Origin of the sequence: Bifidobacterium apis (assembly GCF_036986835.1) — a bacterium.
In the GTDB taxonomy this organism is placed as follows: domain Bacteria; phylum Actinomycetota; class Actinomycetes; order Actinomycetales; family Bifidobacteriaceae; genus Bombiscardovia; species Bombiscardovia apis_A.
Genome location: NZ_BTXD01000001.1, coordinates 865,073 through 922,024 on the forward strand (window position 1 = coordinate 865,073; position 56,952 = coordinate 922,024).

The following is a 56,952-nucleotide window of genomic DNA, read 5'->3' on the forward strand; positions in this document are numbered from 1 at the left end:
GGTTGAGCCTGGCATTGATCCAGAACCACCCGCCGCCTGCCAGTACGACCAGAGCCAAGAGGATGATCAGCAGCAGTATGCCTATGAACCTGCGCACTGGATGCTTATGGGCCAGGGCGGTACCGGAACGCAAGCCCCGATTGCCTCGACCACCGCCGTTACCCCAGCCGTTCCCACTGGGAACAGGCTGGGCCGCTGGTCTGGGCGTGGTCCGCGAGGAGCCGCTGGTGCGTCTGGCTGTCCGGGTCCTGCCGACTTGCGTCGGCTGAGTCGCGCCGCCTGAGGAGGGTGTAAAGCTTGGAAGCTCCTGCTGTCTGCGGCTGTGCCTGGCAGAGGCGGCGGGGGCGCCGGAAGTGGTTTCGGGACGACGATGCCTGGAGGGCATGAAGCTGGGTGGCTCCTGCTCTTGTCCGCCTTGGTCTGAACCAGTCCGCATGCCTTCAACCTCCATAGCTTTGACTGACTAGGCAAGCAATAGCATGCCTGAACGACCCGAGGAAGTAAATCGGCTATCTCTGTGCCGGAACCGCACAGACCGTGGCGAACAGGTAGCGGTCGGCCATGCCGATGTATTGGCCGGTGTTCGCATCCTTGATGGTCCCGTCATTCGGGTCGACGATCCCCCCTGTGCTCGGATCAATCAGGGTCTTATTGGGCATGGTAATCAGTCCCGTGCGCGGGTCCGGATCGGGCAGAGCGGTGGCGGAGGCGGAGGGAGACTGGGTGGAGGAGGACTGTGTCTCAGAGCTCCTGCTCCGTGTTTGAGCCTTGCCTTGCGCCCTTTGGGTGCCTCGGGTCTGATTATCTGACGAGGAGGTGCTTGACAAGGAGGCTTCTTCAGCTTCCTCATTGGCCTGTGTCAAGGGCTTGCCCTGGCGCAGCAGGCGCCAGATGGTTTCGGCCTGCTCGGTCCAGACCACCCGGTAGCGGTCCTGGGACCATTCCTTGACTGGTATGGTCCGCGCGTAGATGTGCGCGGTGTCTATGTGTTTGAGCGAGTTGCCCAGCCCCAGCAGGGTCTGGAAGCTGCCCAGACCCTCGCTCAGCTGCAGGGTTGACATGGAGGTTGTGGCCAGACGGTAGGCCTTGGGCAGGTCTGAATAGATATCGACGTTCCTGGCCTCGTTGACCAGGCTCTTGATTAGGTACTGCTGGCGGGTGGTGCGCATGATGTCCGATCCGTCGGCGCCGGTGCCATGACGCATGCGGGCGTATTCGGTGGCCTGGGTCCCGTCCAGATGGTGCAGACCGCGCTTCAGGTCAATGCCGGTGTAGCTGTCCTTGGTGTCCTTGGGGATGCATACGTCGACCCCGCCAAGGGCGTCGATGATGGATTTGAATCCGTTGAAGTCGGCCACCACGAACTGCTGGATGTCCAGGCCGGTCAGGGAGCGGACCGCAGCCAGGGAGCAGCTGGCGGCCGAATTCGCATCGCCGCCTTGGTTGTAGCCCTCAGCGAAGATGGAGTTGAACATGACCTGACGGCGGGCCGGGATGGTCTCACCCTTGCTGGTGACGCAGGCTGGGGCGTTCACGATGGAATCCCTGGGGATGGAGACGACGTTCACATAGGAGCGGTCGGCCGCGATCTGGACCACCATGGCCGTGTCGGACTGGTGGTTCTCCTCCAGGCCGTCTCCGCTGCCGCCGACCTCCGAGTTACCCTTGCCGTCGCGGGTGTCCTGGCCAAGCACCAGGACGTTCAGGGTCTTGCCCTTGTAGATGTCTTCCGGGGCCTTGTAGGCCTGGGTCAGGTTGATGGGCTCGAGCACGTGCATGTGCCCGTTGATGTCTGTCCAGAAGGCTGCCACAGTCGAGGCCAGGAAGCAAAGAACGAAGGTGAGGGCCAGACAGATGCCCGTGCGCAGGGAGTGGCTGCTGCGGAACCCGTCGCTGTGCTGGGGTTTGCCGTTCCTGCCCGCCTTGATGTTGGGCAGTCCCATCTTTCTGGTTGGGGACGTCAATGGTATGCCTTCCTCATCGGCTGTCGCTGTAGGGGCCATTCCGGCAGGAAGAACCGGGATGGCGCTGGCGCGTGCTTGAACCAGTCACAGTATAGTCTGACCCCCCATCCGCAGCTCCTCTTCGGGCGATACGGTCTCCTCCACGTGTTGTTAAGTTGCGCTTGCAGTCATTTGGGGGTTGACAGAAGACCCCCGCAGCGGCTGTAATAAAAGTGTGTAAAACACACTAGGGACTGGGGGGTCGCTATGAGTGGTTTTGTAGACACTCGATACAGCAATACAACTAAAAACAGGCTGACGCCGCTGATGCAATGGTTCGAAGTCAACATCGGGCCATCCTGGCGAAGCGAGGCGCTCTGTGCACAGACCGACCCGGAGGCATTCTTCCCGGGCAAGGGAGGCTCCACCCAGGAGGCCAAACGGGTCTGTGCCGACTGCACCGTCCGAAAGCAGTGCCTGGACTGGGCGGTCGAACACGACGAGCGCTTTGGCATCTGGGGCGGCATGAGTGAACGGGAGCGCCGCCGTTACAAGAAGAGGATGCGCGCGCAGCGTCAGGTCTGAATCGCCGCAGGTGCCCGAGCGAGGCATCCGGTGACCTGGATTGCGTAGACTGGAACGCATGAGTTTCGTCGCACCTCAAGCCCAGGATGTTCGGCAGGTCCTCTCTGCAGTCATGAACGAATGTTCGCCTGCCGCCAGCCCTCATGTTGAGGATGCCGTGGCGGCGGTGATCACTGTCGAGCATGACCTGACCTACCTGCCCGAAACCCTGCGTGCCCTCTTGCGACAGAGCCTCTTGCCCAGGGTCTTGGTAATCGCCGACTGCTCGGGGGCCACCGTGGAGCCTCTCTATGCGCAGTTCCCGGTGGACGGACCCGCGCGGGTGGAGGTGCAGGTGGTTCGCGCCCGAGGCGCCTCCTCTTTTGGCGATGCCGTGGACAAGGCGCTTGGCTATGCCCGTCTGCCTGGTCGGATCCGCGCTCTTTGGCTTCTGCACGACGACTGCCGTCCATTGGATAATCATTGTCTGGACAAGCTTGTGGACACCTGGCACAGCAATCCCACGGCCTCTCTGCTGGGTGCCAAGCAGTATGACTGGCAGGGCGAGGGTCTGCGGGACGTGGGTCGGTATGCCTACCATCACCGGACGGTGAGCCTGGTAGTGGATAGCGAGCCCGATCAGGAGCAGTATGACGCGCGTCAGGATGTCTTTGCGGTGAGCCTGGCCGGCGCCCTGGTGCCCATGCAGACCATGAAGGACCTGGGTGGACCAGGCGTCTGGGCCGGCACTTTCGGTCAGGCCGACGACCTCTGCCGTCGCATCTGCCTGTCGGGGGGACGGGTGGTGGTGGTGCCCAGCGTTCGCATGGCCCATGCCAGCGCCCGGATGAGCGGATTGCGTGACCGGAATGGACGGCCGGTGCCGTCTGACCACTGCTTGGATGCCTCCATGGGTCCCATACTGGCTCGGGAACGCTACCTGTTGACCGACTTTGCCCTGCCTTGGTGGCCGTTGGTCTGGCTCTGGCGGGTTCTGGCGGCATTGTGGTTCATGGCGGTTGATCTTATCGGCAAGCGACCCTACCGGGCCCTCTGCCGCCTGTGCGCGCCCTGGCGGATCCTGGCCCGTCCTGCAGCCTTGCTGACCATGCGTCGTCGTCTGACTTCCGCCTGCCATGGCGGTCCCCGCCGATTGGACATTCTGCAGGCCAACAGTCAGCAGATCCGGCAGTGGCGGCAGCGCAGGCAGGCCTTCCACGACCAGCAGGAACATCCCATGCTCAGCCACCTGGCTCTGGCTCATCTGCGACAGCAGTTTTTGCGTCGCCTGGCCTGGGCTTCAGGGATGACCATAGCGGTCTTGGTGGCCCTGGTGGCCACCCACTGGCCACTCTGTCGTGCCATCTTCTCGGGAGGTGCCATTCATGCTCCCTCCCTGCCCTCGTCAGGATCTGACTGGTCCCGTCTCTTGGCGGCGGCCACGACCTCCTGGTCCTGGGCCGGAGGCGTGGGACAGCCCGTGGTTCCTGCTCCCTTCCTCCTGGTGCTTCTGCCCTTTGCCCTGCTGACCGGCGGTCATGTGGCCCAGGCCATGGCCCTGATGCTCCTGGCGGAGACGGGACTGGCCGCCCTGTCTTTCTGGGCCCTGGCCGGCGTGGTCACCAGGTCCAACCCCATCCGCGCCCTGCTGGGACTGCTCTGGGCCTGTCTGGCATTCGCCCTGGGCATTGTGGACAGCATGCAGCTGCCCATGCTGACGGTCATGGCCTTCATGCCTGTCGCCTTTGCCTTCGTTTTCAAGGCCGTGGGGCTGTACCAGACCGAGGCTCCCGTACACCCCAAGGCTTCGGTGCAGCAGGCGGCTCTGGCCTCCATCTGCTTCCTGCCGGTCCTGGCAGCCGAGCCTCAGCTCATAATGGCCATGATTCCTCTCTTCATCATGGCGATCTGCCTGGTGCCCTCCCATAGGATCATGCTGCTGCTGATGCCTCTGCCTTCGGTGCTGGCCCTGGCGCCCACCCTGGTCAATTCCCTGCATCATGCCAAGGATGGGCTTTGGAGGCAGCTTTTCGCAGACCTGATGGTTCCTTCGGCAGACCTGACTGGCCGGCCCAGGACCGGGAGTCTGGGGGAACTGCTGTCCAGTCTGCTGGGCCTGGATGTTTCGGCCCTCTGGCCTATCAGGTGGCGGCCTGAACTCTGGCGTCCGGCCACGCTGGTCTGCTGCCTGCTGACGGTGGCCCTGCTGGCATTTGTTGCCCTGGTTGTGCCTCGGGCGCTCAAGGCGGCCAGGATTCTCTGGATCGACGTCCTGCTGGGCCTGGTTCTGGCGATGGTCTCGCAGGCGGTCTGCACCGGTCTGGACGAAACCGGTCCAGTGGCTGGTTCGGTCCTGCCCGGCATGATGATGGCCTTCATGGGGCTGCTGACCTGTCTGGGCCTCTTGGCTGGCAGGGCCGTCCGTCCCTTCTCGCCCCTGGCTCCTGGCCATGATCAGGTCCCTGATGGCGATGCTGATCGTCCGCCCCTGCCCCCTGCGCAGTCCTCTCCAACGTCAGCAGTTGCAGTCGATGGTGGCGGAAGGGTTTTGAGACTCCTGTTGGGCCTGCTCCTGGCCCTGGTCACTGCAGGCGTGGCAGCGGCCGGTCTGGCTGCGCCTGTCGGCGGCCCTCTGTCCGCCGACGGCCGGCAGCTTCCTGCAGTGGCGGTGGATTACCTGGAGAAGGACCCATCCCATCGGGTGCTGGTGCTGACCTCGCCCTCCCATGGCCGCGTGGCCTATACCGGTCTGCACACCTCACGAGGGGATCTGATTGATGCCTCGCCTGCCTTGCAAGTACAGAGGGTGAACGGCGGGCGGATGACCGGTGAGGATGTCCTCTCGCATTCGGCGGCGTCTCTGATGGCCAATGCCGACTCCAATGCCATAGCCGCGGTGACCGACCTGGGCTTTGGCGGAATCTATGTGCCCGTCGACCGTTCCGGAGCCGTCGGCTTGGGGTCCACGCCCAACGATGACCTGATGTCCAACATCACCGCCAGCGATGGCGCCCAGCAGGTGGTGGCCAACGCCCAGGGAACCTATTTCCGTTTGAGCTCGCAGTCAGGCAAGGATGTGGGCGTTGACATGACTGGGGTCACCCAAGCAGAAACCAGCACCTGGAGGAGGGCCTGGCTGTGGACCCTGGGCCTGATCCTGCTGGGATACTGCCTGGTGGCTCTGCCGCGTCCGAGCTACTTCGGAGGGGAGCAACTATGAGTGCACGAAGCAAGGGATCCCTGGTGGCCGCTCTGGTCACGGTGCCCCTGGTGGCGGTTTTGATCGCCGCTCTGCTGATCTGGACGCCCCCTGCCTCCTTGGCTGATGGTGCCAAGGGCTCGACTGTTGTGGCCAGCCGCGTCAGCCAGCGGGAGGTGGCGGCCTACTGCCCGGCTCGCATGGCGGTAGCGGACGAGGACAAGGTCGGCGATGACCAGTTCAAGGCATCGGAGGGCGATCTGAGCTCCCGTGTCACCGCCGCCGCCTTTGGAGCCATCGGCAGTTCCAGCCTGACCCCAATGGGGGGAGGGCAACGCACCACGGTGACTGATCCTGATCTCCTGGACGGGCAGAAGGCCATGGCCGCCTCGCTCGATCCTGGGGCCTCGGCCACTGCCTTCGATTCCAGGATGCTCAAGTCCCAGCCGGGCACGGGGGCTGCCGTCGGCATGGTCTCATGGGCCACCAAGGGCGATCTTAGGGGGATTCAGGCGTTGGCCTGCCCCCGGGCCGTCATGAATGCGGACTTCCTGCTGCCCGCCACCAGCAGAGGGACCACCCAACGGCTGGTGGCCTACAATCCGTCATCCAAGGCCACGGTGATCAGTATCGAGGTCCAGGGTTCGCACTCCTCGGGCCACCTGTCTTTGGAGACCGGCAAGACAATGACAGTGGCGCCTGGCGGCCATGCTTCATATGACCTGTCTGCGGCGGCTCCTGGCCAGCAGGCCATCTACGTCCGGGCTCGCAGTTCCCAGGCCCCGGTGGCCATGTCGGTCTCCGTCAATGTCATGTCTGGGTTTGATCCACGCGGGTCGGATCAGGTGACCGCCTTGCCGGCTCCCGGTCGTGATCTGGTCATTCCCGGCCTGCGAGGTGCAGACCAGGCAACTCTGCTTCTGCAGGGCTCCCATGCCACGGCGGTGGACCTGTCCTGGGTGGATGAAGGCGGTCAACAATCCTTGCGGCGCGTGGATCTGCAGGGCTCTCAGGCCACGGCGGTGGACCTGGGTGGCGTGCCTGACGGCAAGCTGGCCCTGCAGGTACATGCCGATCGGCCTGTCCGTGCAGTCCTGCAGGTGACCACCCAGGGCAGTCAGGATCAGTCGCAGTCCGACCTGGCTCTGATTCCTGCGGGAACTGCTGCCGCCTCTTCGGCCCTGACCATATCCCAGCCTGCCCAGGCTGCGCTGACCCTGGTCAACCCGTCGGCTGATCCGGTCAAGGCCGAACTGGTTGGTTTCGACGAGAAGGGCAACAAATTGGAAGAGCGCTCGCTGACTGTTGAGGCAGGTCGAGCCAGCGAGCTTTCGACTCACGATTTGGGCGACCAAGTAGCCGCCGTGCGACTGAATGAGGACTCTGGGCATGCCTCTTCCCGGCTGATCTGGAATGCACGCCTGAATGTGGACGCAGTCAACCAGGCTGGCCTGGCCGGTCTGGCGGTCATGGCCCCTGACGGGCTCATGCCTACCACCACCGTGATTCGCTCCGGCCCCGACTCCACCGTCCTGCCCTGAGATTCGGCCTTCAGCGTCCCCACATGGGGTCGATCTCCTCGGGGTCGCGTCCGTAAAGGTCGGCCAGCTGCAGGACCAGCTCGTCGCGGATGATCAGTTCCAGCTCCGTGCGGTCCCTGGTCTTGCTCTGGATGGGCATCCGGTACAGGACGATTCTGGCGGGGATGCCGCGACCTGCCGGGAAACTGCGTGAGAAGAGGTCCGACCGGTCCTCCCAGGGGGTGGGGTCGGAGGGCGGCACATCCTCGACCGCGAATTGGACGGGCTTGACCAGTTGAGGCCAGCCGGCGCCCAGCCGCCGGATCTGGGCTGCGGTCAGATCGTCGAAGATTCCACACCTGGTGCGATAGCGGGGCAGGCGGGTGCCGAAGGTGGGCCGACGGATTCCCCGGCCATGACTGTCCCGGTAAACGGTGCGTGCCCAAGGCGGCTGATCGTTGATCATGACACTCACCATAGCCCCTCAACTCAGTGGCAGTTTCGATTCAGGGTGTCTTGTAGCATGGAGCGATGATCGACAAGCGGATGGGAGCAATCATGGCGAAGGACGGTGCGATGAACGTGGCCTGGTGGGGCGACCAAGACATAAGGTCCATCTGCGCACGGGCCCGGGTGCTGGCCTTCGATCTGGACAATACCCTGGCGCTGTCCAAGACCCGCATGGATCAGACCATGGCTGTTCATTTCGCCGCCCTTACCCAGCTCCGGCCTGTGGCCATCGTCTCGGGCGGACGGTTCAGTCAGTTTCGCGACCAAGTGCTTGACGCCCTGCCCGACGATACCCGTTTCGACCAGCTGCATCTGATGCCCACCAGCGGCACCCGCTACTACCGCTGGCAGGAAGGAAGCTGGAATTGCGTCTACGCCCACGACCTGAGCGCCCAGGACCGTCAGGCTGCCGAGGCCAGTCTGGAGCGCAGGGCCAAGCAGCTGGGCGACTGGGAGGAACAGGTCTGGGGTCCTCGCATCGAGGATCGCGGCAGCCAGATAACCTTTTCAGCACTGGGCCAGCAGGCACCCGTGGAAGCCAAGGAAGCCTGGGATCCCGACAACAGCCGCAAGGATGCCCTGGCCCGGGCTGTGGCTGCTGACCTGCCTCACCTGCAGGTGCGCTCCGGCGGCTCCACCAGCGTGGACATCTCCGCCAAGGGCATCGACAAGGCCTACGCCATGACCTCCCTGGCCAAGATACTGGGCGTGGATGTCGACCAGATCGCCTTCGTGGGCGACCGGATGGATCCGGACGGCAACGATTATCCGGCAGCTGAGGCCGGGGCCATGGCTCTGCGTGTGCACAATCCTGCCGATGCCCTGGACCTGATCCGGGCCCTGGAAGCTGACCTGGCCTGAACCTACTGAACCTGTCCGCAGACCAGTCTGTGAACGGCGAGCCTGTGAACAGATGCCTGTTCATGCACATGGCTTTCTTCTGCTTGCCTATTCTCGCTGTTCCAGGGTTGGCTGGACGATATGCGCAACCATTCATTGCCATCCGGCCGACTCCGCCAGGCCATTTGTGCTGTGACTACGGCCTTGGCGGGCTCGGCCCTGGATCTGCTGGCTCCTCGAGCCTGCGCCGGCTGTGATCGCCCCGATCTTCTGCTATGCCCCACTTGCAGATCCCTGCTCCTCCGGCCCCTGTCGTTGCCTGCGCCTGCCTATGCCGCTGGTCTGGCCCTGGCCTGCGCTCCATATCGGGGACCCGTCCGGCGGATCATTCTGGCCTGGAAGGACCACGACAACCGGCCCTTGGATGAACCCTTGGGCCAGGCCGTGGCCGGCCTGTCTCCGGCCCTGTCCAGGTTGATCGACCCTCTGCTCCGGTCCAAGCCAGCGAAGGCGATTCTGGTGGTTCCCGCCCCCTCCTCGGCCGCCTCCCTGCGAAGGAGGGGGCGGGTTCATCTGAAGCCGATCCTCTTGTCTTTGGTCCAGGCCCTGCAGCGGCAGGGTCTGACTGCCCGGGTGGAACCGGCGCTGGTCATGAACTCCGTGAGAACCAAGTCTGTCCAGGCGGGCGGCCGTCGAAACCGTTCGCGTCGGTTGGCGGGCCGGATTGCGGTTTCGGATCCCTCACAGCTGGCCGGTCATCCCGTCCTGGTGGTGGACGACATCATCACCACGGGATCCACCATCCGCCAGTGCGCTTGTGCCTTGGAGGCCGCAGGCGCCCTGCCGCTGGCCGCCTTGGCTCTGGCGGCTGTTCCTCCAGGCCATGAGGATCTCTAGCGGGCCCGGGCCACGGCCATCTCATCCCAACGGGTGGTGGACCGGGGGGAGAGCATGCCCCGGTTCATGGCCCAATCGGCCCCCGTGTCCTCGTCGCCCCGGCCCTGGCCACGGATGCCTCCGTAGCCTACGCCCACACGGAAGGGACCAAAACGACGGGTGGCATCCTCCAGGACATCTCCCAGACCATGGGTGTCCCGGGCTGCATCCAGGCCTTCCAGGGTGTGGAAGTGGTCGGCATCGGTCAGATCCAGCAGAACCACTCCGGCCCGGATCCAGCGGGCGTGCGGATCCACCCGGCCCTTGAGCGCCCGGCTGGCTGCACCTGCAATGACCAGCGGGTCGTCGCTGGGATCCTCCAGGACGACGGTCCTGCCGGCTGCGCAGAACTGCTGGGGTGCATAGGGGCTGGTGGAGCAGAAGACCTGTACTTTTCCGCACAGACCGTGCTGTCGACGCAGACGGCGGCAGGCCTTCTGGGCGTATATGCTCAACGCCTGGGCCAGGGTGGCGTAGCCCTCTATAGGGTGGGAGAACATGCGCGAGCACAAAATCTGATTGGTGCGTACGCCCCTGGCGGCATCTCCTTCGGGCTCGATGCAGGGCCGTCCTCTCAATTCCAGCACGGTGCGCTGCAGCATGACGGAGAACCGGTGCCGGATCAGAGAGGGATCGGCCTCGCGCAGATCCAGAGCGGTAGTGATGCCCATGCCCATGAGCCTGCCGGTCAGCCGTCGACCCACCCCCCAGACCTGGTCGACGGGCACTGATGCCAGAGCCTGGTCGCCATACTGGGCCTCCACCTGGCTCCAGAGGGTGATCCCCTCGGTCGAGGGGTGATCCTTGGCCCAGTGGTTGGCCACCTTGGCCAGGGTTTTGGTAGGCGCCACCCCCACGCTGACGGGAATGCCGGTGGACCGCAGGACCGCGGCACGCAGCTCCCGGCAGATTTCGACAGTGCGCTTGTCGTTCCAGATGCTGTCCATGAAGCACTCGTCGATGGAGTAGACCTCCTGGTTGGGCAGGAAATGGGCCATGATGGCCATCATGCGCCGGGAGAGGCTGGCGTAGAGCTCATAGTTGGAGCTGCGGGCCACCACTCCGTCCTGCAGGGCCCGTTCACGAATGGTGAACCAGGGTGTGCCGTTGGTGATGCCCAGGGCCTTGGCCGGGCGGTTGCGGGCCACCACGCAGCCATCGTTGTTGGACAGCACGACCACAGGGCGGTCGGCCAGGGAGGGGTCAAAGACGGCCTCGCAGGAGGCAAAGAAAGAGTTGGCGTCGGCCAGGACCACCTGACTGGTCAGAGCGGTCCCGGATGCAGGGTCGCCCGGCCTCTGCGCGCTCATGCCGACCCCCAGCCCGTGGAAGGATAGACGGGCCTCCGGCCTTGACCTCCCGTGCGCCCGCGTACGTGCGGGGTGTGTCCGGGATAGGTGACCTGCGGCAGGGGAGAGTCACTCCGGGATCCACCCCTGGCGTCCACCCGCTGCCAGTGGTAGTTGCCGATGACCACCCCCCAGATGACCAATTCCTCGCCCTCCTGAGGCATGAAGTCGGGGTAGGCGGGATTCTCGGCCCGCAGCATGGTCCGTCCCTTGCATCTGGCCAGCCGCTTGACCAGCAGCTCGTCGTCCAGGATGGCGATGACGATGTCCCCCTCGCGCGGCTCCAGGGACCGGTCGACCACCAGCAGGTCCCCATCGAAGATGCCGGCGCCGGTCATGGAATCGCCGGCCACGTGGATGATGAAGGTGGAGTCGGGATGGACGATGACGTTCTGGTCGAAGCTGAAGTCGCCGCTGAAGTAGTCCTGGGCAACTGAGGGGAAGCCGGCGTGAACGGCCTCCAGTGCCTGTGGGACAGGGCTGGGGTGTCCTCGGAAGAGGCTCAGGGCATCGACCCGGCACTCCGGCAGGGAAGCAGGGGCCGCATCCGGCGACCCATGAATGGTAGCGACCATGGCACACCTCGAACTCGATGACATTCGAACAAATGTTCGATTTCATTATGAGCCGAAGTGCGCCTCCCAGTCAATGCGGCGCGTCGGGCCCGCCGGAGCGGTTCCCGTCCCCCTCGTCTTCGTCGGGGTCGCGGTGATATCTGGGCAGGGTGATCTCGAAGTCCGCTCCGCGCGGATCGTCCACCACCTGCACCTGGCCTCCATGCAGCTGGGCCGCCCAGCGGGCGATGGACAGCCCCAGCCCGGTTCCGCCAGACTCCGTGCCAGGCCCGGCCTTGCCCTTGACAAAGCGCCTGAAGATGTCGGTGCGGGCCTCGGGGGGTATCTGCGAGCCGAAGTTGACCACGTTGGTGACTATGGTCTCCTGCTGCCGATCCTCGTGGGCCTGGATCAGCACCGTGGTGCCGTCGGCCGAGTGCTTCAGGGCGTTGCTGATGACGTTGGTGAAGAGCTGACGCAGCCGGTCCTGGTCGCCCTCCATTCTCAGCCCCTTCTCCAGGTCCACCTGGATGTCGTGGGCGTGCCCGGCGTCGGCTATGGCCAGGGGCTGGAGGGTCTCGTCGATGAAGTCCCCGAAGTCGAAGTCCTCGATCTGCAGGCTGGCGGCCCCGGCCTCCATCCTCGACAGGTCCAGCAGGAAGGCGATCAGGTCGGACAGGCGGTGGGTCTGCTCCAGGATCCCCTCCAGGTTGGCTGGCGTGGGCTCGGTCACCCCGTCCGCCATGTTCTCCACCATGGCCTGCAGGGCCGAGACGGGGGTGCGCAGCTCGTGGCTGACATTGGCCACCATGTCCCGGCGCATCTGGTCGGCGTGCTGGAGCTCCTCGGCCATCTCGTTGAAGGACTGGGCCAGGAGTCCGACCTCGTCATGGCTGGTCGTGGTGGCGTGGACCCGGACCGTGTAGTCCCCGTCGGCCATGGCCTCGGCCGCGTCCCGCATCTGCCGCAGGGGAGCGGTGAGCCCCCGGGAGAAGAAGTAGGTAATCCCCAGGGCCACCACCAGGGTCAGCGGCATGGCAATCCAGCCGCTCCAGCCCATCTTCAGCAGGAACCAGGCCATGACGAAGGCGATGGCTGTGGAGATGATGATCAGGACGCTCAGCTCCACCTTCAATGAGGCGAAGGATCCGATGGGTCGTTCGCGGTCCACCCGCACACTCAGACCTGGTCCCTTACGCCGGCTTTTGCCGTCCTTGCTCATGGTGTGCATCCGCGGCCGTTACCGCTGGTCCTGGTCCTGTTCCTGGTCCTCGGGCGGTTCGAAGGCGTAGCCCACACCATGCACGGTGCGAATCATCTGTGAACCCAGCTTATGGCGCAGAGCCTTGACGTGGGAGTCCACCGTCCTGGTGCCCGAGGCATCCACCCAGTCCCAGACCTCCTCCAGCAGCTTCTCGCGGGTGAGCACGGACTTGGGCCGACGGGCCAGCGTGGCCAGCAGGTCGAATTCGGTGGGGGTCAGGTGAATCTGCTCCCCGCGCAGGGTCACGATGCGCTGGGCCGGGTCGATGACCAGGGAGCCGAAGTCCAGCACCTTCTCGTTCTCGGAGTTCTTGGCGATGACCTTGGCTCGCTCCACCCGACGCAGAAGGGCCTTGCAGCGGGCGATCAGCTCGCGCATGGAGAAGGGCTTGGTCATGTAGTCGTCGGCCCCGGCACCCAGGCCGGTCACCTTGTCGGCCTCGTCGTCCCGGGCAGTCAGAATCAGCACCGGCACCGGTCGCTCGGCCACAATCCGCTTGGTGGCCTCCAGTCCGTCCATGATGGGCAGCATGATGTCCATGATGACCAGGTCGGGTTTGATCTGGGATGCGGCCTGCACGGCGCTGGCACCGTCCGAGGCCACCCGTGCCGTCCACCCTTCGGCGGTGATGCGCTGGGCGATGGCGGTGGCCAGGGTGGGTTCGTCCTCAACCACCAGGATGGTGCTGGGTGTAGTGTAGCGGCTTGTGTTTTTGATCATGCCTACCTCTGTTTTCGATCACTGATCCGCAAAACGATGCTCGTCATGCGGGGTGGAGCCTTGTCGGCATTCGTTCCACCACCGTCGTTTCTTCCAGAATAGTCTTCAGAGCTTCCAGGGGAAGTGTGCTCGCAGAGAATCGCGTCGCCTCCGGGCCCCGTCGGCAAGTCCATGCGCAATGACATTATTATATGGTATTTTATCGACTCGTTCTGGAGGACATATGGGTTACAAGGTCGGTGACATGGTCGTCTATCCGCGTCATGGGGCCGCCAGGGTGGATGCCATCACCGAACGGACCGTCAAGGGCGTCACCCGCAAGTACCTGCAGCTGTCCGTACTTTCCTCTGATGGGCTGGTCATCAACGTCCCCGTCGAGAACGCGGCCAAGGTGGGCGTCAGGGACATCGTCGACGCCAAGGCGGTGGCCAAGGTCTTCGAAATCCTGCGCACTCCGGTGGTCGAGGAGAAGGAGATGAACTGGTCCCGCCGCTACAAGCTGAACGTGGAGAAGATCGCCACCGGCGAGGTCAACAAGATCGCCGAGGTGGTGCGAGACCTCTCCCAGCGCGACGTGGACGAGCACGGGCTGTCGGCGGGCGAGAAGCGGATGCTGATCAAGGCCCGCAAGATTCTGACTTCCGAGATCGCCCTGTCCGAGAAGCTGGACGAGGACGAGGCCCAACGCTTGTTGGACGTCAACCTGGGCTATGCGGAGCCCATGCCCGGTGACGACAAGCACCATACCAAGTCCCCCAAGGAGCCGGCTTCCAAGACCCTGGCACGGGTGGCCCAGGAGGCCGCCAAGAACAAGGGCAAGGGTAAGACCAAGGGCAAGCGCTGAGGCCGGATCCGGTCATGGGCCATCCAAGCGTCGGACTGGGCTTTGACGCCCATCGCTTCGACCCGACTGGCGGGCGTCCCCTCTGGTTGGCCTGTCTGTCCTGGAATGACGGAACTCCCGGCCTGCTGGGTGATTCTGACGGCGATGCGGCCGCCCATGCCCTGATTGATGCCATCCTGTCAGCCGCCGACCTGGGTGACATCGGCACCCTGTTTGGCCTGGGAGCGCAGGCACCCGGAGCGGGCATGCATGGGGCGGCCATGCTGGAGAAGACCGTGGCCTGCCTGCACGAGCATGGTCGCAGGCTGCTCAACGCCTCCCTGGTCATCGTCGGTCAGCGTCCCAGAATCGCCTCCCGCCGTCACCTGGCCCAGCAGGCCATGAGCCAGGCCGTCGGGGCCCCGGTTCGGTTGACCGCCACCACCACTGATGGTATGGGCTTTACCGGCCACAACGAAGGCATCGCCGTCATGGCCACCGCCCTTGTCGGCTGACCGGCATCAGGCGCGCAAGGCCGCCCATCCCTTGGCCAGAGCCCAGAAGAGGGTGGACAGGGTCACGATGATGAAGCTGGGAGGGGCCGGCACCATGGCTGAAATGACCAGGCCTCCCCAGATGGAAACCAGACAGATCAATCCCGACAGAAGCATGGCCCGCAGGGGAGAGGCCACCAGGATGTTGGCCGTGGCCGCCGGGGTGACGACCAGGGCGAAGATGAGCAGGGTCCCCACTGCCGGCACGGCGATGGTGATGACCCCGGCCATGATGGCCATAAAGGTCAGGTTCATCAGCCCGATGGGCACGCCGCGGGCCTGGGCCACCTGCTCGTCCAGGGAGCTGAAGAGCAGGGGCCGGTAGATCAGGGCCAGCAGGATCAGCAGGATTGCATCGAAGATTATGAAGCCGACGACCTGGCCCCGGGTGACGGTCAGGATGGATCCGAAGAGGATGGCCTGCATCTGCTGGGAGGCCGAACTGGACATCCTGGCGAAGAAGAGCCCCAGGCCGGTGGCGAAGGCCAGGACCGTGCCCGTGGCGATCTCCCGCTGGGAGGCCCGCTTTCCCAGGGCTCCGATGACCAGCGCCCCGCCCAGGGCGAACAGGCCCATGCCGGCAGAGACCGGCAGTCCCAGCAGGACGGCACCCGTGGCGCCGGGCAGGCCGATGTGGGCCAGGGCGTGGGCGGCGAAGGTGGAGTGCCTGGCAATGGTGAAGTAGCCCATGGCACCGGCGGCCACGGCGATGCACAATCCAGCCACCATGGCGTTGCGCATGAAGGGGGCGGCGAGGATCTCCGTCCAATGAGGGTCGAAGACTGGTGTAGTCATGAGGTCCTTTCCCGGTCCGTCCCGTGCAGGCGGGCCACCTGGCTGGGTTGATAGCGATTGTGGACGGGGCCAATCGGCTCGTCCATGTCGGGGGCCACGAACATGTCCCCCTGGGGAGTGGTGACCACCTCCACCTTGGTGCCGTAGAGGTGGGTGAGCAGGTCCGAGTCCAGCACGTCGTCCATACGGGCGTAGTGGGGATGTCCGTCCAGCAGGTAGACCGCCCCCGTCAGCACAGGCAGCAGCATGTTCAGGTCATGGGCCACCACCTGGATGGTCATGCCCAGACGGCTGTTGAGCTGTGCCAGCAGGTGGACGGTGGCCCGCTGCCCGGCCAGGTCCAGATTGGCCAGGGGTTCGTCCAGCATGAGCAGATCAGGATCGCAGACCAGGGCCTGGGCGATGGCCACCCGCTGGCGCAGGCCTCCGGAGAGCTGGGACAGACGCAGGTGGGCCCTGTCCTCCACGCCGACGAAGCGCATGGCCTTTCTGGCGCGCTCGCGGTCCTGCCGGGTGACGGGGTGGATGCCGAAGCGGGTGCCGGTCAGCCCCAGCAGGACGGACTGTTCGGCCGTCAGATTGGAGTCGATGTCCGAGGTGTAACTCTGTGGCACGTAGCCGATACGGTCGTTGGCCTGGCCGGCCGGCTGCCCCAGGACCTGCAGACTGCCGGCATCCAGGGGGAGCAGACCCAGCTCGGCCTGCATCATGCTGGTCTTGCCGGTGCCGTTGGTTCCCACGATGGCGGTCACGGTCCCCGAGGGAATGGTGAAGGTCCCCTCCGACCAGATCAGTCGACCGGATCGGCGGATGGCGGCATGGTCGAAGACGATGCAGGCCTGCGTGGATGTTTTATCCGTGTCCTTATCCATGGCGTCCTTCTTGGCAGGAGTTCCATTTGACGGTTCTGCTCTTATTGAGCATGATTCTCATTATCGCTGGGGAGGGGACAGCTTGCAACCTGATCAGCCGAGTCTTGCAGACCGGCTCTTGGACGGCGGTTCCTGTCGGGGAGGAATCTGCGCTAGTCTGGCCCAGACGACTTCGGCAAGGGTTTGCGCCCGCTTGGATGATGGAGATGTATTGACTGCAGTGAAACTGGACGGCAAGGCGGCGGCCGCGGAACTCAAGGAGGACCTGCGCGCTCGCGTGGCGAGGCTGACGGCCATGGGACGTACTCCTGGTTTGGGGACCATTCTGGTGGGGGAGGACCCCGGCTCGCTCAAATATGTAGAGGGCAAGCATCGGGACTGCAGCCAGGTGGGTATCCGGTCGATTAGGATCGATTTGCCCGCCGATGCCGGCAAGGAGCGGATTCTTGCTGCGGTGGATCAGCTCAACCATGATCCCGACTGCACTGGTTACATCGTCCAGCTGCCCCTGCCCGAGGGCGTGGATCCCACGGAGATCATCGATCGTATCGATCCGGCCAAGGACGCCGACGGCATGCATCCATACAACCTGGGCCAGCTGGTCCTGCATACCGACGGCCGGATGCGGACCCCCCTGCCCTGCACCCCGCGGGGGATCCTGCACCTGCTGGACCATTACGGGATTGACCTGACCGGCAAGGAGGTCTGCGTGTTGGGCCGCGGATTGACCGTGGGCCGCACCATCGGACTGCTCCTGACCAACCGCGGGGTGGATGCCACCGTGACCCTCTGCCATACCCGCACCAGGAATGTTGACGCCCATCTGCGCAGGGCTGACGTGATCATCGCAGCCGTGGGACAAGCCGGGCTGGTTGGCCCGGACCAGGTTCGCCAGGGTGCCGTCCTGGTGGATGTAGGTGTCTCCCGGATTTGGGATCAGCAGGAGGGGCGCTGGCGAATCAAGGGCGACATCGATCCGGCCGCCAGGCTGTCTGCATCCGCCTATACGCCCAATCCCGGCGGGGTGGGGCCCATGACCCGGGCCATGCTCCTGGTCAATGTGGTCGAATCCGCTGAGCGGGCCGCCGGAATCCCTGCCTGCGACACGCCCGAGGTCTCCCGGCGACAATGACCGTGGTGTCTCCTATCATGGAGAATGTTCGCGCCTGTCGGCGGGAACGCATAACTCAATACGGAAAAAATATCCACCAACTATACAAGAAACAATTTAATTAATGGCAGAGAACAAGAAGGAAGTCCCCCAGGTCGCGGTCAATGACATCGGGTCCGAGGAAGACTTCATCAAGGCAGTCGATTCCACCATCAAGAACTTCGACGATGGGGATCTGGTCGAGGGGACGGTCGTTAAGATCGACCATGACGAGGTTCTGCTGGACATCGGCTACAAGACCGAGGGCGTGATTCCCTCCCGCGAGCTTTCCATCAAGAAGGATGTCGATCCCGACGATGTGGTCCAGGTCGGTGACACCATCGAGGCTCTGGTCGTCACCAAGGAGGACAAGGAAGGTCGTCTGATCCTGTCCAAGAAGCGTGCCCAGTACGAGCGCGCCTGGGGCGACATCGAGAAGATCAAGGATGCTGACGGCGTCGTTGAGGGCACCGTTATCGAGGCCGTCAAGGGCGGACTCATCGTCGACATCGGCCTGCGTGGCTTCCTGCCCGCATCCCTGGTCGAGATGCGCCGCGTGCGCGACCTGTCTCCCTACATCGGGCAGAAGATCAAGGCCAAGATTCTGGAGCTGGACAAGAACCGCAACAACGTGGTCCTCTCCCGCCGCCAGTACCTGGAGGAGACCCAGTCCGAGGTGCGCGAGACCTTCATGGCCCAGCTCAAGAAGGGCCAGATCCGCGAGGGTACGGTCAGCTCCATCGTCAACTTCGGCGCCTTCGTCGACCTGGGCGGTGTGGACGGCCTGATCCACGTCTCCGAGCTCTCATGGAAGCACATCGATCACCCCAGCGAGGTCGTCAAGGTGGGCGACAAGGTCACCGTCGAGGTGCTGGATGTCGATATGGACCGCGAGCGCATCTCGCTGTCCCTCAAGGCCACCCAGGAAGATCCCTGGCAGCGTTTCGCCCGGACCCACGTGCCCGGACAGATCGTCAAGGGCAAGGTCACCAAGATCGTGCAGTTCGGCGTCTTCGTCTCCGTCGAGGACGGTATCGAGGGCCTGGTCCACATCTCCGAGCTGGCCAACCGCCATGTGGAGAACCCCGAGACCGTGGTCAAGCAGGGCGAGGAGATCTTCGTCAAGGTCATCGACGTCGATCTGGATCGCCGCCGCATCTCCCTGTCCCTCAAGCAGGCCGACGACTCCGTCGACCCGACCTCCGAGGACTTCGATCCGGCCATCTACGGCATGCCTGCCGAATACGACGAGGAAGGCAACTACAAGTACCCCGAGGGCTTCGACCCCGAGAGCAACGAGTGGATTGCCGGCTACGAGAAGCAGCGGGAGGAGTGGGAGTCCCAGTATGCGGCCGCCCACGACCTCTGGGAGCAGCACAAGGCCTTCGTGGCCAAGGAGCTGGAGAACGCCGAGGCTTCGGCCGCCGAGGACAGCCGGTCCTCCCAGGCGCCTGCCTCCGGTTCGCGCTCTCGCCGTCAGAACTCCGAGGAGACCACCAACTACAGCTCGGAGTCCAGCTCCGAGGGCACCTTGGCCTCCGACGACCAGCTGGCCGCCCTGCGCGAGCAGCTGCTCAAGGAAAAGAAGTGAGCATTAAGCGGTGAATGGAGGGGTCCGGCCTCGGTCGGGCCCCTCCATTTGTATCTGCTGCCATAAGGTATACGTGGGAGGTTGGGATGATACGTGTGGGATTGACCGGCGGGATTGCGGCCGGCAAGAGCACAGTGGCGGCTCGGCTTGCTCAGGACGGGGCCAGGGTCATCGATTATGACCAGCTCTCTCACGAGGTCATCGCTCCGGGCGGACCCGGCGTGGGGCCGGTTTTGGAGCGTTTCGGCTCAGACTGCGGGGACGGCCGGGGAGGAGTGGACAGGTCAGCCTTGGCGGCACGGGTCTTCGGCGGGCCGACGGCCGACAGGGACCGCAGGGACCTGGACGAGATCATCCATCCGCTGGTCTATGACTTGGCTGCCAAGGCCGAGCAGCCCTGGCTGGAGGGTTCCGAGGTGGTGGTCCATGAGGTGCCCCTGCTGACCGAGGTAGGCTCAGCCATTCCTTTTCATTTCGACAGGGTCCTGTTGGTGGAGACCCCAAGCCAGGTGAGGATTGCGCGTATGGTGAATCAGCGGCATATGACCAAAAGCCAGGCTGTTGAACGCATAGGTTCCCAGACCAGCAGCAGTTTGCGACGTGCTCAGGCCGATCTGCTGGTGGACGGATCCCAGCCTATCGAACAAATGTTCGAGTCTGTTGATAGAATATACGAAGAGCTAAAGACCTTGGCCTAGGGGTCCTCGCACAGCGACTGAGGAGCCTTGGGCGAATGACGCATCCTGGAAGGGAGTTTCATGGGGTTCAACATTGAGCGGACCGACAAGCCCTTCGTGGTCAAGTCTCCCTATAAGCCCTCCGGCGACCAGCCAGAGGCCATCGAGGAACTGGCCACCCGGATCGAGAATGGCGAGAACGATGTGGTGCTCATGGGCGCCACCGGCACCGGCAAGACCGCGACCACGGCCTGGCTGATCGAGCGCCTGCAGCGGCCCACCCTGATTCTGGAACCCAACAAGACCCTGGCCGCCCAGCTCTGCGCCGAGTTCCGCGAGCTCATGCCCGACAATGCGGTCTCCTACTTCGTCTCCTACTACGACTACTACCAGCCTGAGGCCTACATTCCTCAAACAGATACCTACATTGAGAAGGACTCCAACATCAACGACGACGTGGAGCGGCTCCGGCACGCTGCCACAGCCAATCTGCTGACCAGACGGGACTGTGTGGTGGTGGCCACCGTCTCCTGCATCTACGGCTTGGGCACGCCCGAGGAGTACGCCGGTCGCATGCTCTTCCTGCACGAGGGGGACCGGATCAACCGGGACGACCTGCTGCGCAAATTCGTGGACATGCAGTACAAGCGTAACGACATCGCCTTCACGCGAGGCACCTTCCGCGTGCGCGGCGACACGGTCGAGATCATCCCCGTCTATGAGGAGCTGGCCGTCCGCATCGAGTTTTTCGGCGACGAGATCGACCGCATCTCCACCCTGCACCCGCTGACCGGGGACGAGATAGCCCATGAGACCTCCGTGCACATCTTCCCTGCCTCCCACTATGTGGCCGGTCCCGAGCGGATGGAGCGCGCCCTGAAGACCATCAAGGAGGAGCTGGACTGGCGTGTGGGCCAGCTGCGCAAGCAGGGCAAGGAGCTGGAGGCCCAGAGGCTGACCATGCGCACCACCTACGATCTGGAGATGCTCACCCAGATCGGCACCTGCTCCGGAGTGGAGAACTACTCCCGCCACTTCGACGGGCGCGAACCCGGGACGCCGCCCCACACCCTGTTGGACTTTTTCCCTGACGACTTCCTGCTGGTCATCGACGAGTCCCACGTGACCGTTCCCCAGATCGGAGCCATGTACGAGGGGGATGCCAGCCGCAAACGGACCCTGGTTGAGCACGGTTTCCGTCTGCCCTCGGCCATGGACAACCGTCCGCTGAAGTGGCCCGAGTTTCTGGACAAGGTTGGCCAGACGGTCTATCTGTCGGCAACGCCGGGCGACTATGAGATGGGCCTGTCCGACGGGGTGGTGGAGCAGGTCATCCGGCCCACTGGCCTGTTGGATCCTGAGGTGGAGGTAAGGCCTGTCAAGGGCCAGGTGGACGACCTCCTGGACGAGATCAAGACCCGAGTGGCCCGTCACGAGCGGGTCCTGGTGACCACGCTGACCAAGAAGATGGCCGAGGACCTGACCGACTATCTGCTTGAGCGTGACATCAAGGTGGAGTACCTGCACTCTGACGTGGACACCCTGAGGAGGGTGGAACTCCTACGCGAGCTGCGCGAGGGCAAGATCGACGTCATCGTGGGCATCAACCTCCTGCGTGAGGGGCTGGACCTTCCCGAGGTCTCCCTGGTGGCCATTCTGGATGCGGACAAGGAGGGCTTCCTGCGCTCCTACCGCTCACTGATCCAGACCATCGGCCGTGCGGCCCGAAACGTGTCCGGCAAGGTCATCATGTACGCCGACGAGGTCACCGACTCCATGGACAAGGCCATCAGCGAGACCAACCGTCGCCGGGCCAAGCAGATCGCCTACAACAAGGAGCACGGCGTGGATCCCAAGCCGTTGATCAAGAAGATCAGCGACGTCAACGACATGCTGGCCAAGGAGGATGTGGACACCCAGACACTGCTTGCGGGCGGCTACCGCAATGCCAACAAGGCCGGCAACTCCCACCTGGGTGTGCCCCTCTACGACAAGGAGGAGGCCGACAAACGGCATCAGGAGATCCTCCAGGCCGGTCTGCCGGCACAGGACCTTGCCGATCTGATCCGTCAGCTGAGCGACCAGATGCACACGGCTGCGCAACAGCTGCAGTTCGAGCTCGCAGCCCGTCTGCGCGATGAAATCAAGGATCTGAAGAAGGAGCTGCGGCAGATGACCGAGGCCAAAAAGTAAGTCCGGCCCTTGGCTTGGAGCCCTTGGCCAGTAGACCATACCGGCCATGCTTCGGGTCTGTGATGTCAGGCAAGAGCATCACAGACCCGTCCTGTAAACCCCGCTCTGTGCGGTTGCTCAGACACGCGGACCAGGGAGATGGCACGTCATATCTTGCAGCTAAAGTCAGGTGATATGTCCGAGACACCTCTGCCGTTCATGGTTGTGAGCCTGGTTGTGCTGGCCGTCTTCTTCGTAGTCGATCTTCTGGTGATCGGACGTCGGCCACATGTGCCCTCGACCGGTGAATGCGTGCGGCACATCGGCTTCTTCGTGGTCATGGCCCTGATTTTCGGTGCACTGATCTGGAAGGTTGCCGGATCCAAGCCGGCCATCGAGTTCTACTCGGGTTGGCTGACTGAGTATTCGCTCAGCATCGACAACCTCTTTGTTTTCGTGATCATTATGGGCAATTTCGCCGTGCCCCTGCGTCTTCAGCGCTATGTGCTCAGCGTCGGCATCACCATCGCCCTGCTGCTACGCGGTGTCTTCATCCTGGCCGGGACAGCGCTGATCACCCGTTTCACCTGGGTCTTCTTCATCTTCGGCTTCTTTCTGCTCTATACCGCTTGGAATATGGTCTCCAGCCGGGGCGAGAAGGAGGAGTACCACGAGAACGGGCTGATCAGGGTCCTGCGCCGGGTGATCCCCATCACCAGCCATTACGACGGTGAGCGTCTGCGGACCACCTTTGAGGGCAAACGCTACTTCACACCCATGCTGGTGGTTTTCCTGGCCATCGGCACCACTGATGTCATGTTCGCCTTCGACTCCATTCCGGCCATCTTCGGACTTACCAAGGATCCCTTCATCGTCTTCACCTCCAATGTCTTCGCCCTGCTGGGCCTTCAGCAGCTCTACTTCCTGTTGGGATCCCTGCTGGACAAGCTGGAGTATCTGCCCCTGGGGCTGTCTGTGGTCCTGGCCTTCATCGGGGTCAAGCTGATCATGGAGGCTCTGCACGGCAACACTTTGCCCTTTATCAATGGAGGACGGCCCCTGGAAGCCGTGCCGGAGATACCGACCTGGGCATCCCTGCTGGTCATCGTCCTGGCCATCGGCATAGCCGCCCTGGCCTCATTGCTCAAGAGCCGCCATCAGTCCCTTGAATCAGCTTCACAGGGAGAAAAGTGATTGACAATCCCTTGAGCCACAAGGATTGTTAGCGCTAACGGGAAATACTGGTTCACATCGGCTTGAGTCTGTACAATAGAACGGTAAGTAAGAAAAAAGAACAGGCAGGTAGCATATGCGCAAAGCCAAGATCGTCGATACCATCGGGCCGGCTTCGGAGTCGCTGGAAAACATCACCAAGCTGGTCAAGGCCGGCATGGATGTAGCCAGGCTCAACCGGTCCCATGGCACCCCCGAGGATCACCTCAAGGTTTACAACAACGTGCGTCAGGCCAGCAAGGAGACTGGACGCAACGTGGCGGCCCTGGTCGATCTGCAGGGTCCCAAGATTCGTTGCGGTTGGTTCAAGAAGAACGAGCAGGGCGAAGACAAGGTCATCCTCAAGGAGGGCCAGGAGTTCACCATCACCACCGACGATGTCGAGGGTGACGAGCACATCACCTCCACCACCTTCAAGGGTCTGCCCGGTGACTGCCATCCCGGCGATCCCATCCTGATCGACGACGGCAAGGTCCGTCTGGAGGTCACCAAGGTCGAGGGCAACCAGGTCCACACCAAGGTGGTCGTGGCTGGTCCGGTCTCCTCCCACAAGGGCATCAACCTGCCCGGCGTGGCCGTGAGCCTGCCGGCACTGACCCCCAAGGACGAGGAGGACCTACGCTGGGGCATCCGCACCGGCGCCGACATCATCGCCATGTCCTTCGTCCGCTTCGCCACCGACATCGACCGCGCCCACGAGATCATGGACGAGGAGGGTCGCCGCATCCCAATCGTGGCCAAGATCGAGAAGCCCCAGGCCGTTGAGAACCTGGAGGAGATCGTCAAGGCCTTCGACGGCATCATGGTGGCCCGCGGTGACATGGCCGTGGAGATGCCCTTCGAGCAGGTTCCCCTGGTGACCAAGCGCTGCATCGAGCTGGCCCGTCAGTACGCCAAGCCGGTCATTGTCGCCACTGAGGTCTTGGGCTCCATGGTTCATTCGCCCATTCCCAGCCGCGCCGAGGCCTCCGACTGCGCCAACGCCGTCCTGGACGGCGCCGACGCCACCATGACCTCCAACGAGACCGCCGTGGGTGATTATCCCGACACCACGGTTTCAACCATGGCCCGAATTTCCGAGTACGCCACCACCCACGGGTTCGACCGCATCCCGGATATGCACAACCTGGACATGTCCAACTCCGGTGCCGTCTCCTCCGCCGCTGTGGACCTGGCCGACAAGATCAATGCCAAGGCCATCGTGGCCTTCACTCAGACCGGCAACACCGTGCACCGCGTCTCCCGCGAACGCCCGGCTGCCCCCATCTATGCGCTGACCACCGATGAGCATACCTATCATTGGCTGGCCCTGAGCTGGGGCACCGAGGCCTTCATGTGCGAGCAGGACTACCACGACTTCAACCGTGCAGGCCTCATGTCCTTCGTGGACTCCACCCTGAAGAAGCAGGGCAAGGTCTCCGACGGCGATTGCCTGGTGGTGCTCAGCAGCGCCCAGGGCGAGTATGAGCCAGGAAACACCGACTGCATCTACGTGCACACGGTTGGTGCCAACGACTGATTCCCCGGACTCCCGCCTTGCTGTCGATTGAGTCAGTCGGGCGGCTGGCCGTTAGATTGGCTCGGCACTAATACACAACGAACCGGTGGTCTTTCCCCCGCCTGCAAAGGTAGGGGAGAGGCCACCGGTTCGCTATGTGAGGGTTCCTGTCTCAGTGCAGGTCGGACAGTCCGATCTTTGCCCGCAGGATGGCGATGGTGGTCTTGGCGTCCAGTATGGTCCCTGCAATCACCATGTCATAGGCCTCATCCACAGTGAAGAGCCGCACATTCTGGTGGGGGGTCTCCGGTGCCAGGCTGGCAGGCTGGACCGGGGTCAGGCCTTCGGCATAGAAGAGCGTCGTGTGCTGCGTGGAGAAGCTGGGGGTGTTGATGAACCTTGCGAACTGGTTAAAGGAGGCAGCCTTGTATCCGGCCTCCTCGCGCAGTCGTCTGGTGGCTACATCGATGGGGGCTTCTGTGTCGTTGAGCGGATGGCCGGCCGGCAGCTCAAGGGTCCAACGGTGGGTAGGCAGACGGTACTGCTCGACCAGGGGTATCCTTCCGTCGTCGGTGATGGCCAGGACGGCGATGGTATCCCCGTGCTTCTCACTGACGATGCTGCGATCGAAGGTCTGATTGTCGCTGGATTCAAAGGTGACCCTGTCGACGCTGAAGTAGTGGCTGTCCATAATTTGCTTGCGGGCCTTCTCCTGGACGGGGGAGGTGCGCCAAGGATCGAACCGTCGATAGATCTGAGTGGTCATCATGCTCTCCTTCGACTGCTGATGTGCCTGTATACATAACTGTCTTCATTCTAAGGCAGATTCAACACGAATAACCTTGCGTCGTCGCCAAAGTATGGTAGATTCTCTGTGGTAATGAAAAGCCCCCGTATCCCAATTGGTAGAGGAAACGGCCTCAAAATCCGTGCAGTGTGAGTTCGAGTCTCACCGGGGGCACGATAAAGCGAACCCCATCCGCCCCTCATCGATTTTCGGTGAAGATCGGATGGACTTTCAGGAAACGAGGTTGAAAGTGGCTTCAGAGAGTAAGAACCGCAGCGATTCCCCCGAAGGGCGGACCGTGGTTGTGGCGGAGGATGAGGCTTTGATCAGGCTCGATACCGTTGAAGCTCTCGAGGATGCCGGCTATGACGTAGTCGGCCAGGCGGCCAGCGGCCAGGAGGCCATTGATCTGACTCGCGAGCTGAGGCCCGACGTAGTGGTTATGGATGTGAAGATGCCCGGCACTGACGGCATCACCGCCGCCACCGAGATCGGCAAGGAGAACCTGGCCCCGGTGGTTATGCTGACGGCGTTCTCCCAGCAGAGCCTGGTCGAGAAGGCGGCTGATGCAGGAGCCATGGCTTACGTGGTCAAGCCCTTCGCTCCGGAAAAGCTGCTGCCGGCCCTTGAGGTGGCTATTTCCCGCTTTGACCAGATCAACGCCCTGAAGGACGAGGTCACCGATATGAAGGCCCGTTTCGAAGCCCGCAAGCGGGTGGACCGGGCCAAGGGCCTGCTCATGGAGAGCATGGGGATGACCGAGTCCGAGGCCTTCCGTTGGATTCAGAAGACCTCCATGGACCGTAGGCTGACCATGCAGGAGGTGGCCGACGTGGTCATCAACAACGTGGCCAACCAGAACGACCGCTAGCCCTCCCATGGAAGACCAGACGAAGAATCAGGACAAGGACGGCCGCACCCTGCTGGTCGTCGATGGACATTCGCTGGCCTTCCGGGCCTTCTATGCCCTTCCCGTCGAGAGTTTCACCACCTCGACAGGGCAGCCCACCAACGCGGTGTGGGGCTTTGCCACCATGCTGGCGGATGTCATGGCCAAGGAGAAGCCCACTCATATGGGTGTGGCCTTTGACGTCAAGGGCGGCACCTTCCGCAATGCCATGCTGCCCCAGTACAAGGGCACCCGTGAGGCTGCTCCCAAGGAACTGCTGAGCCAGCTGCCCCTGATCCAGGACCTGCTCAAAGGTCTGGGCATCACCTATATCGAAAAGCCCGGTTACGAGGGCGACGACATCATCGGCACGCTGGCCACCATGGGGGAGCAGGCCGGGTTCAAGACCCTGGTCCTGTCCGGGGACAGGGATGCCTTCCAGCTGGTGGATGACGACATCACCGTGCTCTACCCGGGCCACCACTTCAAGAACCTCAAGCACATGACGCCTCAGGCCATCATGGATCGCTACAAGGTGACCCCGCAGCAGTACCCGGATCTGGCCGCCATGCGCGGCGAGGGAGCCGACAACATTCCTGGCGTGCCGGGCGTGGGCGACGGTTACGCCGCCAAGTGGATCAACAAGTACGGATCGCTGGATTCCATTCTGGAGCACGCCGATGAGATAGGCGGCAAGAAGGGCCAGGCCCTGGCGGAGAACGCCGACCAGGTGCGGCTTAACCGAAAGGTCAACGCCTTGGTTCGCGACCTTGACTTGGGCGTGAAGGTGGAGGACCTGCGTTTCGGCACCATCCATACGGATCAGGTCCTGCCCATCTTCGAGCAGTTGCAGTTCGGTCCACAGACCCGAAAGAAGATCCTGCGCGGATTCAACACGGTTGCCGATTACGATTACTCTTCAGCCTCGGCACTGGTCGATGTCAGCAACAAGCAGGAGGAGTTCACACAGCCTGAGCGCGATAAGGCGGAGTCCGCCGACCAGCTGCGGGACTGGTGTGAGAAGCATCTGCCGGACAAGGCCCTTTGCCGACGGTCGGCGGATCATGTCAAGGCTATGGCCGAGTCCCTGGACAAAATCAAGGACATCGGCGATACCGACCAGAACACCATGCGCTGCAGCGAGGCCATGAAGGAGCACTGGGTTCTCCATGCCATCGGCTGGGCCAAGCATGGCGACTACGGCCTGGAGGAGCTGGCCATTCTCTCCATGGACGGCCACGGGCTGGTCCTCATGGCGGAAGACATTGACGAAGACATGCGTGCGGCCATCCAGGAGTTGATCGACCAGCGGATCGGCACCTGTGTGGTCCATGGTTACAAGGAACATCTGCACTTTTTGGAGAGCCAGGGGCTGCACATGCCCCTGCCACTGTTCGACACCAAGCTGGCAGGCTATCTGGCTGAGCCTGATTTTCATGCCGACAATCTGGAACAGGCCGTCGCCCATTTCCTGGCCATCCCCGTAGAGGAGGAACCTGAGGCGACTCAGGGAGCTCTGGCCTTGGATGGGCGAGAGGATGAGGACGAACGTCGGCGGGGGACTCGGATTCTGCGCCAGGCGCAGTACGTCATGATGGTCTCCGAGCGCCTGCAGGAGCTGATGGACGAGCGTCACCAGTACGGCCTGCTGCGCACCATAGAGCTGCCCACCTCCGCAGTCCTGGCGCAGATGGAGACCGAGGGCGCCAAGGTGGACGATGCCCGTCTGAAAGAGATGCATGACCGGTTTGCCGCTGAGGCCCGTCAGGCTCAGGAAATCGCCTGGGATAAGGCCGGCAGCCGTGTCAACCTGCAGAGCCCCAAGCAGCTGAGCAAGGTGCTCTTCGATGACATGGGCCTGGTGCCCACCCACAGGACCAAGACCGGATCCTATTCGACCAACGTCTCGGTCCTGCAGGACCTCTACATCAAATCGGTCAACAATGAGCGGGCCAACGACTTCCTGGGTGCGCTGCTCAAGCACAGGGAGACCAACAAGCTCAAGCAGATTGTGCAGACCCTGCGCGAGGCGGTCAATCCCCGGGATGGGCGGCTGCATACCACCTACGAGCAGACCGTGGCCGCCACTGGTCGGCTGAGCTCGGTCGATCCCAACCTGCAGAACATTCCCAACAGGGATGCTCGGGGCCGCGAGATTCGTTCGGCCTTCATACCTGGTAGTGGGTACGAGGCGCTGCTCTCCTCGGACTACTCCCAGGTGGAGCTGCGGATCATGGCCCATCTTTCCGGGGATCAGGCCCTGATCGACGCTTTCAAGTCTGGCGCTGACTTCCATCGGTACGTGGCCAGCCTGGTCTATGACATCCCCATGGAGGAGGTCACCGGGGACCAGCGCTCCCATGTGAAGGCCATGAGCTACGGCTTGGCCTATGGGCTGAGCACCTATGGCCTGGCCCAGCAGCTCAAGATCAGCCCGGCAGCGGCCGACGTGCTGCGCGCCAAGTACTTTGCAACCTTCGGCAAGGTCCATGAGTACCTGGAGTCCCTGGTGGCCGATGCGCGGGAGAAGGGCTACACCGAGACCATGTTCGGCCGGCGACGCTACTTCCCCGGGCTGCGCTCCAAGCGTCGTCCCACCCGCGAAGCCGCCGAGAGGGCCGCATTGAATGCGCCCATCCAGGGCTCAGCTGCCGACATCATGAAGATCGCCATGATCAAGGCCAGCCGTGCATTGTCCGATCAGGGGCTGAAGAGCCGCATCTCCCTGCAGATCCACGATGAACTGCTGGTGGAGATCGCTCCAGGCGAGACCGACAAGGCCACCAAGCTGGTCAAGGATTCCATGGAACATGCCGTTGAATTGGCGGTGCCCCTGGACGTGTCCACTGGCATCGGCCAGGACTGGGAGCTGGCTGCTCACTGACCTGACATGGGGTGGCCTGGGCCCAACAGGATCCGAGGAGGGATCGTCATGCCTGATGAACAGGATGAGGTTCAGAGGCCTTCGGTGCCTTTGGGCCAGGTGGTGGATTTGCTGGAGGGGCTCTACCCTCTGGATTACGCAGAGGACTGGGACCATCCAGGGCTGGTGGCAGGAGATCCCTCCTGGCCAGTCAGACGGATCTGGTGCGCCGTGGACCCTCGGCCCGATGTAGTACAGGAGGCTCTGAACCACAAGGCCGACCTGCTGATCACCCATCATCCGCTCTTCTTCAGGTCGGTCCACCAGGTCTCCGGACTGGACTTTAGAGGGGATATGATAACCAGGCTAATCGAGGGACACTGCGGCCTCTGGGTGGGGCATACCAATGCTGACGCTGCCTACCGCGGCGTGGCCCAGGCCGCAGCCGATGCCTTGGAACTGCAGGAGACACGGCCGTTGGCCCCACAGCCGGTCTCAAAACGTGATCTGCACGCCGATCAGGGAATCCAGGTAGGCCTGGGCCGCTGGGGACGGCTTCCCAAGCCCACGCCATTTGAGGATCTGGTCCATACAGTGGCGGGCCTCCTGCCCAAGACTGCTCTGGGTGTTCAGGCGGTCGGACCGTCCAAGGCCATGGTCTCCACGGTTGCCCTGCTGCCCGGCTCGGGGGACTCCGAGTTCGACCTGGTCCGGTCCACGGGGGCTGATGTCTACATCACCAGCGATCTGCGTCATCACCCTGCCACGGATGCCTACCAGCAAGCCCTCTATGAGGCCCGGATGGCCGGTCGGCCCAATCAGCCCAGGCCCATGCTGATCAACACACCGCATTCGGCCATCGAGGGCCTTTGGTTCCGATACGCCAAGGGAGACATTGCCAGGACCCTGGAGATGGCTACCGGTGTCCGTCCACAGGTGGAGGTCTCACCCATCGTCACTGATCCCTGGACCGTGGTGTTGCGCTAACTGCCGAGGATAGACAGCTGAGAAGGATTGATTTCATGAGCGATGAAGCACAGGATCTGCAGGCACGATTGGCCGCAAGACTGGCCGGCCGAGATGGACAGGGACCCAAGGGCATCGATATGACCCGCGCTCCCGAGCTGATGGATGACAAGGAGGTCTTCCGCGGCCCGATATTCGTTATCGACCAGCAGCAGGTGGCCATGTTCCGGCGTGACGGTTCCAAGGAAACCATTGACAGGCAGCTTATACGCCACGCCCCCTGCGTGGTCATGCTGGTGCACGACTGCGTTGCCGATGCCTATCTGCTGACCCGGGAGTACCGGGTGGGTGCCCAGGGCTACGTCTTTGGCCTGCCTGCCGGCTTCATCGACCCGGGGGAGAGCCCGGTCAAGGCTGTTCTGCGCGAGCTGCGTGAGGAGACTGGTCTGGTGCCCGGGCCGGAGGGTGCTCGGGGCTCCGAAAGCCATCTGGACCCTGATGACGGTTGGATTGATGCCGCCCCCGATGTCTACTCCTCCCTGGGCATGAGTGACGAGCTCGGACACATTGCGGTCCTGCATCTGCGTCGCTGGCATCAGGGGCCCACCGACTTCGACCCTGGCGAGCATATCCAGTCGGCCTGGGTCTCCTGGCAGGAGCTTTGTGCAGCTGGAGTTGCCGATGCCAAGGCGGTGGTGGCCATCCAGCACGAAGCCATCCGTCGCCTGCAGAAGGATTAATGCCAAGTTGGCAACTGATATGAATGGATAGACAAAACATACCAGTGGTATGATAGACACTTGTCAGAAAAGATGGTCGGGCCAGGATGGTCAGACATTGATGCACTGACAAGGAGGCAGGCCAGCATGGGCACGCCGAAGGACCCCGAAGGGCATCGTAATCAGATCCTCGATGTTGCTCAGCGGCTCTTCCTGGAAAAGGGTTACGACGGAACCAGCATCCAGGACATCGTCGATGGCCTGGGCGGTATGACCAAGGGAGCGGTCTACTACCATTTCCCCTCGAAGACGGCCATTTTCCACGCGGTTACCGAACGTATGGCCTCGTCCTCATCCCAGGAAGACTGGCTGGGGGACTGGCCTGGCAAGACCGGGTTGGACAAGCTGCGTAACGAGTTGATCGCCTCCCTGTCGGCATACTCACGTCTCGATGTGACCTTCTCCGCCAGAACCCTGCTGAAGAGCCCCCGCATGGTAGGGGAGATGTACCTGAAATCCATGGACAGGATTGTGGATGTGATTACCCCTTACGTCCGCGAAGGCGTGGAGGATGGTTCCATCGCCCCCTGCAATCCCGAGGATCTGGCCCAGGTGCTCTATATCCTGCTCAACATGTGGATAGGGATTCGATTCTCTACCATGACCCGGGACCAGGTGGTCTCCAAGTTCACTCTCTTGGCCAATATGCTCAAGGGGATAGGGGCTCCGGTCATCGATGATCGGGTCATCCGCGCAGCCGTGCACCTGCATGCGCATCTGAAGAGCAATCCTCTGACTGCGGCAGGCGGGGAGTCCACGCAAGAGGAATCTGACGTGAATCAGGATCAAGGGGTCTCTTAGAGCCGATGGATTTCTTAAGGCCCTGACGGCTATGGCCATTAGCAGGATTCGGGCACTCAACAAGTGAATGATTTTTGTTTCCATAAACATACCGATGGTATTTTAGGAAGGAGTTTCATGAAGGTGCTGGAGGCGGACGGTATCGTCCAAGTATTCGAAGGCAGGGAGGTGCTGGCTGGTCTGGACCTGTCCCTGGGACAGGGCGAGATTCTGGGCTTGCTGGGAGCCAACGGAGCTGGCAAGTCCACACTGTTGAAGATTCTGTCCGGAATGCAGAGACCTGTCGGCGGACTGATCCGTTTTCTGGAGAAGCCTCTCAGCGAAGGCTACCCGGGCAGTCTGGCGAGGATGGGGGTGTCCATCAACGAACCTGTCTTCTATGAATCTCTGAGTGCCAGGGAGAATCTAGAGATTGACCTTGCCTACCTGTCCCTGGCAAACGAGGAGCATAGGGCGGTCGAGTTCGCCGGGATCAGCCAACTTTTGGAAAAGGTCGGATTGACAGCCGATTCTGCCACTGCTGTTGGCAGGTATTCCATGGGTATGAGGCAGAGGCTGGCCCTGGCCAGGTGCATGGGTCGTCATCCCGACCTTTATCTACTGGACGAGCCGCTCAACGGACTGGACCCGATAGCTATCGGACAGCTGCGAGACAGCCTGCGAAATCTGGCTGCCCAGGGCAGTGCAATCCTCTTTTCCAGCCACATCCTCTCCGAGGTATTGCACACTGCCGACCGCGTCATGGTCATAGCGGGCGGCAGGGTCAGTCTGCGGGCCAGCGTGCCGGAGCTCCTCAGTAAGGGCCAGGAAGGCGCTGAGCAGACCCTGATCAAGGCTATGGAGGGCTGATATGAAAACGCTGCTGAAGTTGGAACTGAAAAAGACACGGCTTTGGTCCTGCATCTTCGGAGGGCTGGCAGTGGTGGCCGCAGCCTTGGCCCTGGGAGGCATGTTCCTGGCCATTGGCCACACGAGCGGCCGGTCTGACCCACGACTGTCCAGCCTGGCCTTTGTGCTGCAGATGGCCATGGTCATCCTTCTGGTGGGTTTCTCTTTGGTGGCCGCTGCCCTCTGCAATCTTGTCTTCATCGAGCCCTACACGGGTAGGAATCTGGCGCTCACCCTGTCGTGCCCTATCCCGCGGGACCGAATCCTGCTAGCCAAGCTGATTTTCGTTGGTCTCTTCACAACCCTCTCCTACTTGGCGGGGACGGCCGTTACCATGACCGTCTTGCTGCTGGTCGACCACTTTGTGGGTTCGCTCGGGACGGATTCGTCGGGCAGTTTGCTCGTGCAGGTTCTCCTCATGGTGGTTACCAGTCTTGCGGGACTGATAGGGCTTGTAGGCATCGCCCTTTCCCTGGGCTTCTGGAGGCGCTCGCTGCCTATCATGTTTGCAGTCCTGCTCCTACTGGACGCTGTGGTGGGCAATCTGCTCTCCCTCTCCCCGCTGCTGTCGGCGCTTGTGCTTCTGATCATCTTTCTGGCCTCTCTGCCGGCCTGGTGGCTGCTTCACCGGACCCTCATGAAGATCGAACTGCCCTGAACGGCGGCTGACCATGCAGGAGCTTCTGAAGAACAAGCCTTTCGTGACCATGGTTCTGGCAAGTCTGTTGAATACGGTCGGAGGCGAGCTCTTCAACATCGTCTTCATCGTCTATGCCCAGACCATGCCCTTTGCCGGACTGGCTGTCTCTATAGCCTCAATGGCCTGGGTGGCTCCAGCCCTGACCGCCATCCTGACCGGATACCTGGCCGACAGGACCGTGCACAAGACGCGGATGCAGCTGGTGATCAAGCTGGTTCAGGTATGTGTCTATCTGGTCATGGCCATGGTGATCGATAGATTCAAGAGCCTGCCGGTCTTTCTGCTCCTGGTAGCCATGGACATGGCATCCTCCATGCTGGAGGGATATGCAGGCAGCCTGTGGATTCCCGTCCTCAAGCACCTGGTCCGGCCCAGCCAGCTCCACCAGGCGACCTCGATCACTTCCGCTGCCTCCAGCGTCGCGGCTGTCATCAGTGCAGGCGGAGGTGCGGTGCTGATCGCCCTCCTGGGCAACAGATTCGCTGTATTCGCGCTGATCAACGCCGCCACCTTCCTGCTGGCAGGGATTCTAGTGGCCGTTGGCTATCGGGACTTTGTAAGGGCTGAGGGTGCGGGCAACAGCTCACAGGCGGACAAGCATTTAGGCTTGGCCTCTAATCTCCTCGTGACCTTGGGGGAGTTCCGTCGCTCCGCCTTCCTGGTCCTGATGGTGGGCTTCGGCTGTCTGGTCAACCTTCTGGGGACAGCTCTGCAGCCCCTGCTCAATCTGGGGCTTATCTCCATGCCTGAGGTCCGGTGGGGAAGCTATGGCACGACCATAGCCGCCGTCAACGGCATCTCTTCCCTGGGACTCATCCTCGGTGCACTTCTCGCCACTGATCCGCTCCGGCGGCTGCCCATGGCACACCTGCTGACCGGAGTCATGGCCGCAGCCGCCATGGTGGGGGTCAACCTGGTCTGGCTGCACATTCCTGCACTGCTCTTCCTTCCGCTCCTGGTCATGAACTATCTTCTGGGTAAGGTCAACCCTCGGTTCATGACCATGCTCATCAGCACAGTGGGCGAGGATCACCTGGCTGCAACTATGGGAGTGGTACAGACCGTCATGATGATAGGGGCGCCTATGGGGCAGATGGCCTTTCTGGCCCTGGGCAATCTGGTCGGCATAGCCATCACCATGTCCATTTATGCGAGCCTTACCGGCCTTCTGGCTCTCGTGATTTTTCTTACGGGATTGCTGGGCATGAACGCCAAGGATCCGACTCCCGAAATGGGACGAAAGCAAAAGTCGGGCTAGCCGGATTTGAACCGGCGACATCCTGCACCCAAAGCAGGCGCGCTACCAAGCTGCGCTATAGCCCGGCGCCCATCGCTGTCACTGCATGGGCACAGTGTATCAATATAGCACAGGGTCGGGTCTCGGCTGGTCCTGAGGGGTGAGCAGGGAGGGGAAACAGCTCTGCGCCTGCGGTTACCATGGTGACCATGACAGTGGAAGAGACATGGGTTGCACCGCAGACGGGTGGCCCCTTGGATGCAACGGTGACCATACCCGGAAGCAAGTCCCTCTCGAACAGGTATCTGATTCTGGCGGCCCTGGGAAGCCGCCCCGTCAGGCTGACCGGTCTGCTCAGGTCGCGTGATACCGATTTGATGATTGGAGCCTTGGAGGCCCTTGGCGTGGACTGTCGGGTTGATTCGAATAACCCCACGGATGTGACCGTCATCCCACCGGCGGGCGGGCGTTTCCGTGGCGGTGCCCGGGTGGATTGCGGGCTGGCTGGAACCGTTATGCGCTTCGTGCCGGGCCTGGCCATGTTGGCTGATGGTCCCACCCACTTCGACGGAGATCAGCAGGCCTATCGGCGCCCGATGAGACCTCTGTTGGACGGCCTGACCCAGCTGGGAGCCAGAATCGAGTACCTGGGCCAGGAGGGCTTCCTGCCCTTTGCACTCACACCGCCGGATTGCCTGGTGGGCAGGGAAGTGACCATAGACTCCTCGGCATCCTCGCAGTTCGTTTCCGGCCTCCTGCTCCTGGCTGCCAGAGCTGAGGGCACTATGACCATCGTCCACTCTGGCCTACATCTTCCCAGCCTTCCACACATTGCCATGACCGTTGAGGACCTGCGTAAGGCCGGAGTCCAGGTCCAGGCCAATCCCGACCGCTGCAGGTGGAGCGTCAAAGGCAGGGGATCTGCTGGGACGCGGCTGCCCGATCGGGTCCAGGTGGAGCCCGACCTGTCGAATGCGGCTCCCTTCCTGGGAGCGGCCCTGATAGGAGGCGGGCAGATCAGTGTGCCCAGCTGGCCAGACCGGACCACACAACCAGGTGGCTTGCTGCCCGGGTATCTGAAGACTATGGGCGCACAAGTAGATATGGTTCCTGATGGGCAGGGTAGCTCCACCTGCCGGGTGACCGGTGGAGAGGCCATTCATGGACTCGGTGACTTCGACCTGTCCCCTGCAGGGGAAATCGTTCCCTCTATTGCGGCCATCCTGGTCTTTGCTGACGGGCCCAGCCGACTGCACGGCATCGGCCATCTGCGCGGTCATGAGACCAACCGATTGAAGGCGCTAGCCACGGAAATCACCCGGATAGGTGGCCAAGCCAGCGAACTTGATGATGGACTGGCCATCGAGCCTGTGCCTGTTCAGAGTATGCACGGGGCTGTCATGGAGACCTATGCCGACCATCGCATGGCGACTTTTGCCGCCATGATTGGGCTCAAGATACCTGACATCCAAGTGCGCGACATCGGCACGACGGCCAAGACCATGCCCGACTTCCCCGGTATGTGGAAGCGGATGCTGGCAGGCGAGATTCGAGCGTAAGGAGCCGTGTTATGAGTACTGAGCCTGAAAAGAAGACCTGGCAGGAGGATCTGGACCTGGCCATCGCCATGGCTGACCAAGCGGATCAGGTCACCATGAGCTACTTCAAGTCGCCGGATCTTCATGTGGAACGCAAGGCGGACAATACCCCGGTCACCCAGGCTGACAGGGAGGCGGAGACGGTGATTCGTCGGGCTCTGGCCCAAGCCAGACCGAACGATACCATCTATGCCGAGGAGCTGGGAAAGCAGAAATCCAACGGCAGGCGGTGGATCATCGATCCGATTGACGGGACCAAGAACTATGTGCGCGGAGTCCCGGTATGGGCGACTCTGATTGGCTTGGAGGCAGATCATCATATGGTGGTCGGCGCGGTCTCTGCCCCCATGCTGGGCACTCGCTGGTACGCCGCGCAGGGCCAGGGGGCCTACATGGCGCGTCAGGGCGAAGCTCCCAAGGCCATACACGTATCAAAAGTGGACCGGATGGAAGACGCTTCCATGTCCTTGTCGTCGCTGACCGGGTGGAAGGCCATAGGCCGCCGGGATCGGCTTCTGGATCTGACCGATCGGATCTGGCGCCTGCGTGGTTTCGGCGACTTCTGGCAGTACATGCTTCTCGCCCAGGGAGCCATCGACCTGGCTGCCGAGCCGGAACTGGACCTCTATGACATGGGTGCGCTGGTTCCCATCGTGACCGAGGCAGGGGGGAGCTTCACTGACTTGGCAGGCAACCCGGGTCCCTGGGGTGGCAATGGCCTCGCCAGCAACGGTCTTCTGCACAAGGAGGCCTTGGCGGCCCTGAGTGACTGACAGATACAAGAAGGCCGACAACCACAGTATGTGGTCACCGGCCTATTTGATTCCCAGCGTTCAGGCCTGGAACTTGTTGCCGTAGGCATCGCCCTGGCTGGCGACGACCTCGGCCTGGCGGGCGATGGAGAGCTCCTCGTTGGTGGGGATGACGCAGACGGCGACCGTGCTGTCGGGGGTGGAGATGATTCGGGCCTCCTTGGAGCGCTGGTCGTTCTTCTCCTGGTCCAGCTTTACACCGAAGGGCTCCAGCTGCTCGATGACACGGCGGCGCACAATCTCATCATTCTCGCCAACGCCGGCTGTGAAGGTGATGGCGTCCAGGCCGCCCATCTGGGCTGTGTAGTTGCCGATGTAGCCGACGATGCGGTGGACGTAGATATCCAGGGCCAGCTTGGCGTCCTCGTCACCCTCGGCGATCAGCTTGTGGACCTCGCGCATGTCGCCATGGCCGGTCAGGCCGGTCATACCGGAGCGCTTGTTGAAGAGGGTGTCCAGCTCGTCAACGCTCATGTGGGCGTTGCGGATCAGGTGGAAGACGACGGCAGGGTCGATGTCGCCGGTGCGGCCGCCCATGACCAGACCCTCCAGAGGGGTCAGGCCCATGGAGGTCTCGACGGGATGCCCGGAGACCTGCGCCGAAGCGGAAGCACCGTTGCCGATGTGCAGGACGATCTGCCGCAGGCCTTCTGCGGGCTTGCCCAGCAGGCCGGGAACCAGCTGTCCCACATATTGATGGCTGGTGCCATGGGCGCCATAACGACGGATGTGGTACTGCTTGGCGATGTCCTTGTTGAGGGCGTAGGTGGAGGCCTTCTTGGGCAGTTCGAAGAAGAAGGAGGAGTCGAAGACGAAGACCTGCGGGGTCTGCGGCATCAGCCGGCTCATGACCTCGGCGCCCTCTGCCTCGGGTCCGTTGTGCAAGGGGGCCAGCACGGCAAGGTCCTTGACCTGGCTCAGGGTCTTCTGGGTCAGGAGGGCAGGCTTGGGGAAGATGGCTCCACCCTGGACGACACGGTGGCCCACGGCGATGATGCCCGCCTTGTCCAGATCAGGGCCATACTCCTTGAAGAAGCCCAGGACGCGCTTGAGTCCGGTCTCATGGTCGTGTATGGGTTCCTCAAGCTCATGCTTCTCGCCGTTGACCTCGTGCTTGTAATGGCCATCGGTGGGCTCGCCGATCTTCTCGACCAGACCCGAGGCCAGGCTCTGGCTGGTCTCCAGATCGACCAGCTGGTATTTGATCGAGCTTGAACCCGAATTGATGACTAGGACGGTTTTCGCCATTGGGGCATCCTCCTGATGTGCTTGTATAGAGCCTGCGCTCCTCAATCAGTCCTCAAGATTACTCGTCGGCCCTTACAAGGCGCGGTATATTGCCAGGCCGACATGGTTTTGGGGCTGCTGCTGAATCTGTGTCGGAGATATGAATCAGCAACAACCCCTGAGGTTTATAGGGACGTTATATGGACGGTGATCAGTCCTGGGCCTCGACGGCGGTCAGAGCCACGGTGTTGATGATGTCGGCCACCAGAGCGCCGCGCGAAAGGTCGTTGACCGGTTTGTTCAGACCCTGCAGGACCGGTCCGATGGCCAGGGCGCCCGAGGTACGCTGGACGGCCTTGTAGCCGATGTTGCCGGCGCTCAGGCTGGGGAAGACGAAGACGTTGACTGTTCCGGCAACCGGATCGCCCTTGGCCTTGGTGGCTGCCACAGTGGGCGACCAGGCCGCGTCAAACTGAATGGGGCCCACGATGGGCAGGTCCGGCGCCTTCTCCTTGGCCAGGCGGGTGGCCTCTTCGACCAGGTCGACATCCGGACCCTTGCCTGAGCCCAGGGTGGAGTAGGAGAGCATGCCCACGTGCGGGTCCACGCCGAAGGAGCGAGCGGTTTGTGCCGACTGGATGGCGATGTCGGCCAGCTGCTCCGACGAAGGGTTGAGGTTGATGGCGCAGTCGGCGAAGACCGCCACATGGTCGGGGAAGCACATGAGGAAGGCCCCGGAGACCAGCGAGGCGCCGGGCTTGGTCTTGATCACCTGCAAGGCTGGGCGGACTGTGTTGGCTGTGGAGTTGATGGATCCGGACACCAGGCCGTCGGCCTTACCCAGCACGACCAGCATGGTGCCGAAGTAGGAGGGATCAGCCAGTTGCTTGCGAGCCTGCTCCGGGGTCATGCCCTTCTTGGCGCGCAGCTGGCAGAGGCGATCGACCATGGGGGCCAGCACCTGCTCGTCGTCTATGGGCTGGAATGAGGCCTTGTCGAGGTTGTTGAGGCCAAGCTCCTTGCCGCGCGTCAGGATGGAATCCTTGTCACCCACGATGATCAGGTCGACGATGTCGCGCGCCAGCAGGTAGTCGGCCGCCTTGATGATGCGGTCCTCGCCGCCCTCGGGCAGGACAATGGTCTTCTTGTTGGTCTTGGCCTTGGCCAGCAGGTCGTTCTGGAAGGCCACAGGTGTGGTGGCCTTGGGGCTAGCGGCATCGGCCGCCTTCAGCACCTGGTCGACGTCCACCTCCTGTTGGAATGTCTGGCTGGTGGCCTGGCGTGCCTGTTCGGCGGACGGATCCGTGTCGAAGTCCATCTTGGAGACGGTCCAGGTCGGCAGGTCATATTCCTGGAAGGCCTGGGTAAGCGGCGCTTTCTGCTCGGGCTGGCATCCGGTGATGAAGACTCCGGCAAGCACGGCTCCCTGGGCCTCGATGGCTCGCCGACAGGCGGCCACGGTCTTCATGACCTGGCCGGGTTCCCTGCCTATGGTGCAGACGGCCAGCATGACCGGGGACCTCAGGTCGGCGGCGATCTGCGCGTTCAGAGCAAACAGGCCGGGGTCGAAGAGCTTTGAGGCATCGCTGCCCACGATCAGGACGCGCTCGGGATGGGTGGCCTCCACCAGCCCATCATAGGCATTGAGGACATCGGCCCGGGTCTGCATGGGATCCTCAGTGGCGTGCCCGGGGCACTTGCCACGGCAGATCTCTGGATCCGTGTCGGGGAATGAGCTGGCTGCAACCAGTTCCGGGGTCAATGGGTGCTTCCTGCAGGCGATTGGCCTGAATACGGCCGTTTTGGCTTTGGCGCTCAGGGCCTTGGTCAGGCCGTAGGCCACGACGTTGCGGCCGTTGGCGGCTTCTGGGCTGATGATGGTGATGCTTGCAAGACTCACTGTGTCTTCTCCTGTTCGGACTTGGTTGGCTTGATGACTGCTTTGTTCACAACCTTGTCCAGTATACAGAAACCGCCCGCCATGCGGGCTGCGCATGACGGGCGGTTCCAGAACCAGAGTCGGATCAGCGTATCACTCGTTGTCTCCGGCGGTCGCGGCGGTGGCGGAGATGGTCTCCTGACCGGCGCGGTTGGCATCGGGCCAGACCCAATCGGTGTAATCGGGGTGGTCGTAGCCCTTGTCCACGGCGAACTGGAAGGCCTCGTCGCGGAACTTGGTCCACTTGTCGATCTGGTCGGCGTACTTGCCTGCATCCACCAGCTTCAGGGCGGAGGCGGCCAGGCACCAGCGGTCCATGTCGTTGACGCGCACCATGTCGAACGGCGTGGTGGTGGAGCCCTGCTCCTCGTAGCCGTGCACGGAGAAGTTGTCGTGGTTGGGACGTCCGTGAATCAGGCGGTAGATGGAGCCGGGGTATGCGTGGAAGGCGAACAGGACCGGCTTGTCCTTGCTGAAGAGCTCGGTGAACTCCTCGTCGGACAGGGCCTGATCGTTCTCCTCGGTGTCCTGGATCTTCAACAGGTCGACCACGTTGACGAACTGGACCTTCACGCCCAGCTTCTGCAGCATGTCGTCGGCGGCCAGGGCCTCCTGGGTGGGGATGTCTCCTGCGGTGGCGATGACGACATCAGCATCCTCGGCATTCTTGGCGTTGGAGGCCCAATCCCAGCGGGCGGCCCCCTTCTCCAACTCGGCGGCGGCCTCGTCCACGCTCTGGTAGGTGGCGGCGGGCTGCTTGCCGGCGAAGATGGCGTTGATGCAGTTGGTCGACTTGTAGCAACGCTCGCCCACGTTCAGCAGCATGTTGGCATCGGCGGGGAAGTAGATGTTGACCACGTGATCGTTGTTGAAGTTCTTGTTCAGCAGGATGTCGACGAAGCCGGGATCCTGGTGGGAGAACCCGTTGTGGTCCTGACGCCAGACGTGCGAGGTGACCAGGAGGTTCAGGCCGGCGATGGGCTTACGCCACGGGATTTCGCGGACGGTAGCCTCCAGCCACTTGGCGTGCTGGTTGATCATGGAGTCGATGACGTGCACGAAGGACTCGTAGGAGCTCCAGATGCCATGGCGTCCGGTCAGCAGGTAGCCCTCCAGGAAGCCTTCCATCTGGTGCTCGGAGAGCTGTTCGATGACCTGGCCGGTGTGGGCCATGTGCTCGTCGGTCAGCTCCGACAGGTAGTCGGCATCCCACTGCTTGTTGGTCACTTCGTAGGCAGCGGCCAGACGGTTGGAGGCCGTCTCATCGGGCCCGAAGATGCGGAAGTCGGTGGGGTTCTTGGCCAGTACGTCGCGGGTGTAGTAGCCCAGGACGCGGGTGGCCTCGGTGGCGCCCCAGCCGTGGCCGTGCTTCTTGATGTCGATCTCGTAGTCGTGGATGTCAGGCAACTCCAGCGGCTTGAGCAGCCGGCCGCCATTGGCGTTGGGGTTCTCGCCGATGCGCAGGTCGCCCTTGGGCATGAAGCTGGTGACCTCGGGACGCAGGGTGCCCTTCTCGTCGAAGAGCTCCTCGGGCTTGTAGGAGGCCAGCCAGTTCTTGAGGATCTGGAAGTGGGCTTCGGTGTCGCGGGCGGAGGTCAGCGGCACCTGGTGGGCGCGCCAGGATCCCTCGGTCTTCTTGCCGTCGATGAACTTGGGGCAGGTCCAGCCCTTGGGTGTGCGGAAGATGATCATGGGGTAGAAGGGACGGGTCATGTCGTCGGTTTCGGCCCGGGCCTTGATATCGCAGATCTTGTCGAAGACGGTCTCCAGCATGTCGGCGAAGCGGCGGTGGATGGACAGATGGTCCTCGTCGTCGAACCCTGCAACGAACTCGAAGGGCTCATAGCCCATGCCATGGAAGTACTCATGCAGCTCCTCGTCGGAGATGCGCGAGAGGATGGTCGGGTTGGCGATCTTGTAGCCGTTCAGGTGCAGAATGGGCAGGACGATGCCGTCGGTGCGGGGATTGACCAGCTTGTTGGACTGCCAGCCGGTGGCCAGAGGGCCGGTCTCGGCCTCGCCGTCGCCCACGATGCAGGGTACGAAGAGGCTGGGGTTGTTCATGATGGCGCCATAGGCGTGGGAGAGGGCATAGCCCAGCTCGCCGCCCTCGTGAATGGATCCGGGGGTCTCAGGCGCGAAGTGGGAGGGGATGCCGCCCGGGTAGGAGAACTGGCGGAAGAACTTCTGCAGGCCAGCCTCATCGTTGGTGATCTTGGGGTAGTACTCGCTGTAGGTGCCATCCAGGTAGGACTGCGAGGTGCCGGCGGGGCCGCCATGGCCGGGGCCCATGATGATAACGGTGTTCTGCTGATGATCGGCGATCAGACGGTTGATATGGCCCAGCAGGAAGTTCAGGCCGGGGGTGGTGCCCCAGTGGCCGACCAGACGATGCTTGACATCCTCCCGGGTGAAGGGCTCCTTCATCAGGGGGTTGCTGCGAAGATAAATCTGTCCGATGGAAAGATAGTTGGCCGCCCGCCAATACTTGTCGACGGCCTCGAGGGTCTCCTCGGCGATTGGGGTCTCCAGCTTCGCCCAAGGGGTGCCGATAACAGGATTCGTCATGTGTACTCCTGCACTTTAGTGCGATTGTTTATTTACCTCGGTTACGGGCTTGTACAGTGTCATTCCAGGCATCTGCCGGGTCCGTACCCAATGCCTACATGGTACGTGAACGAGCAGACTTTTCTGAACGTTTTCTTGCAGTGTGTGTTCGCTCTTGTGAGAAAATGCGATGGAATTGTCTGCTTGCAGGCATGGATTTGCCGTCTGGGGTGCCGGTGAGGCCTCAATGACGGTAGCATTGTCGAAAACTGCAACCATACTGGACTTGTCCGAGGGCCTCGAATCGTCGCTCTTGGGCATCCTTGGTAGATACAGCATTCATATATATAAGGAGTCTTATGGCACAGGGTCCCGTCCTGGTGGTCGATTTCGGTGCACAGTACGCCCAGCTGATCGCTCGTCGAGTCAGGGAGGCAGGGGTCTACTCCGAGCTGGTGCCTCATTCGATGGGCCTGGACCAGATGCTGGCCAAGGATCCCAAGGCGGTCATCCTCTCCGGCGGCCCGGCCTCCGTCTACGTGGACGGGGCGCCTACCATCGACAAGAGGATTTTCAAGTCGGGTGTGCCCGTGCTGGGCATCTGCTACGGCTTCCAGGTCATGGCCCATGAGTTGGGCGGCGAGGTGGACAAGGCGGCCCTGGGGGAGTACGGCAAAACCGAGGCCTTCATCGACAGTGCCAAGGGAATTCTGCAGGATTCCCCCGCGAGGCAGGATGTGTGGATGAGCCATGGCGTCGCCGTCAACCGTGCGCCTGAAGGCTTTGAGGTTCTGGCGCATACCGAGGGTGCTCCGGTGGCGGCCATGCAGGACCCTTCCCGTGGACTGTACGGGGTCCAGTGGCATCCCGAGGTGACCAACACTCCTCTGGGGCAGGACCTGATCGACCGCTTCCTGCATCAGTGCGCCGGACTGCCGTCGGACTGGAACGCCTCGGGCATCATCGAGCAACAGGTGGAGAAGATCCGTCGCACGGTGGGTGACGACCAGGTCATCTGCGGCCTGTCAGGCGGCGTCGATTCAGCTGTGGCAGCCGCCCTGGTCCACAGAGCAGTTGGCGACCAGCTGACCTGCGTCTTTGTGGATCACGGTCTGCTGCGTAAGGGAGAGGCCGAGCAGGTCAAGCATGATTTCGTGGCAGCTACTGGCATCAAGCTGATAGCCGTGGATGCCTCAGAAGACTTCCTGACCGCACTCAAGGGTGTTTCCGAGCCCGAGCGCAAGCGCAAGATCATCGGGGAGAAGTTCATCCGCACCTTTGAAAAAGCCCAGCAGCAGGTGATCGAGGAGGCCGGCAAGACGGGCAAGGAAGTCAAGTTCCTGGTGCAGGGCACGCTCTACCCGGACGTGGTCGAGTCTGGCGGCGGAGATGGAGCGGCCAATATCAAGTCCCACCACAACGTGGGCGGTCTGCCCAAGGATGTCAAGTTCAAGCTGATCGAGCCCCTGCGCACCCTGTTCAAGGACGAGGTCCGGGCCATCGGCACCGAACTGGGCCTGCCTGACCAGATCGTCTGGCGTCAGCCCTTCCCGGGCCCCGGTCTGGGCATCCGCATCATCGGCGAGATCACCCAGGAACGTTTGGAGACCCTGCGCGAGGCCGACGCCATCGCTCGCGAAGAGTTGTCCAAGGCTGGGCTGGATCGACAGATCTGGCAGTGCCCGGTCGTGCTGCTGGCCAATGTGCATTCGGTAGGTGTGCAGGGTGACGAGCGCACCTATGGTTCGCCGATCGTGCTGCGTCCGGTCTCTTCCGAGGACGCCATGACCGCTGACTGGACGCGTCTGCCCTACGACGTGCTGGCCACCATTTCCACACGCATCACCAACGAGTGCCCGGGCATCAACCGCGTGGTCCTGGACTGCACCTCCAAGCCTCCGGCAACCATTGAGTGGGAGTGAGCATTTGGGCCGACAAGCCATACGGCGATACGTCGAAGAAGGTATTGTCGCATATGACTTGTCGGCCCAGTTATCTGGCTCTCGGGATATTAAATGTCGATGATCGATAAAGGAGCTCAGGTCCTGCAATTCATTCAGTTCATTGTTTATTGCTTAGGAATGGCCGCATTGATCCTATTGACCAGCTCGCGGGGTTGCTCCACCCCGAGCACCAACCGGTCATAGTGCTCGTCCTTGAGTTGGATGACAATGGGAATTTCCGGTCTGGTGACATTCCAGAATGTCTTTTCCCCATGCTCAATGTATGTGCCGGCCCATTTACCGGGAACATGAAGGCCGGGCGCACGCAGCCCCTTGGTATCATCAAGAATGCCCGGATCTTCGCTCGCACCCAGAACATGCTCGAGCGGCACCACCAGTTTCCCCTTGAATGACCACATCTTATCCAAGCCCTGCGGTTCAACCTCCAGCGTCCGCCCGACAATTGCCACCTTGTTGTTCATGACTTGCCTCTTTCATCATCGGACTGCAACCGAACATGTGCACGCTGCAACAGCGTCTCACCAAGGAGCTTGACGACATCAACGGTCACAGCATTGGTCTCTCCTGATCCCGAGCAGGACAGCTTTGCAAGGTAATCCCTGAGCAGACCACGAACCTCAAGATCATGATCTGACAGCTCCATGAGTGCCACCAATACCAGATTGAGCACTCCTGAATCGCGCGACTCCGAATCCGTTGCATCACGAAGCGCAGCCACGAACATGCCACGCTTGCTGCCGAAGGCACCGTAGAGACTGCCCCGGAGCAGACCCGTAGCCTTGACGAGGGCATCAATCGACGTGCCCTCATAGCCATGTTCCAGGAAAACCTCGCGGGCACGGGCAAGTACCTCATCATCATCAAAACTTCTCTTGCGACCCATACTCGTCAAGATAGCATTATTTGACTAAACGGTCAAGAATGATAAACGGTATTTTTACCCACAAATATCGTTTCTTCTTTGTGGAAGCTGTCGGTGCTGGGAATAGTAATTCGCTGGTTAAGCTACCGGTAATGAACACAAGAATCAAGAGCCATGAAGATGGCCTCCACCCGAGCATAAGGATTGTGATAGGAGGGAGTGACAACCAGTGTAATAATTCGTATCCCAATGACACTGCCGGCCCTGAAGGACTTTCTGTGTTCTGTTTTTCGATTGAATGAAAATATTCACGGTTTCCAGGGAACCGATCAGGAATAAGAGTACCAGCTCGACAGTCACGAGCATTGTTGAAAAGGCCGAAACCGCTCCGCGTCTCTTCCTGGTTTCATTCGACGTTCCTTAATTACCAATAAAGTTGGTGATGACCAACATTTTTGACGTCAGTGGTCGCCAGAATTGCAAATGCCCAGGCCATAAATCAGCTGAAATGCTGTCGTATTACGCAGTCAAATCTCAATTATTCCCAACATCACATTGGGGACAACTTCTCTAGTCGGAGCCTGTTCAATTATTAGCTTCTGCGCAGTTGTAGTGAGTTCTGGGGTGCTAGCTGTTTTAGCAACACCAACATCGGCGCTGCTGACGTGCTTGTTGGTACTTGGGCCAGTAGCTTGTGTTTTCTTTGACCGCATATCAATCTCCTTTGGTTGATATGCATGCCAAACGGCATAGCCCTACTGTAGCTGTGGCAAAAACAAAAATCGACATAATTGCTGATGAGACCAATCCCGCAGGAAAGACACGAGATGATTCACAGTCTTCTACAGCACAATTGGGGAATGCCTCATTGGCTCCGAGTAATGCGCTGGTAAGCTTGGCAAGCGCTCTAAGCCAAGTCGAACCGAGATCTTCAGCAATCCACGCAGGCGTTCTGGTATGCACCATCAGAATCATCAAGACCTGAGTATGGCCATACCGGTGTTACACCGGGTCAGAGCGCAGGCGGCTCATTGCCGCAAAGCAGCGGGGAAGACGAGAAGCATTATCCTCTTGGGACAGAAGGTAGGCCTAAACAAAGAGTCTCAATCACAGTGAGCCGAATATATCGTCTTAGGTGACTTCGAGGAATACCCATATCACCGGTTCGCTTGAATGGGACTGGGAGGGGGCTCACGGAATATTGCGATTGGTGTCCAGCAGACTCTTGATGCCTGTTCCATCTGTGTTGTGTTCGGTTCGGGAAGCTTTCGCTGTCATCTGGGCAAGGTACACGGCGGATTTCAGACTTAGACTCGGCTCCGCACGCCTGAGTTCACGGATAAACACAACTTGATCCTTGCTGGGATTTATTCCCCTGGAACTGGCGATGCTTTGGGCCCATTCCACTGCCGCAGTCATGGGGTGTTCGTAGTCGGCAAATATCTTTGTGACTTCAACCCTCGGATTCTTGTCATTCGTCAAGCTCATGGCTATTCCTCTCAAAATTCCTGGTGCTCATTGTTGGCCGCTGAAGATCTGATCGCTTTTAGAATCCAGCCGCGAGAGTCGTCGTCACAGAAGCCGCCGATACCTCAACGCTTTCATGAATCGCCTATGACTCACTTTCATAACAACTATATAGCAACATCACGAAATCAACAATCGCACGTTTTGTGTCGTCAAACTCTGATGTCGCGGCCTTGGCCACTCTCAACTCCCAACGCCTTCTGGCTCTATCCGTCAGTACGTTGCATATTTCGAACCTACTGATCTGTGCGTAGCAGGTTGCTCCCTGGCCGGTTAGCAGGCTGCTGGTATGGTGTCGACTCAGTCATCTGGCCACGCATATGGGGTGGAATACATGTTGGATGCCAGCCACCGCGCCCAAGGCATGTTGTTCCGGTCCATGAAGGCCTTCATTTTGGTATGAATTTGCTTGCCGTCGCTAAAACTGAGGCGATTGTTTTGCCTTTCTTTGCGAGGAAACCACCTGCTACTAACACGCCTCCGCCGATGGTGGACATGTTTTTCTTGACATGATCTACGCGGTCTTTTCTTTTGGCCAAACAGCGGGCGCAGAAGATGCTGTCCGGGTTATCCAAGAAAGTGTGGCATCCGCGGGAGTTGCATACGGTCATCAGTTTTGAGCCGCATTTTGGACAGTAATCGAAGTCTTTTTTATATTTCAAGTTCTCTTTGTAAGAGCCGCATTCCTGGTTGGTGCAGCCTCTAACGCTCTTCATGGCTCTCATCCTTTTTATCAGTTACCTTTAGGTACAAGTGCTTTTCGGGCAACGCTAGGGATTTGCTTAGTTTGGATACGTCAAGTTGGAGTGCGGCCCGAGATCGCCAAATTCCCTGTTCTGTTCCTGTATCGGAGCGATCGCATTCCGCTAGAAGGCCCGCATTGTCTCCTACAGTCGTTTTGATAAAGTGCGAATATGTTTCCAGGGCTTTCACCATGGCCTTGGGCTCTCCCTGTTCGCAAAAAATGGTTGCTCTGGCAATTGATGCCTCGTGTATGGCTGGAAAGCAACCGTTGATGCTCTCCATTCTTTCATCGATGAGTTTTGTACGTTTGCCTTTTTCATGCTCGTAGTCGCCATTTGCGAGATATTTTACGTCAGACTCCATCTTCAGCTCGTGCTGGGCCTCTGCGTCCGATAGAGCGCGCAAAGCCTGAGATATAAGGAGCTTTCTAAGAGTGTCGTCGTCAACTTCACGGGCCTGTAGATAAAGGCGCATGCCGCTCTGTAGGAGGCCGAGCCTGTCGTTCTGTTGCCCTTCGAGTACTTCCTGCACGCGCACATCTATGACTGCAATCTGGCGGGCGATGTCTTCAAGCTGACCTTGAATTGCCCTGAGTTGTATTGCGTTCGCCGCTTGAACGGGATCAATTCCCTCGCTGAAATCCTCGCGCTTGATGGGTAATTTCTTTCCATATCGCCCGTTGGTATCCAAAAGTTGGGCAAAGGTGTTGCCTGCTCTATCGGTGGTTAGCCTGATGTCACCATTAGCGATGGCATCGAGGGTATTTTTTGGAGCATCTACCACCAAACGAAAATCGTTATTCATGGTTTTATGAGCCAAGGCGAATTCGGAGGATTCACGTTCCAGTGCATGGACGATGTCTTTGATGGCGGTATTGCCTTTAGTGATGCTATTCTTTATTCCGTTCCGGAAAAATGCCAAGGGCGAATCCGGATCGGCACTGAACTCGGATTTTTCAGGCTTCAACCAAACCCCCTATCGAAAGACATGCCGACTGCACGCTAATAGCTGACGATAATTAATTAGATTATAACTGTCCATTGCTCAAAGGCGTTAAAGCAATTGCTTTGTTTGGGAGTAGTCAGAGACTGAAACAAAAATCAACGAATAGGTGCGGCAAAGTATTTGCAATATCCCAACCTAACGTCATTCACACGTCCGTCCTCATCAGCACCAGCCTTAGGCAAGGAAAGTGATGTATATCTGACTCTTGGTATTTCACAATAGCCAGGTCAGAACTTTGCCTCACCAAACTTAAACTTCCTTGCGCACATCTGGCTTCAATGGCGTATTGCTCTGGCACATAGTTTTAGCGTTTAGAGGTCCTTGGCATGGACCATCAAGTAATCCCAGGCACGAGTGGGTAGCAGGGCATGAAGGGCAACCAGAGGTTTGGCGCCGAAGCCCAGAAGGTAACGTGGGCGGGGATAGCGTACCGTCGAGGCATGGACGATGGCCCTGGCGATGGCTGATGGTTGGGTCAAATGCCTGCTGGAGTACAGTTTGCGCAACCCGGCAGCAGCACGGGATCCTGAATTTTGATAGACGCTTTTGCGGGTGACCGTTTGGAGATGATCGGCGGCGATCGCGCCCCAGTTGGTGGCAATGGCTCCGGGCTCGATCAGGACCACGTCGATGCCGAAGGGTCGCATTTCCATACGCAGTGCGTCGCTGAAGGCTTCAAGGGCGTACTTGGTGGCGTGGTACCAGGCACCCATATAGGTAACCATCCGGCCTGCCATGGATGAGGTGTTCACGATTCGGCCGCGTCTGGCCCGGCGCATGGCAGGTAGCACCAGCTGGGTCAGGCGGGCAAGGCCGAAGAGGTTGACTTCGAATTGTCGACGGACCTCGTCGATGGAGACCTGCTCGACCGGGCCATAGGAGCCGTAGCCGGCGTTGTTGACCAGCAGATCCACCCGCCTCTCCTTCTGCAGGATGCGTGCGACAGGCTTCTCAATGGATGCAGAATCGGTCAGATCCATCTGCACAGCGATGACCCCTTTGTCGGCTAGTGGCTTCAGACGTTCGACGCGCCGCCCTGCCGCATACACCCGGTATCCATGTTCGGCGAGCATACGGGTGGTTTCATATCCAATGCCGCTGGTGGCCCCAGTGACCAGCGCTACTCGATTGGTCATTCCCTCACCCCTTTGACCGACATCCAAGAATCCTGTCTCTTGCCTGTCTTTGAAGCACAGTATATGACAGAGATCTCAATGCAAGGACGCAACTTTTGGCGAGTGCGGTACAACTTTGACATGCCATTTTACCGAAACTCGTTCTTGCTGATTATGGATTCGACCGTAGTGAAGGGGTTGAACTTAGGATACGAGCGGTCAATGCCCCAGGACGGGATGAGATGGAATGAGATGAAAGATCGTGTTTGGGGGGGGGGGGCAGCTATTTCAATTTACTTATAAAAGATTCGTAGGCTGCGGTTGGCCAGCCTGGTGAATGAGTGACCCGAGGAAACCCTACAGGAATATCAAGATAGATCTCGGAAGACTCGAGATTAATATGGCCTGGCACCAAGTCACTTGCCATGAGCACGTTTATTTTTGGATGCTTGTCGCGGCCGTAAAATGGAGGCGCATGGTCAAATAATGGTCGGGTATATAGGATTGCCGAAAGTTCGCTGTATCCTTACAGTCAATGCTGATTGCAGATTCCGCAGGAGGTTTCAGCATGCAGGGCACACGATTTACCTATTGGTGGCACGGATTCGATCTGTGACGCCGCGTGCCTTGTAGGAACGGTTGCACGGATCGGAACCCACCGGCCCTGCAGTCGTCGACAGCATTTCCCGTGCATCGTCACCGCATAGTCGGTAGGGCAGCACCAGCGACAATGGTTGTAGTAACGGCATGGGAAAGGACAAGCCAATGACATTGGCGGATCATATGAATGCCAGGGTCAAAGCTCTGGCGCCGAGCGACATACTCGAGTTCAACAAGGAGATCGCCGGAATAGACGGCATCGTGAAGCTGACTCTGGGGGAGCCGGACTTCTTTACCCCAGAGCACGTCAAGCAGGCGGGTATCCAGGCCATCCAAGACAACCACAGTCATTACACAGAGAGTCGCGGCATGCCCAGTCTTCGCAAGGCGGCTGCCGATTATCTTCAGACCAAGTACGGGCTGGACTACGACCCTGACAGTCAGATTGTGATTACGGCAGGGGCCACCGGGGGCATCTTCTCGGGCCTTACTGCCATGATCAACCCGGGTGACACGGTCATTCTGCCCACTCCCATCTTCCCTCTCTATATCCCTATTGCCCAGCTGAGTGGTGCCAAGACCGTCTTCGTCGACACCTCTGACGACGGCTTCATTCTCAAGCCGGACAAGCTGGAGGCCGCCATTGAAAACAGTGATGGTCCGGTCAAGGCCCTGGTGCTCAACTACCCGACCAACCCGACCGGTGTGACCTATGCTCGTGAGGATCTGGAGGCCCTGGCCCAGGTGGCACGCAAGCATGGCTTCTTCGTGCTCAGCGATGAGATCTACGCCGAGCTGACCTACCAGGGCACCCATGTGTCCATGGGCACCATCCTGCCCGAGCAGACGGTCGTTCTTGGCGGGGTTTCCAAGTCCCATGCCATGACTGGATGGCGGGTCGGCATCGCCGCTGGCCCCGCTGACGTGATTGATCAAATCAGCAAGGTCAACGAATTCACCATCACTTCGGTGACCACAAATGCCCAGTATGCGGCCCAGGAGGCTCTGACCAAGGGCATGAACGACACGGATCCGATGCGCGAGGCCTACCGCAAGCGGCGGGACTATCTTGTCAAGGCCCTGCCGGAGGTCGGGCTGGACGTGATCGATCCCAAGGGGGCCTTCTATATCTTCGCCCGGCTGCCCGAGGGCATGCGCGACAGCTGGAGCTTCGTCTATGACCTGGCTCACAAGGCCAAGGTGGCGGTAATCCCCGGAGCAAGCTTCGGGCCCGGGGGAGAAGGCTACGTTCGCATCTCCTACGCGGCCTCCATGGAGGATCTGCATACCGCCGTGGAGCGGATCGGCGACTATATGCGCGCTCAAAATCGCAGCTGATTCATCCGACAACCATCAACGAAGACAGTTACCAAGGACTAGAAAATGACCAGTATTCTCATGTATTCAGTACGTCCCGACGAGCAGGAGGCCATTCAGGCCTGGGCGCAAGCCAATGATATCCAGGTGGATACCACAGACCGCGATCTGGGGATGAAGACCGTGGATATGATCAAGGGCTACGACGGCATCGTCATCCAGCAGCATGCGGCCCTGTCCGAGCCCGAACTCTACCAGCGGCTCAAGGAGTATGGCCTCAAGCAGCTGACCCTGCGGATCACGGGCTATGACATCGTCAACCTGCAGGCCGCTCGGGAGAACGGGCTGGTCGTCACCAACGTGCCTGCCTATTCGCCCCGGTCGGTCTCCGAACTGGTCCTGGCCCAGGTCATGCGTCTGGTTCGGCATCTGGGGGAGGCGAGCGCTCGCGAGGCCAATGACGACTATACCTGGGATGGGCTTCAGGCCCACGAGATCCACAACCTGACCGTGGGGATCATCGGAGCCGGCAAGATCGGATCTGCTGTGGCCAGGATCTTCCGTGCCCTGGGTTCCACGGTCATCGCCAACGACCCGGTCCACCGTCCCGAGCTGGCAGACACCCTGGATTACGTGGATCTGCCCACCCTCTTGAAGCGGGCCGACATCGTCACCGTCCATACACCGCTGGACGAGACCACCCACCATCTGATCAACGCGCAGGCCCTGGAAGCCATGAAACCCTCGGCCTTTCTGATCAACGCCGCCCGAGGCCCCATCGTGGACACCCCGGCCCTGATCGAGGCCCTGCAGACCAAGTCCATCTCCGGTGCCGCCATCGACACCATCGAGGGTGAGGCCGGCATCTTCGAAAAGAATCTGAGCGGGACCAAGGTCGACAACCAGGCCCTGGAGACCCTCAAGGCCATGCCCAATGTGGAGGTCTCGCCTCATATCGGCTTCTACACTGATGCCGCCGTGACCGCCATGGTCAATATCTCCCTGAACGATGTGAAGACCATCCTGGAGGGCGGCACCAGCGAGCATCAGGTGGACTGACTTGACTATTTCCGCGACCCGGACCAGGTGTCGACCTGCTCAGGCGGGATTGTGAGCAAAGGTGATGGTGCCTCGGTCCGGGTCCATGCTTTCCACGATGGCCAGGGACTGGAGGTTGTAGCCCTCTTTGCGCAGGGTACGGCCGCCCTCCTGGAATCCCTTCTCCACGGCGATGCCGATACCCTCAATGACAACCTTGGCGTCATGACAGATGTCGATCAGACCATGCAGGGCGTTGCCCTTGGCCAGGAAGTCGTCAAGGATCAGCACATGCTCGCCCTCCTTGAGGAAGCGCTTGGCCACGATTACCGGGTACTCGCGCTGCTTGGTGAAGGAGTAGATGCGAGCCGTGTACTGGTCGCCGTCAAGGTTGATGGACTGGGTCTTCTTGGCGAAGACCACCGGCACGTCCCCGAAGTGGCGGGCGGCCATGCAGGCGATGCCGATGCCGGATGCCTCGATGGTCAGGATCTTGTCGATTTGGTGACCGGCGAACAGGCGGGCCCATTCAGCGCCCATGTGGTCGAAGAGCCGCACGTCGCACTGATGATTGAGGAAGGCGTCCACCTTGAGTACATTGCCAGGCTTGACCGTGCCCTGGCGGCGGATTCGCTCCTCAAGTTCCTGCATGTCATCGTCCTTGTCGTCATGAAAGCGGGGCCCCTCTGGTCCCGACGGATAGACACCAAGATAACCCGGTTCTGGGACTGTGGTCAGAAGGCCCTGATCCGTTAGGTTTCACCTCCAGCGGATTGGAGTGTCTTCCTGGCGTGTCAGCCCGTCAATCCGCGGATTCAAGGCCCTGACTGTTACAGTGAAAATTGACCGCAATGGTCACGCATCGTCGCGGTGCGTTAAAGGACCTAAGGAGGACCATATGGGGATTCTTGATGATGCAAAGGATGCCATGAAGTCTGCCGGCGAGAAGATTTCCGATGTCGCTGGCGATGTAAAAGACACCGTTATGGACAAGGCATCCGATGCCAAGGACGCCGTTGCCGATAAGCTGGGCGACGCCAAGGACGCCGCCTCCGACAAGATGGACCAGGCCAAGGCCGATGTCAAGGTCGGCAAGGCCAAGGCTGAGCAGGGCGCCACCGAGGCTGTCAACAACGCCAAGGACCAAGTGCGCAACTGACTGGGTCATCTCGACTTCCCCGACCTGCCCCGTTCGCTTTTCCTATCTAAAGCGGACGGGGTCTTTTATGTCTGCCGGCTAACCCATGAGCCAAGGTCGATGACACCGCTTTGTGGTAGAAATAGTTGTTTGCCGGGTGCGCGCCATCCGGCCTGTGACGGTGACCGAGACCAGATGGCAAGAGGTGGCTTGTGAACGAGGAACCGGACTTGATCCAGCGCAGCGCCAAGGAGCTGCTCAAGGGGCTCAACGATCGTCAGGCCGAAGCAGTGCAATACCAGGGGCCGGCCCTGCTGATCGGGGCGGGCGCAGGTTCGGGCAAAACCAGGGTGCTGACCCGCAGAATCGCCTGGATCCTCAGTCAGTTCGGCGCCTGGCCCAGCCAGATCCTGGCCATCACCTTCACCAACAAGGCGGCTTCCGAGATGCGCGAGCGTCTGCGTCGGCTGATCGGGCCCGTGGCCGACCGCATGTGGGTGTCCACCTTCCACTCGGCCTGTGTGCGCATTCTGAGGCGGGACGGCAAGGAGATCGGCCTGCGATCGGGCTTCACCATCTATGACACGGCCGATTCCGAGCGCCTGATCAAGTTGATCGGCAAGGATCTCAACATTGATCTGAAGCGCTACACACCCAGAAACATTCTGAGCCACATATCCGACTACAAGAACAACCTGCAGGATTGGCGTACACAGCTGCAGGAGTACGCCCCCGACTACCGACCCGGGCAGCGCGGCCAGCAGATCACCGCCCGCTTCGGTAACGAGGAAGAGCTCTACTCAGTGATCTATGCCGAGTACGAGCACCGGCTGGCTCAGGCCAACGCGGTCGACTTCGACGATTTGATTGTGCGCACGGTCCAGTTGCTTCAGCAGTCCCCGATGGTGGCGCAGTATTACCATCATCGCTTCCGCTACGTGCTGGTGGATGAGTACCAGGACACCAACCATGCCCAGTACGTGCTCATGCGTGAGCTGGCCGGTGCGGATGCCGACAAGCAGGATCCTGCCTGGATCACCGTGGTAGGGGATTCGGACCAGTCCATCTATGCCTTCCGTGGGGCCGACATCAGCAATATCAGGGACTTCGAGAAGGACTTCCCTGGAGCCCGGACCATACTCCTGGAGCAGAACTACCGTTCCACCCAGACCATTCTGGATGCGGCCAACGCAATCATCGTCAAGAACGAGGGCCGCAAGCCCAAGAAACTCTGGACCGCCTTGGGCAAGGGGGAGCCCATCGTGGGCTATGCAGCCGACAACGCCCAGCAGGAGGCCGCCTGGATTGCCACCGAGATTGCCAGGCTGCGCAGTGAGGAGGGCATTCCCTACTCCGACATGGCCATCATGTACCGGGCCAACGCCCAGTCCCGCGCCCTGGAGGAGGGACTGATCAACGCCGGTCTGCCTTATCAACTGGTGGGCGGAACCCGCTTCTACGAGCGCAAGGAGATCAAGGACGCCCTGGCCTACCTTCATGCCATTGCCAATCCCCAGGACGACGTGAATATGCGGCGGATACTCAACGTGCCCAAGCGGGGCCTGGCAGCACGTGCCGAGGCGGCGGCGACCTCCTATGCGGATCTGCATCAGGTCTCCTTCTGGGAAGGGGTGCAGCATATCGAGGAGGTGCCCGGGGCCTCTACGCTGATGATCAAGCGGATGAAGGCTTTCAGGGATCTGATCACTTCCCTGACCGACTTTGCCACAGAGCACGATTCCAAGCCGTCTCAGATCGTGGAGAAGGTTCTGGAGGATTCCGGCATGTTGGATGAGCTTCGCAAGTCGGTCGACCCGCAGGATGCTTCCCGGTTGGAGAACCTTGGTCAGCTGCAGTCCGTGGCCGCCGAGTTCGAGCAGAAGACTCCCGACGCTACGTTGGCTGGCTTCCTGGAGACCACGGCACTGGTGGCCGATTCGGACCAGCTGCCGGGTCTGGGTGACGACTCGGGCAAGGTGACGCTGATGACCCTGCACACGGCCAAGGGCCTGGAGTATCCAGTGGTCTTCCTGACCGGCATGGAGCAAGGAACCTTCCCGCACTCCCGCTGCCTTGAGGATGCCGATGAGATGCAGGAGGAGCGTCGACTGGCTTATGTGGGCGTTACCCGTGCTAAGAGGCGTCTTTACCTGACCCGGGCGGCCGTCCGGTCTCAATGGGGGCAGGTCAATGAGATGCTGCCCAGCCAATTCCTGGATGACATCCCCGACGATCTGATTGACTGGAAGCGTCGGCAGGCCGGCAACGAGCGGATGCGCGCAGGCTGGGACCTGGGTGACGACGAGGACGAATTCGGCGGCTTCGAGGATGAAAGCGATGGCCGTGCATTCGGTCATCGCTCATTCGGCGGCTTTGGCTCCGGTTCCCGTTTTGGCTCTTCTCACAGTGGGTATGGGCGCTCGCGGGCCTCCTCACAGCGTTCGTTCGGTTCTTCCGGATACGGCTCGCGTAACTCCTCCTCCAGAAGCGGAAGAGTTACAACCAGGAGGAGCACAGCAAGCTCATCGTCAACCGCACACCCTGGCAGAGCCTCGGCCCAGCCCAAGTCGAATGGCCTGTCCATTCAGGATTTCTCCTTGGGAGACAGGGTGGCTCACGACCAGTATGGCCTGGGCAAGGTGGTCGATATTCAGGACAAGGGGCACAACTCAGTCCTGACTGTTGACTTCGGTTCCGAGGGGACCAAGAGGCTGATGCTACGTTTGGCACCGATCGAAAAGCTCTAACGATCGAGACTCCAAAAGCTGTATGCTCATGACTCTTGCGAGGACAGCCATTCCACGGCGAGCTGGGTCCGGTTGGCCAGGTTGGTCTTGGCCAGGAT

Annotated in this window: 50 protein-coding genes and 2 tRNA genes (2 of these 52 only partly in view); 29 read left to right on the forward strand and 23 right to left on the reverse strand. The window is 61.1% G+C overall.

All coding sequences use genetic code 11. The features are described from left to right. A protein-coding gene (locus AACP62_RS03550; protein WP_339346362.1) for an LCP family protein crosses the window boundary here: on the reverse strand, positions 1 to 436 show its beginning. It extends 839 nt beyond the left edge of the window; the window shows 436 of its 1,275 coding nt (coding positions 1-436); it begins with the start codon at positions 434 to 436; the stop codon falls past the left edge of the window. 73 nt (positions 437 to 509) lie between these two features. Continuing rightward, entirely contained in the window at positions 510 to 1,943 is a 1,434-nt protein-coding gene (locus AACP62_RS03555) for an LCP family protein (protein ID WP_339346364.1), read from the reverse strand. Between the two features lie 327 nt (positions 1,944 to 2,270). Between AACP62_RS03555 and AACP62_RS03560 the strand changes: the two genes are divergently transcribed. The 3 genes from AACP62_RS03560 to AACP62_RS03570 are packed head-to-tail and all read left to right on the forward strand — an operon-like array spanning position 2,271 to position 7,247. Next, positions 2,271 to 2,528, forward strand: a complete 258-nt coding sequence (locus AACP62_RS03560) for a WhiB family transcriptional regulator (RefSeq protein WP_029678496.1) — start codon at positions 2,271 to 2,273, stop codon at positions 2,526 to 2,528. A gap of 58 nt (positions 2,529 to 2,586) precedes the next feature. Beyond that, positions 2,587 to 5,727, forward strand: coding sequence for a glycosyltransferase (locus tag AACP62_RS03565; protein ID WP_339346366.1), 3,141 nt, complete (start codon positions 2,587 to 2,589; stop codon positions 5,725 to 5,727). Beyond that, a complete protein-coding gene (locus AACP62_RS03570; protein WP_339346368.1) occupies positions 5,724 to 7,247 on the forward strand; it encodes a DUF5719 family protein in 1,524 nt (507 codons plus the stop codon). Before AACP62_RS03565 ends, AACP62_RS03570 begins: the two co-directional genes overlap by 4 nt. Before the next feature lie 10 nt (positions 7,248 to 7,257). Here the strand turns inward: AACP62_RS03570 and AACP62_RS03575 are convergent, their stop codons facing one another. Continuing rightward, positions 7,258 to 7,692 (reverse strand): metallopeptidase family protein, encoded by a 435-nt coding sequence (locus AACP62_RS03575; protein WP_029678500.1) that lies wholly within the window; start codon positions 7,690 to 7,692, stop codon positions 7,258 to 7,260. 92 nt (positions 7,693 to 7,784) lie between these two features. Between AACP62_RS03575 and AACP62_RS03580 the strand changes: the two genes are divergently transcribed. Together AACP62_RS03580 and AACP62_RS03585 are read left to right on the forward strand one after the other, a co-directional pair. Beyond that, positions 7,785 to 8,597 (forward strand): HAD-IIB family hydrolase, encoded by an 813-nt coding sequence (locus AACP62_RS03580; RefSeq protein WP_029678501.1) that lies wholly within the window; start codon positions 7,785 to 7,787, stop codon positions 8,595 to 8,597. A 171-nt stretch (positions 8,598 to 8,768) separates the two neighbouring features. Then, positions 8,769 to 9,473: a ComF family protein gene (locus tag AACP62_RS03585; RefSeq protein ID WP_029678502.1), complete on the forward strand. Its 705-nt coding sequence runs from the start codon at positions 8,769 to 8,771 to the stop codon at positions 9,471 to 9,473. Here the strand turns inward: AACP62_RS03585 and AACP62_RS03590 are convergent. The 4 genes from AACP62_RS03590 to AACP62_RS03605 form a co-directional block, all read right to left on the reverse strand. After that, positions 9,470 to 10,822, reverse strand: a complete 1,353-nt coding sequence (locus AACP62_RS03590) for a Y-family DNA polymerase (protein WP_044097807.1) — start codon at positions 10,820 to 10,822, stop codon at positions 9,470 to 9,472. The two genes, AACP62_RS03585 and AACP62_RS03590, sit on opposite strands and share 4 nt — an antisense overlap. Then, positions 10,819 to 11,436 carry a LexA family protein gene (locus tag AACP62_RS03595; protein WP_029678504.1) on the reverse strand — a complete coding sequence of 206 codons (618 nt, stop codon included), beginning with the start codon at positions 11,434 to 11,436 and terminating at the stop codon, positions 10,819 to 10,821. Before AACP62_RS03595 ends, AACP62_RS03590 begins: the two co-directional genes overlap by 4 nt. 70 nt (positions 11,437 to 11,506) lie before the next feature. Next, complete coding sequence (locus AACP62_RS03600; protein ID WP_044097831.1) at positions 11,507 to 12,637, reverse strand: sensor histidine kinase; 1,131 nt, start codon at positions 12,635 to 12,637, stop codon at positions 11,507 to 11,509. A gap of 18 nt (positions 12,638 to 12,655) precedes the next feature. Further along, complete coding sequence (locus AACP62_RS03605) at positions 12,656 to 13,399, reverse strand: response regulator transcription factor (RefSeq protein WP_029678506.1); 744 nt, start codon at positions 13,397 to 13,399, stop codon at positions 12,656 to 12,658. Positions 13,400 to 13,622: 223 nt separating this feature from the next. Here AACP62_RS03605 and AACP62_RS03610 point away from each other — a divergent pair, with 223 nt between their 5' ends. Further along, positions 13,623 to 14,243, forward strand: a complete 621-nt coding sequence (locus AACP62_RS03610; protein ID WP_029678507.1) for a CarD family transcriptional regulator — start codon at positions 13,623 to 13,625, stop codon at positions 14,241 to 14,243. A 14-nt stretch (positions 14,244 to 14,257) separates the two neighbouring features. Continuing rightward, positions 14,258 to 14,737, forward strand: a complete 480-nt coding sequence (locus tag AACP62_RS03615) for a 2-C-methyl-D-erythritol 2,4-cyclodiphosphate synthase (protein WP_029678508.1) — start codon at positions 14,258 to 14,260, stop codon at positions 14,735 to 14,737. Positions 14,738 to 14,743: 6 nt separating this feature from the next. Here the strand turns inward: AACP62_RS03615 and AACP62_RS03620 are convergent, their stop codons facing one another. Further along, positions 14,744 to 15,571: a metal ABC transporter permease gene (locus tag AACP62_RS03620; protein ID WP_029678509.1), complete on the reverse strand. Its 828-nt coding sequence runs from the start codon at positions 15,569 to 15,571 to the stop codon at positions 14,744 to 14,746. Then, the gene (locus AACP62_RS03625; protein WP_029678510.1) at positions 15,568 to 16,443 is read right to left on the reverse strand and encodes an ABC transporter ATP-binding protein; all 876 of its coding nucleotides are present in this window, start codon (positions 16,441 to 16,443) and stop codon (positions 15,568 to 15,570) included. Before AACP62_RS03625 ends, AACP62_RS03620 begins: the two co-directional genes overlap by 4 nt. Positions 16,444 to 16,654: 211 nt before the next feature. Here AACP62_RS03625 and AACP62_RS03630 point away from each other — a divergent pair, with 211 nt between their 5' ends. The 6 genes from AACP62_RS03630 to pyk all read left to right on the forward strand — a co-directional run bounded on the left by AACP62_RS03630 (position 16,655) and on the right by pyk (position 24,785). After that, positions 16,655 to 17,575, forward strand: a complete 921-nt coding sequence (locus tag AACP62_RS03630) for a bifunctional methylenetetrahydrofolate dehydrogenase/methenyltetrahydrofolate cyclohydrolase (RefSeq protein WP_339346377.1) — start codon at positions 16,655 to 16,657, stop codon at positions 17,573 to 17,575. 103 nt (positions 17,576 to 17,678) lie between these two features. After that, positions 17,679 to 19,184 (forward strand): 30S ribosomal protein S1, encoded by a 1,506-nt coding sequence (gene rpsA / locus AACP62_RS03635; RefSeq protein WP_029678513.1) that lies wholly within the window; start codon positions 17,679 to 17,681, stop codon positions 19,182 to 19,184. An 86-nt stretch (positions 19,185 to 19,270) separates the two neighbouring features. Then, positions 19,271 to 19,882 carry a dephospho-CoA kinase gene (coaE, locus tag AACP62_RS03640; RefSeq protein WP_339346379.1) on the forward strand — a complete coding sequence of 204 codons (612 nt, stop codon included), beginning with the start codon at positions 19,271 to 19,273 and terminating at the stop codon, positions 19,880 to 19,882. 60 nt (positions 19,883 to 19,942) lie between these two features. Then, entirely contained in the window at positions 19,943 to 22,054 is a 2,112-nt protein-coding gene (gene uvrB, locus AACP62_RS03645; RefSeq protein ID WP_029678515.1) for an excinuclease ABC subunit UvrB, read from the forward strand. 174 nt (positions 22,055 to 22,228) lie between these two features. After that, positions 22,229 to 23,227: a TerC family protein gene (locus tag AACP62_RS03650; protein ID WP_029678516.1), complete on the forward strand. Its 999-nt coding sequence runs from the start codon at positions 22,229 to 22,231 to the stop codon at positions 23,225 to 23,227. 115 nt (positions 23,228 to 23,342) lie between these two features. Then, on the forward strand, positions 23,343 to 24,785 hold the full coding sequence (pyk, locus tag AACP62_RS03655) for a pyruvate kinase (protein ID WP_029678517.1): 1,443 nt from the start codon (positions 23,343 to 23,345) through the stop codon (positions 24,783 to 24,785). A gap of 151 nt (positions 24,786 to 24,936) precedes the next feature. On the opposite strand, the gene AACP62_RS03660 is transcribed toward pyk, so the two are convergent. After that, on the reverse strand, positions 24,937 to 25,530 hold the full coding sequence (locus AACP62_RS03660; protein WP_029678518.1) for an NUDIX domain-containing protein: 594 nt from the start codon (positions 25,528 to 25,530) through the stop codon (positions 24,937 to 24,939). Between the two features lie 121 nt (positions 25,531 to 25,651). Between AACP62_RS03660 and AACP62_RS03665 the strand changes: the two genes are divergently transcribed. From AACP62_RS03665 to AACP62_RS03705, 9 genes are all read left to right on the forward strand, one after another. After that, a tRNA-Leu gene (locus AACP62_RS03665) sits at positions 25,652 to 25,725 on the forward strand. Between the two features lie 49 nt (positions 25,726 to 25,774). Then, a complete protein-coding gene (locus AACP62_RS03670; RefSeq protein WP_015021953.1) occupies positions 25,775 to 26,422 on the forward strand; it encodes an ANTAR domain-containing response regulator in 648 nt (215 codons plus the stop codon). 7 nt (positions 26,423 to 26,429) lie between these two features. Continuing rightward, on the forward strand, positions 26,430 to 29,324 hold the full coding sequence (polA, locus tag AACP62_RS03675; RefSeq protein WP_339346383.1) for a DNA polymerase I: 2,895 nt from the start codon (positions 26,430 to 26,432) through the stop codon (positions 29,322 to 29,324). A gap of 48 nt (positions 29,325 to 29,372) precedes the next feature. Beyond that, the gene (locus AACP62_RS03680) at positions 29,373 to 30,290 is read left to right on the forward strand and encodes a Nif3-like dinuclear metal center hexameric protein (protein WP_339346384.1); all 918 of its coding nucleotides are present in this window, start codon (positions 29,373 to 29,375) and stop codon (positions 30,288 to 30,290) included. Between the two features lie 35 nt (positions 30,291 to 30,325). Beyond that, positions 30,326 to 31,009, forward strand: a complete 684-nt coding sequence (locus AACP62_RS03685; protein WP_339346387.1) for an NUDIX hydrolase — start codon at positions 30,326 to 30,328, stop codon at positions 31,007 to 31,009. A gap of 126 nt (positions 31,010 to 31,135) precedes the next feature. Next, positions 31,136 to 31,849 carry a TetR/AcrR family transcriptional regulator gene (locus AACP62_RS03690; RefSeq protein ID WP_339346388.1) on the forward strand — a complete coding sequence of 238 codons (714 nt, stop codon included), beginning with the start codon at positions 31,136 to 31,138 and terminating at the stop codon, positions 31,847 to 31,849. Between the two features lie 117 nt (positions 31,850 to 31,966). Continuing rightward, a complete protein-coding gene (locus tag AACP62_RS03695) occupies positions 31,967 to 32,698 on the forward strand; it encodes an ABC transporter ATP-binding protein (RefSeq protein WP_339346390.1) in 732 nt (243 codons plus the stop codon). A gap of 1 nt (position 32,699) precedes the next feature. Next, positions 32,700 to 33,395, forward strand: coding sequence for an ABC transporter permease (locus AACP62_RS03700; protein ID WP_339346392.1), 696 nt, complete (start codon positions 32,700 to 32,702; stop codon positions 33,393 to 33,395). A 13-nt stretch (positions 33,396 to 33,408) separates the two neighbouring features. Continuing rightward, positions 33,409 to 34,695, forward strand: a complete 1,287-nt coding sequence (locus tag AACP62_RS03705) for an MFS transporter (protein ID WP_339346394.1) — start codon at positions 33,409 to 33,411, stop codon at positions 34,693 to 34,695. Here the strand turns inward: AACP62_RS03705 and AACP62_RS03710 are convergent. After that, positions 34,687 to 34,760: transfer RNA gene (locus AACP62_RS03710), tRNA-Pro, on the reverse strand. The genes AACP62_RS03705 and AACP62_RS03710 overlap by 9 nt on opposite strands. A 117-nt stretch (positions 34,761 to 34,877) precedes the next feature. Here AACP62_RS03710 and aroA point away from each other — a divergent pair. Both aroA and hisN read left to right on the forward strand, forming a co-directional pair. After that, the gene (gene aroA / locus AACP62_RS03715; protein WP_425332904.1) at positions 34,878 to 36,233 is read left to right on the forward strand and encodes a 3-phosphoshikimate 1-carboxyvinyltransferase; all 1,356 of its coding nucleotides are present in this window, start codon (positions 34,878 to 34,880) and stop codon (positions 36,231 to 36,233) included. An 11-nt stretch (positions 36,234 to 36,244) separates the two neighbouring features. Next, entirely contained in the window at positions 36,245 to 37,045 is an 801-nt protein-coding gene (hisN, locus tag AACP62_RS03720) for a histidinol-phosphatase (protein ID WP_339346396.1), read from the forward strand. 60 nt (positions 37,046 to 37,105) lie between these two features. Here the strand turns inward: hisN and AACP62_RS03725 are convergent, their stop codons facing one another. The 3 genes from AACP62_RS03725 to AACP62_RS03735 form a co-directional block, all read right to left on the reverse strand. Beyond that, positions 37,106 to 38,332, reverse strand: coding sequence for an acetate/propionate family kinase (locus AACP62_RS03725; RefSeq protein WP_339346397.1), 1,227 nt, complete (start codon positions 38,330 to 38,332; stop codon positions 37,106 to 37,108). Positions 38,333 to 38,522: 190 nt separating this feature from the next. Continuing rightward, complete coding sequence (pta, locus tag AACP62_RS03730; protein WP_339346399.1) at positions 38,523 to 40,211, reverse strand: phosphate acetyltransferase; 1,689 nt, start codon at positions 40,209 to 40,211, stop codon at positions 38,523 to 38,525. 132 nt (positions 40,212 to 40,343) lie between these two features. Further along, the gene (locus tag AACP62_RS03735; protein WP_198187157.1) at positions 40,344 to 42,818 is read right to left on the reverse strand and encodes a phosphoketolase; all 2,475 of its coding nucleotides are present in this window, start codon (positions 42,816 to 42,818) and stop codon (positions 40,344 to 40,346) included. A gap of 338 nt (positions 42,819 to 43,156) precedes the next feature. Here AACP62_RS03735 and guaA point away from each other — a divergent pair, with 338 nt between their 5' ends. Further along, positions 43,157 to 44,719, forward strand: a complete 1,563-nt coding sequence (gene guaA, locus AACP62_RS03740) for a glutamine-hydrolyzing GMP synthase (protein ID WP_339346405.1) — start codon at positions 43,157 to 43,159, stop codon at positions 44,717 to 44,719. Positions 44,720 to 44,865: 146 nt separating this feature from the next. Here guaA and AACP62_RS03745 read toward each other — a convergent pair whose 3' ends face one another. The 7 genes from AACP62_RS03745 to AACP62_RS03775 all read right to left on the reverse strand — a co-directional run bounded on the left by AACP62_RS03745 (position 44,866) and on the right by AACP62_RS03775 (position 50,035). Beyond that, the gene (locus AACP62_RS03745) at positions 44,866 to 45,222 is read right to left on the reverse strand and encodes a PH domain-containing protein (RefSeq protein ID WP_339346407.1); all 357 of its coding nucleotides are present in this window, start codon (positions 45,220 to 45,222) and stop codon (positions 44,866 to 44,868) included. Next, positions 45,219 to 45,644, reverse strand: a complete 426-nt coding sequence (locus tag AACP62_RS03750; RefSeq protein ID WP_198187149.1) for a helix-turn-helix domain-containing protein — start codon at positions 45,642 to 45,644, stop codon at positions 45,219 to 45,221. Before AACP62_RS03750 ends, AACP62_RS03745 begins: the two co-directional genes overlap by 4 nt. Before the next feature lie 506 nt (positions 45,645 to 46,150). After that, positions 46,151 to 46,336: a hypothetical protein gene (locus tag AACP62_RS03755; RefSeq protein ID WP_029678536.1), complete on the reverse strand. Its 186-nt coding sequence runs from the start codon at positions 46,334 to 46,336 to the stop codon at positions 46,151 to 46,153. Between the two features lie 478 nt (positions 46,337 to 46,814). Beyond that, complete coding sequence (locus AACP62_RS03760) at positions 46,815 to 47,111, reverse strand: hypothetical protein (RefSeq protein ID WP_029678537.1); 297 nt, start codon at positions 47,109 to 47,111, stop codon at positions 46,815 to 46,817. Positions 47,112 to 47,539: 428 nt separating this feature from the next. Next, positions 47,540 to 47,866 carry a hypothetical protein gene (locus AACP62_RS03765; protein WP_339346411.1) on the reverse strand — a complete coding sequence of 109 codons (327 nt, stop codon included), beginning with the start codon at positions 47,864 to 47,866 and terminating at the stop codon, positions 47,540 to 47,542. Further along, entirely contained in the window at positions 47,853 to 48,860 is a 1,008-nt protein-coding gene (locus AACP62_RS03770; protein ID WP_339346413.1) for a hypothetical protein, read from the reverse strand. The genes AACP62_RS03765 and AACP62_RS03770 overlap by 14 nt, the downstream gene beginning before the upstream one ends. A gap of 350 nt (positions 48,861 to 49,210) precedes the next feature. Next, positions 49,211 to 50,035 (reverse strand): oxidoreductase, encoded by an 825-nt coding sequence (locus AACP62_RS03775; protein ID WP_339346415.1) that lies wholly within the window; start codon positions 50,033 to 50,035, stop codon positions 49,211 to 49,213. 744 nt (positions 50,036 to 50,779) lie between these two features. Between AACP62_RS03775 and AACP62_RS03780 the strand changes: the two genes are divergently transcribed. After that, positions 50,780 to 51,952 carry an aminotransferase class I/II-fold pyridoxal phosphate-dependent enzyme gene (locus tag AACP62_RS03780; RefSeq protein ID WP_339346417.1) on the forward strand — a complete coding sequence of 391 codons (1,173 nt, stop codon included), beginning with the start codon at positions 50,780 to 50,782 and terminating at the stop codon, positions 51,950 to 51,952. A 45-nt stretch (positions 51,953 to 51,997) separates the two neighbouring features. Continuing rightward, entirely contained in the window at positions 51,998 to 52,990 is a 993-nt protein-coding gene (locus tag AACP62_RS03785; protein WP_339346420.1) for a D-2-hydroxyacid dehydrogenase, read from the forward strand. 39 nt (positions 52,991 to 53,029) lie between these two features. Here AACP62_RS03785 and AACP62_RS03790 read toward each other — a convergent pair whose 3' ends face one another. Continuing rightward, the gene (locus tag AACP62_RS03790; protein ID WP_339346422.1) at positions 53,030 to 53,620 is read right to left on the reverse strand and encodes a xanthine phosphoribosyltransferase; all 591 of its coding nucleotides are present in this window, start codon (positions 53,618 to 53,620) and stop codon (positions 53,030 to 53,032) included. Positions 53,621 to 53,867: 247 nt separating this feature from the next. Between AACP62_RS03790 and AACP62_RS03795 the strand changes: the two genes are divergently transcribed. Then, positions 53,868 to 54,128, forward strand: a complete 261-nt coding sequence (locus tag AACP62_RS03795) for a hypothetical protein (RefSeq protein WP_339346425.1) — start codon at positions 53,868 to 53,870, stop codon at positions 54,126 to 54,128. A 191-nt stretch (positions 54,129 to 54,319) separates the two neighbouring features. Then, entirely contained in the window at positions 54,320 to 56,854 is a 2,535-nt protein-coding gene (locus AACP62_RS03800) for a UvrD-helicase domain-containing protein (RefSeq protein ID WP_339346427.1), read from the forward strand. Between the two features lie 26 nt (positions 56,855 to 56,880). On the opposite strand, the gene AACP62_RS03805 is transcribed toward AACP62_RS03800, so the two are convergent. Further along, positions 56,881 to 56,952, reverse strand: the 3' portion of a protein-coding gene (locus tag AACP62_RS03805) for a response regulator transcription factor (RefSeq protein ID WP_339346429.1). The gene runs 582 nt beyond the window's last position; the window shows 72 of its 654 coding nt (coding positions 583-654); the start codon falls outside the window, past its right edge — the gene reads right to left on this strand; the stop codon is at positions 56,881 to 56,883.

What these genes read in the sequence shown, in the direction of transcription:
- AACP62_RS03555 (WP_339346364.1), bottom strand. Translation starts at nt 1,943, where the DNA reads ATGGGACTGCCCAACATCAAGGCGGGCAGGAACGGCAAACCCCAGCAC.
- AACP62_RS03560 (WP_029678496.1), top strand. Translation starts at nt 2,271, where the DNA reads ATGCAATGGTTCGAAGTCAACATCGGGCCATCCTGGCGAAGCGAGGCG.
- AACP62_RS03565 (WP_339346366.1), top strand. Translation starts at nt 2,587, where the DNA reads ATGAGTTTCGTCGCACCTCAAGCCCAGGATGTTCGGCAGGTCCTCTCT.
- AACP62_RS03570 (WP_339346368.1), top strand. Translation starts at nt 5,724, where the DNA reads ATGAGTGCACGAAGCAAGGGATCCCTGGTGGCCGCTCTGGTCACGGTG.
- AACP62_RS03575 (WP_029678500.1), bottom strand. Translation starts at nt 7,692, where the DNA reads ATGATCAACGATCAGCCGCCTTGGGCACGCACCGTTTACCGGGACAGT.
- AACP62_RS03580 (WP_029678501.1), top strand. Translation starts at nt 7,785, where the DNA reads ATGGCGAAGGACGGTGCGATGAACGTGGCCTGGTGGGGCGACCAAGAC.
- AACP62_RS03590 (WP_044097807.1), bottom strand. Translation starts at nt 10,822, where the DNA reads ATGAGCGCGCAGAGGCCGGGCGACCCTGCATCCGGGACCGCTCTGACC.
- AACP62_RS03595 (WP_029678504.1), bottom strand. Translation starts at nt 11,436, where the DNA reads ATGGTCGCTACCATTCATGGGTCGCCGGATGCGGCCCCTGCTTCCCTG.
- AACP62_RS03600 (WP_044097831.1), bottom strand. Translation starts at nt 12,637, where the DNA reads ATGAGCAAGGACGGCAAAAGCCGGCGTAAGGGACCAGGTCTGAGTGTG.
- AACP62_RS03605 (WP_029678506.1), bottom strand. Translation starts at nt 13,399, where the DNA reads ATGATCAAAAACACAAGCCGCTACACTACACCCAGCACCATCCTGGTG.
- AACP62_RS03610 (WP_029678507.1), top strand. Translation starts at nt 13,623, where the DNA reads ATGGGTTACAAGGTCGGTGACATGGTCGTCTATCCGCGTCATGGGGCC.
- AACP62_RS03615 (WP_029678508.1), top strand. Translation starts at nt 14,258, where the DNA reads ATGGGCCATCCAAGCGTCGGACTGGGCTTTGACGCCCATCGCTTCGAC.
- AACP62_RS03620 (WP_029678509.1), bottom strand. Translation starts at nt 15,571, where the DNA reads ATGACTACACCAGTCTTCGACCCTCATTGGACGGAGATCCTCGCCGCC.
- AACP62_RS03625 (WP_029678510.1), bottom strand. Translation starts at nt 16,443, where the DNA reads ATGGATAAGGACACGGATAAAACATCCACGCAGGCCTGCATCGTCTTC.
- rpsA (WP_029678513.1), top strand. Translation starts at nt 17,679, where the DNA reads ATGGCAGAGAACAAGAAGGAAGTCCCCCAGGTCGCGGTCAATGACATC.
- coaE (WP_339346379.1), top strand. Translation starts at nt 19,271, where the DNA reads ATGATACGTGTGGGATTGACCGGCGGGATTGCGGCCGGCAAGAGCACA.
- uvrB (WP_029678515.1), top strand. Translation starts at nt 19,943, where the DNA reads ATGGGGTTCAACATTGAGCGGACCGACAAGCCCTTCGTGGTCAAGTCT.
- AACP62_RS03650 (WP_029678516.1), top strand. Translation starts at nt 22,229, where the DNA reads ATGTCCGAGACACCTCTGCCGTTCATGGTTGTGAGCCTGGTTGTGCTG.
- pyk (WP_029678517.1), top strand. Translation starts at nt 23,343, where the DNA reads ATGCGCAAAGCCAAGATCGTCGATACCATCGGGCCGGCTTCGGAGTCG.
- AACP62_RS03660 (WP_029678518.1), bottom strand. Translation starts at nt 25,530, where the DNA reads ATGACCACTCAGATCTATCGACGGTTCGATCCTTGGCGCACCTCCCCC.
- AACP62_RS03670 (WP_015021953.1), top strand. Translation starts at nt 25,775, where the DNA reads ATGGACTTTCAGGAAACGAGGTTGAAAGTGGCTTCAGAGAGTAAGAAC.
- polA (WP_339346383.1), top strand. Translation starts at nt 26,430, where the DNA reads ATGGAAGACCAGACGAAGAATCAGGACAAGGACGGCCGCACCCTGCTG.
- AACP62_RS03680 (WP_339346384.1), top strand. Translation starts at nt 29,373, where the DNA reads ATGCCTGATGAACAGGATGAGGTTCAGAGGCCTTCGGTGCCTTTGGGC.
- AACP62_RS03685 (WP_339346387.1), top strand. Translation starts at nt 30,326, where the DNA reads ATGAGCGATGAAGCACAGGATCTGCAGGCACGATTGGCCGCAAGACTG.
- AACP62_RS03690 (WP_339346388.1), top strand. Translation starts at nt 31,136, where the DNA reads ATGGGCACGCCGAAGGACCCCGAAGGGCATCGTAATCAGATCCTCGAT.
- AACP62_RS03695 (WP_339346390.1), top strand. Translation starts at nt 31,967, where the DNA reads ATGAAGGTGCTGGAGGCGGACGGTATCGTCCAAGTATTCGAAGGCAGG.
- AACP62_RS03700 (WP_339346392.1), top strand. Translation starts at nt 32,700, where the DNA reads ATGAAAACGCTGCTGAAGTTGGAACTGAAAAAGACACGGCTTTGGTCC.
- AACP62_RS03705 (WP_339346394.1), top strand. Translation starts at nt 33,409, where the DNA reads ATGCAGGAGCTTCTGAAGAACAAGCCTTTCGTGACCATGGTTCTGGCA.
- hisN (WP_339346396.1), top strand. Translation starts at nt 36,245, where the DNA reads ATGAGTACTGAGCCTGAAAAGAAGACCTGGCAGGAGGATCTGGACCTG.
- AACP62_RS03725 (WP_339346397.1), bottom strand. Translation starts at nt 38,332, where the DNA reads ATGGCGAAAACCGTCCTAGTCATCAATTCGGGTTCAAGCTCGATCAAA.
- AACP62_RS03735 (WP_198187157.1), bottom strand. Translation starts at nt 42,818, where the DNA reads ATGACGAATCCTGTTATCGGCACCCCTTGGGCGAAGCTGGAGACCCCA.
- guaA (WP_339346405.1), top strand. Translation starts at nt 43,157, where the DNA reads ATGGCACAGGGTCCCGTCCTGGTGGTCGATTTCGGTGCACAGTACGCC.
- AACP62_RS03745 (WP_339346407.1), bottom strand. Translation starts at nt 45,222, where the DNA reads ATGAACAACAAGGTGGCAATTGTCGGGCGGACGCTGGAGGTTGAACCG.
- AACP62_RS03750 (WP_198187149.1), bottom strand. Translation starts at nt 45,644, where the DNA reads ATGGGTCGCAAGAGAAGTTTTGATGATGATGAGGTACTTGCCCGTGCC.
- AACP62_RS03755 (WP_029678536.1), bottom strand. Translation starts at nt 46,336, where the DNA reads ATGCGGTCAAAGAAAACACAAGCTACTGGCCCAAGTACCAACAAGCAC.
- AACP62_RS03760 (WP_029678537.1), bottom strand. Translation starts at nt 47,111, where the DNA reads ATGAGCTTGACGAATGACAAGAATCCGAGGGTTGAAGTCACAAAGATA.
- AACP62_RS03765 (WP_339346411.1), bottom strand. Translation starts at nt 47,866, where the DNA reads ATGAAGAGCGTTAGAGGCTGCACCAACCAGGAATGCGGCTCTTACAAA.
- AACP62_RS03775 (WP_339346415.1), bottom strand. Translation starts at nt 50,035, where the DNA reads ATGACCAATCGAGTAGCGCTGGTCACTGGGGCCACCAGCGGCATTGGA.
- AACP62_RS03780 (WP_339346417.1), top strand. Translation starts at nt 50,780, where the DNA reads ATGACATTGGCGGATCATATGAATGCCAGGGTCAAAGCTCTGGCGCCG.
- AACP62_RS03785 (WP_339346420.1), top strand. Translation starts at nt 51,998, where the DNA reads ATGACCAGTATTCTCATGTATTCAGTACGTCCCGACGAGCAGGAGGCC.
- AACP62_RS03790 (WP_339346422.1), bottom strand. Translation starts at nt 53,620, where the DNA reads ATGCAGGAACTTGAGGAGCGAATCCGCCGCCAGGGCACGGTCAAGCCT.
- AACP62_RS03795 (WP_339346425.1), top strand. Translation starts at nt 53,868, where the DNA reads ATGGGGATTCTTGATGATGCAAAGGATGCCATGAAGTCTGCCGGCGAG.